Raw genomic sequence first — 54,829 nt, 5'->3', positions numbered from 1 at the left:
GGTCGAGGCCATCAAGGGTCTGACGGTCCTGAAGGACCTGGTCGTCGACATGGACCCGTTCTTCCAGGCGTACCGCGACGTCATGCCGTTCCTGGTCACGACGGGCAACGAGCCGACGCGCGAGCGTCTGCAGTCGCCGGAGGACCGCGAGCGCTTCGACGACACGACGAAGTGCATCCTGTGCGCGGCGTGCACGTCGTCGTGCCCGGTCTTCTGGAACGACGGCCAGTACTTCGGCCCGGCGGCGATCGTGAACGCGCACCGCTTCATCTTCGACTCGCGTGACGAGGCGGGCGAGCAGCGCCTGGAGATCCTGAACGACAAGGACGGCGTGTGGCGCTGCCGCACGACGTTCAACTGCACGGACGCGTGCCCGCGTGGCATCGAGGTCACGAAGGCAATCCAGGAAGTGAAGCGGGCGTTGATCACTCGGCGGTTCTGATCACGCCGCCAGCCGCACGCTGACGTGGGCCCCGCTCCCGGTTTCGCACCGGGGACGGGGCCCATGTGCGTTCCCAGGAGCCCCACGGATAGCGTGTGTTCGCTTGTGTTACGCCCTCACCACCCCACGGGAGAGTCCTAAGTGAACCGCCGCCCCATCCGGCTCCTGACGGCCGCACTCACCGCGTCCGCGGCCCTGCTGTTGACCGCGTGTGGATCGGGAGGGGGCGACGACGACTCCTCGCCCGACAAGATCGAGGGGGCCGGGGGCGGGAGTTCGAAGACTTCCGCGAGCCCTTCGGCGAAGCCGGGAGGGGCGGAGCGGCCGGAGGTGGAGCTGCCGGACTCGTTCCAGGCCGACTTCGCCGGGTGGCGGGACAGCGACCCGAAGAAGCAGGCGATCCTGGATGACGGCAAGGAACGCCTCAAGGCTGAGTACTTGGCCATCATCGACGCGGACCCGCAGGCCAAGGCCGTGAGCTTCTACACCTCGCAGCAGGCCCTCACTACGTCCAGGACGTACATCAAGGGGTACGTGGACAACAACCACGACCTGGTCGGCAAGGCCAGGGTCTTCAATCCGCAGGTGAGCATCTCCGACACCGGTGGTGGCGTGCTCTTCTACTGCGTGGACGAGAGCAAGGGCTACACCCTGGACCGCAAGACCAAGGAGAAGACGGGCACACCCGACGATGTGAACCCCGTCCTCCAGTACCGCACGACGCTGAAGAAGACGTCCGAGGGAGTCTGGAGCACCGTCTCGCTCCAGACGGTGCGCGGCGGGTGCGACAAGTGATGAGGCCACTGAAGAGGGCTCTGCCCGTGCTCACCGCGGCGGTGTTCGCCCTGGGTGCCTGGCCGACGACCGCACATGCCTTCGGCGAGGACAATGACCACCAGCCTCCCGGCCCATCCGGTGGCGCCTCCGGCAACTCGCTCACCGCCGGTGCCACCGCCACGAGCGTGACGGTCGAGCAGGTCTCCGGTGGCAAGTCGGGCACGTCCGGCAAGGGCCTCGCCCCGGTGGACCCGAACTGGAAGCCCCCGGCCTGCTGGTACGAGCCCGTGGCGACGTCCGAGCAGGTGAAGGCCGCGACGGACCAGCTCAAGAAGACCCCCAACGAGAACCTCGTCCCCGTCACGCCCTCGCTCAGCTGGGGCGAGCAGTTGATGGTGGACACCTTCGAGAAGGGCAAGTCGCCGAGCGCCGGCATCAAGGCCTACAAGAACTTCAACCTCGGCAAGGACGGCAAGTTCTGGCGCGGTGTCGTCAATCCGGACATGGAGGACGACACGGAGGCGTACAACTGCCAGGAAATCCTCTTCTGGCAGGATGCCGGCGCCCTGCCGAAGATCGCCAACGCTCCCACACCCAAGATCCTCGCCTCGTACGCGTACGACAAGGTCAAGGTCCCGGACACCGAGGTCGAGCTGAAGCCCGAAGGCAGGTCGACGGTGAATCTGCCCACCTGGGTCTGGCTGGACAAGGGCACGTTCGAGGACGTCAGGGTCCGCGCCGAACTGCCCGGCACAGATGTCTGGGCGGAGACCACGGCCAAGCCGGTCAGCCTGCACCTGGAGCCGGGAACCGCGGACGCGCGGACCTTCCCCGCCTCCGGCGAGTGCAAGGTCAACGAAGACGGCAGCATCGGCACCCCGTACACGAAGGGCTCCTCCAAGGAGGACCCGCCGTGCGGCATCGCGTACCAGCGCGCCACCGGCGGCAAACCGTTCCAGCTGAAGGCGTCCGTCACCTGGGAGATCACCTGGCAAGGCAGCGGCGGCGCAGGCGGGGACCTTCCGAACGGCACGTTCGACGGGACCCAGGACGTCGAGGTCCAGGAGATCCAGGCGATCAACCGCTGAGCACCCCGGCCGGGTGACGCATCCGGCCATGTGGCGGTTGAACAGCGACATTACGGCCGATTTCGTGCCGATCGACTTACCCTGACGGAATGTCAGACAACCAGTCGGTCGGCCTGTCAGCTGACCAGCCTTCGGTGGACGAGAACTCGTCCGAACTGCTCGGCTTCGACAACATCGTGTTTCCGGTCGGCCGCCTCGACGAGGCCGTCGACTTCTACGAGCGTGCCGGTTTTCCGGTGACCCACCGGATCGACGAGGTCGGGCTCGCGATCCTGAAGGTGGGCAAGGAGACGCCCGGGATCTTGCTGCGGGTGGAGGAAGGGGTCGAGCACCGGCCCTCCGCCTGGGCCACGCCCCGGGTGTGGCTGGAGGTGCGGGACGCGCGGGCCACCGGGCGGGCGCTGGAGGCCGGCGGGGTCGAGGCGCTCGCGCCGCCCTTCTCCGTGGCCACGGGGTGGACCGTGGAGATCGCCGATCCGTGGGGGAACGTCGTGGGGTTCACCGACTACCGCAAGCGGCCCGAGCTGGCGCGGAGTTAGTCGGCGGGCGGGGGCGCGGGGACGCGGGGACGCGGGCGGGCGGGTCTCAGGCCGGCCCCGGCGCTACCGGCCTCTCGAAGAACGTCTCCAGGGACACCGTCGCCTGCGTCCCGCTCACCCCGTCAATCGCGTACAACCGCCGCAGCACGTCCTGGAGTTGCTCCGTCGTCCCCGTGCGGACCTTCACCAGGACGCTTGCCGCGCCCGCGATGACGTGCGCCTCCTGGATCTCCGGGATCGCCGCGAAGTCCGCGGCGCGGTCCCCCATCCAGGCCGTCGAGTCGACCATGACGAAGGCCAGCACTCCGCGGCCCACGGCCGCCGGGTCCACCTCGACCGTCGTGCGGCGGATCACCCCGCGCTCGCGCAGCTTCCGTACTCGCTCATGCGTCGCGCCCGCCGAGAGTCCCACCGCTTTGCCCAGGGTGGCGTACGGCTGGGCGGCGTCCTCCTGCAGCAGTGCCAGCAGTTCGCGGTCGGTGTCGTCCATCAGCTGTGATCCCGCCGTCCGTTCAGTACCTCTTGAACTCTTGTTGCGCTCTTGACGAGCACCATACCTCGTACTGCAATATCGTCACACTAACGAATGATGTTCAGTTGATGTCTGAGTCAGGGGTCGCCATGTCCTTCCAGAAAGTCCCGACGTCGTACGAGGTTCTGGACGAGCGTTTCCGCACGGGGCGATGCGCCAACGGGGACGCCAAGCTGGAAGTGCTCCACGACGACTGCCGGTGGGCCGAAGGGCCGCTCTACCTGCCCGCCTGGCGGCAGCTCGTGTGGAGCGACATTCCCAACGACCGGCTGCTGCGCTGGGACGAGGCGACGGGCGCCGTCGGGGTCTTCCGGTCGTCCGCCGGGTACGTGAACGGCAACACCCTCGACCGCGAAGGCCGGTTGATCTGCTGCGAACAGGGCAACCGGCGTGTGACCCGCACCGAGCACGACGGCCACGTCACCGTCCTTGCCGACCGCTTCGAAGGCAAGCGGTTCAACAGCCCGAACGACGCCGTGGTCCGTTCGGATGGGTCGGTCTGGTTCTCCGACCCTGACTTCGGGATCACCAGCGACTACGAAGGGTTCCGCGCGGACCCCGAGATCGGTGGGTGCAACGTCTACCGGATCGACCCCGTGACCGGTGACGTGCGGCGCGTCGCCGACGGCTTCGAGGGGCCGAACGGGCTCGTCTTCTCGCCGGACGAGCGGCAGTTGTACGTCTCGGACACCCGTGCCGCCGCGATCCGCGTCTTCGACGTACGCGATGACGGGACCCTCTCGGACGGCGCCGTCTTCGCCGAGGCCAAGGACTCCGGCTTCGACAACATCCGCTTCGACGACGAAGGCCGGCTGTGGGCAGCCGCCTTCCACGACGGGGTGCACTGCTACGACCCCGACGGCACCCTCATCGGGCGGCTCACCGTCCCCGAGGCCGTATCCAACATCGCTTTCGGCGGGCCGAAGAACAACCGTCTCTTCATCACGGCGACGACCTCGCTCTACTCCCTGGTGATGTCGGTGACCGGGCTGCCGAGGGTCCGGGCGGCCTGACCTGGGCAGCTGGACTAGTTGACCGTGTCCAAGTCGCCCTGCGCCAGCTCCACGTCGTACACGAGCGGTTCGTCCGTGACCACGACGTGCCGCGCGCGGGCCGCGTGGCCGGGAGCCGTGACGGCCAGCAGGTACGCGCCGGACGACGGGGCCGCGACGATGTAGGAACCGTCGGCCAAGGACGCGACCCGGTCCAGCTGGCGGCCGCCCTTGGAGAGGAGGGTCAGGACCGCGCCCTCCACCGGGTCGCCCTCCACGGTGCGGATGAAACCGTGCACCACGGAGGCGCCGCCGCGCGAGGCGTTCCGCTCCCCCACGCGCGCGTGGGGCACGGGTGCCGCCCTCACCGGCCCTTCGGGCGGCGACTCGGGCTCCTCCCGCGGCTCCACCGCCAAGTGCGGCAGGCGCTTCTCCAGGCCCGCGGGAAGCCACCAGTTGGAGCGGCCGAGCAGATGCATGGCGGCCGGGACCAGGGCCGTGCGCAGGATGAACGCGTCCAGGGCCACCGCCGCGGCCAGACCGATGCCCGCCATCGCGCCCTCCATGTCGCCGCTCAGGACGAACGCGGAGAAGACGCAGATCATGATCAGGGCCGCGCAGTTGATGACCCTGCTCGTCTCCGCCAGGCCGACGCGAACCGCTCGTGCGTTGTCCTTCGTGTGCACCCATTCCTCGTGCATGCGGCTCACCAGGAACACCTGGTAGTCCATCGAGAGCCCGAAGAGCAGCGACAGCATGATGACCGGCAGGAAGGCGGTGATGGGGCCCTCCTTGCCGATGCCGAGGACCTCCGTGCCCCAGCCCCACTGGAAGACCGCCACCAGTACGCCGAAGGAGGCCGCCGCCGCGATGAGGTTCATCAGGGCCGCGGTCAGCGGCACCACGAGGGAGCGGAACGCGACCAGCAGCAAGAGGAAGCCGAGCGCGATGATCGCTCCTACGAAGTAGGGCAGTCGGTCACCGGTCACCGCGGCGAAGTCCTTGAAGATGGCGGTGACGCCGCCTACGTGGGCCTCGACTCCCGCTTCCGGAATCACGTCTCCCCGTAGACGGTCGATGAGTTGGTCCGTCTCCTCGGACTGGGGAGATGTGGTCGGGACGACGGTGATGACCGAGATGCCGTCCGACGGCGGGGCGGCCGCCACCCTCGCGACGCCCTCCGTAGCGCGGATGGTCGCCACCAGGTTCCCCGTGTCGGTCTCCTCGGCCACTACTTGCAGTGGACCGTTGAATCCCGGACCGAAGCCCTCGGCCAGCATGTCGTACGCCTGCCGGGTCGTCGTCGACTCCTGGTGGTTGCCCTGATCGGTCGCGCCGAGCCGCAAGGAGAGCAGCGGCAGGGCGAGGAAGGCCATCACCACGAGGGCGAGCGCCGCGATCGAACGCGGCCGCTTCTGGACGTACGAGGACCAGCGCGCCGCGAGTCCGCTCGCCTCGGCGGGCTCCGGTCCCGTGGTGGCGAGGCGGCGTCGCTGCCTGCGGCTGAGCACCCGGGGGCCGAGCAGCCCGAGGAGCGAGGGCAGCAGCGTGATGGCCGCGAGGACGCTCAGGACCACCGTGAGGGAGGCGGCGATCACCACGCCGTCCAGGAAGCGCATGTTCATCACCAGCATCCCGGCGAGCGCGATGCACACCGTGCCGCCCGCGAAGAGCACCGCGCGGCCCGAGGTGTTCAGGGCCTGCACCGCGGACTCCTCGGGCTCCATGCCGCGCAGGATGCCGCGCCGGTGCCGGGTGACGATGAAGAGCGCGTAGTCGATGCCGACGCCCAGGCCGATCAACGAGCCGAGCAGCGGCGCCACTTCGGGGATGTCCGTGACGTGGCTGAGCAGCATCGTCGAGAGCATGCCGAGGCCCACTCCGAAGACGGCGATCACGATCGGCAGGACCATCGCGAAGAGCGATCCGAAAGCCAGGAAGAGGACGACGGCGGCGGCCCCGATGCCGACCATTTCGGCGATGCCCGTGGGCGGCTCCTGGGTGCGAGTGATCGCCTGGCCGCCCAGCTCGACCTGGAGGCCGGGCCGTTCGGCGTTCTGGGCCGTGTCCACGACGTCCTGGACGAGTTCCTTGGGGACCGAGTTCGCCTCCTCGGCGAAGGTCACCTGGGCGTAGGCGATGCGCCCATCCTCGCTGACCTGCGCCGCCCCTGCCCCCTTGGAGGCGTAGGGGCCCGCGACCTCGCCGACGCCCTGCATGCCGGCGATCTCCTTGAGCGCGGGCTCGATACGGGAACGTACGTCCTCGTCACGCGCCGAAGCGCCCTCGTCGACGCGCCAGACGACCGTGTCGGTGTCTCCGGAGCTCTCCGGGAAGGCCTGCGTCATGAGCTCGTACGCGCGCTTGGAGTCCGTGTCCGGCAGGGAGAACACATTCGAATAGTCGGTACCCGCGGAGGTCCCCGCTGCCCCCAGGCCGAACAGGGCTCCCACCCACAGCACAAGGACCACCAGACGGTGCCGATAGCACCACCGCGCCAATGCCGCCACGATCCATTCCTCCTCCGCGTCGTCAGGTCCCCCGGGTCCGTGCTTTCAGGTGCCTCAGCATCGGCGGCACCGCGCGCCGGCGGCGCGAAGCGGCCATGATTCTCAAGTAACTCCAAGGCACGGACCGGGTCTTCGTACAACGCCCGCGCCGATACTGAGGTCATGAGCCACGCCGAAGGCCAGCAGGGAACAGATGTCGGAGTGGGGACCGGACCGCGCGGTACGGGCGGTATGGGCGGTACAGGCGGTACAGGCGGTCCGGGCGGTACGGGCGCCGGTGCCACCGTGCTCGTCGTCGAGGACGAGCCGAGCATCGCCGACGTGCTCGCCATCGCCCTGCGCTACCACCGCTTCGACGTGATGGTGGCGGGCACCGTGCGCGAGGCGCTCGCCCTCGCCGGGCGCACCCGGCCCGACGTGGCGCTCCTCGACGTGATGCTGCCGGACGGCGACGGCCGCGCCCTGGCCGGTGAACTCCGCGCCCGGTGGCCCGATTCGGCGCTGCTCTTCGTGACCGCGCGGGACGCGCCCGCGGAAGTCGTGGGTGCGCTCGGCCTCGGCGACGACTACATCACCAAGCCGTTCAACATCGACGAGGTGATCGCCCGCATCGGGGCGGTCCTGCGCCGCACCAGGGCGGGCGACGTCCTCCCCCAGCGCCCGCCGCTGCGCTACGGCGACCTGGAGCTGGACGAGACGACGTACGTGGTGCGCCGCGCGGGCCGCACGGCGCAACTCCGCCGGTCACGCTGGGCGTGGAGCGGCAGGACGGGGTGGTGCGGCTGCGCGTGGCCGACCGGGGGCCGGGCCTCGCCAAGGAGGACGCGGCGCGCGTGTTCGACCGGTTCTTCCGCGCGGGCGGGGGCGCGGGCAGCGGGCTGGGGATGGCGATCGTGCAGGGGGTCGTCGCGGCGCACGGCGGTGAGGTGGGGGTGGAGACGGAGCCGGGGGCGGGACTCACGGTGACGGTCACCTTGCCTGCGCGAGCGGCTGGTTGACGGGGGTGAGGCCCTCCCGGGTGGTACGGAGGCGAGGGGCGAGCGGAGGCGAGGGGCGTGAGGGGGCTCAGGGGGCGTCTCAGGCCCGTACCAGCGCCCACACCGTCTTCCCGTGCCGCCCGCGCTGCCAGACGCCCCACGCCTCCGCCAGCGCGTCGAGCAGCCGCAGACCGCGGCCGCTCTCCTCCAAAGGCCCCGCTTCCCGCAACTCCGGGCTCGCAGGGCTCTCGTCGGAGACCTCTATGAAGCAGTCGCCGTCCGCCAGAACCGTGATGGCCACCTCGAACTCCCGGTCGAAGGCGGGACCGTGGCACACCGCGTTCGTCACCAGCTCCGACACGAGCAGCACGGCGTCGTGCAGCGCCGCACTCTCCTCCTTGTGCCCCCACGCGGCGAGATGATCATGGACGCGGAGCCGCGCGAGCGAGACGGAAGCCGGATGCGGTGGCAGCCGGAAAGCCTGACGTCGCAACAACGTTCCCCCCTATGCCACACCACAGTGGCACACCAAAGCGCCAGCAAGCGCACACACTTCCGACACTTAATGCTGCGCAGTGGTCATGGTCGGTGTCACACCGTCACCTTAAGGCCCGGCTGTATCCGGCCAGGGCCCAGCACATCGAACCAACGCACGATCACGCCTGGCGGGAAGCCAGTTCGACGACCGTGACGTCGGACGGCGCCCCTACCCGCACCGGCGGTCCCCACGCACCCGCGCCACGCGTCACGTACAGCTGCGTGTCGCCGTACCGCTCAAGTCCGGCGAGCGTCGGGTTCGCCAGGTCGGCGATGAAATTGCCTGGCCACAGCTGTCCGCCGTGCGTGTGCCCGGAGAGCTGGAGGTCGACGCCGTGCTTGACGGCGTCATGGATGACGACCGGCTGGTGGGCCAGGAGCACGGACGCCCGCGAGCGGTCCCGGTCGCCGAGCGCCTTGGCGAAGTCGGGCCCGTGCCCCTCACTCTCGCCCGCCACGTCGTCCACGCCCGCGAGGTCGAAGGCCGGCAGCTCGGTGCGGGCGTTCTCCAGGGGGCGCATGCCGAGTTCGCGTACGTGATCGACCCACTGCTCGGCTCCGGAGAAGTACTCGTGGTTGCCGGTCACGAAGTACGTCCCGTGCCGTGCCCGGAGCTGCGCGAGCGGCGCGGCTGCCGGGCCGAGGTCCTCGACGCTGCCGTCGACCAGGTCGCCGACGACCGCGATGAGGTCGGGCTGGGTGCCGTTGATCGTGTCGACCACGCGCTGGGTGAAGCCGCGGCCGAGAATCGGCCCCAGGTGCACGTCGCTGACCACCGCGATCCGGAACCCGTGCGCCCCGCGCGGCAGCTTGGCGAGCGGCACGGTGACGCGCTTCACGCGAGGGCCGCGCAGGACGCCGTACGTTCCGTGGCCGACCGTCCCGACGGCGACGGCCGCGGCAGTCCCGCCGACGATGCGGGAGACGAAGAGACGGCGGGAGGGGGCGGTCGGCCCTGTCGCCACCGGAGCGGAGGCGGTGGTTTCCGCCGGCCGGGCAGGGGCCTCCTCCTCCGGCTGGACGGCGTCCTCCGTAGAGCCGGCTTTCGCACCACGCCGCAAGAAGAAGGGCCGTACGAGCTCACCGGCAAGAAGCGCGAGCACGAGATAGATCGACAGCGCCATCCACATGAAGCCCGGCCAGGCCAGCATCTGCTGCAGCCAGAACGGCGCCCCCGCCCGCTCACTGGCGACCGCGGCGAACATCAGCAGCGGCCCCGCCACGAAGACCACGGCGCCCGCGCGCCGGGCGATCCCGGGCCGGGACGTGGTGTCCCGCACCAGGCGCCGCCACGCGTACCACTGCATGGCGACCAGGGCCGCGAGCGCGGCGATACCGGCCAGCACGAACAGGATGACCACGGTTGCGCGCCCCTCAGCAGTGCTCGAAGTGACCGATCAGCTACGACGTATCAGCTATGACGTACGGCGCAGAGCACGCACTCCGCGCAACCCGATGGCCCCTACCACCGTCCCCAAGACAAAGGAGGCGACGGCGAGCGTCAGGTGCACCCAGAAGTACGCGGTGGGGTCGCCTGCGTCATCGAAGGCGAGCCCGCTGCCGTCCTTCCACAGGTTCTTGACGAAAGTGATCCAGATGAACCAGCTCCACACGCCGAAGGCGAGCAGGAACCAGGAGACCGGGCGGCTGAGCTTCATACGTTCAGTATCGCGAGCCTCCCTTCCGTATCGCCGCCGGGGTGGGGAGTCCGGGCCGCCCGGGACACAGCCGACCTCGGCGGCGACTTCCACAGCGGCGCCCTGTACGTTCTCGTCCGTGCCTGCCGTAAAAAAGACCGCCTTGTTGGTCACTTCCGCCGCATTGCTGACCATGTCGACCACGGCTCCCGCGTGGGCGGACGACAAACCGGGGGGCGACAAGAAGCCCAAGCCCCCGGCTTCGATGTCGACGGTGGGCGGCGCCAAGCTCGGCAAGCCGGGCACCCAGGTGAGCCTCAAGGACGGCGCTCCCGTCCTCCCCAAGGACCTGTCGGCGCGCTCCTGGATGGTGTCGGACGCCGAGACGGGCGAGGTGCTCGCCTCGCACAACTCGCACTGGCGGCTCGCCCCCGCGAGCACACTGAAGATGCTCTTCGCGGACACGGTCCTGCCGAAGTTCCCCAAGACCCAGAAGCACAAGGTCGAGCTCTCCGACATGGCGGGCATCGGCGCGGGCAGCAGCATGGTCGGCATCAAGGAGAACGAGACCTACACGGTCCACGACCTGTGGCTCGGCGTCTTCCTGAAGTCGGGCAACGACGCGGTGCACGTCCTGTCGGCGATGAACGGCGGTGTCCCGCAGACCGTCAAGGACATGCAGTCGCACGCCGACGAGCTGCAGGCCCTGGACACGCACGTGGTCAGTCCGGACGGCTATGACGAGAAGGGTCAGGTCTCCTCGGCGTACGACCTGACGCTGTTCGCCCGCTCGGGGCTGCAGAAGAAGGACTTCCGCGAGTACTGCTCGACGGCCACCGCCAAGTTCCCCGGCGAGACCAAGAAGGTCACGAAGGGCAAGGACAAGGGCAAGAAGAAGCGCGAGTCCTTCGAGATCCAGAACACCAACCGACTCCTTACGGGGGACGTCGGTATCGCCCCCTACAAAGGCATCGCGGGCGTCAAGAACGGCAGCACCACGAACGCGGGCAACACCTTCACCGGTGTCGCCGAGCGCAACGGCAAGGTGCTGCTCGTGACGGTGATGAACCCCGACTCGGGAGAGCAGTTCGCCGTCTACAAGGAAACCGAGCGTCTCCTGGACTGGGGCTTCAAGGCATCCGGCAAGGTCGAGCCCGTGGGTGAACTGGTCGCTCCGAAGAGTGCCGGTACGGGCAGCGGCAAGGGCGCTCCCGGTGCGGCGGGCAAGGGCGGGTCGGACGCGTCCAAGAACGTGGCGCACGCCTCCGACAAGGGGTCGGGCAGCGGCGTCGGCATCGCACTCGGGGTCGCGGGCGGCGTTCTCGCGCTCATCGCCGCCGGGTGGTTCGTGCTCAACCGCCGGCTGCCGCTTGACCTGTCGCGCCGGAAGAACCGCCCCTGACGTCGGCTTCTTCTTCTGTACGTGCCTCTGTACGTGCCTGCTTCCGCGTCGCCGTCCAGGCGGCGCAGAACAGCAGGAGCTTCGCGGTGAAGTTGATCCACAGGAGCAGTGCGACGGGCACTCCGAAGGCGCCGTACATGCTCTTCGCGGCGACGCCCTTCATGTAGCCGCCGAGCAGCAGCTTGAGCAGCTCGAACCCGGCGGCGCCGATCAGGCCGGCGGTGATCAGGTGGCGGCGCGGCGGCTGCACGCCGGGCAGCAGGGTCAGGACGTAGAGCAGGAGCAGGAAGTCCGCGAGGACGGCGATGGCGAACGCGATCGCCTGGAGCAGCACACCGCCCCAGCCGTCCTCGGAGATCCCGAAGAGATCGGCGCTCCAGCCGACGGCGATCGAGGCGAGGGTCGAGGCGGCCACGGACGCGAGCCCGGCGCCGCCGAGACCGATGAGCACCCCGGCGTCCTTGACCTTGCGCATGACGGGGTTCTCGTCGGTGTCCTCCAGCTCCCAGACGACCCGCAGGCACTCCCTTATCGAGCCGACCCACCCGATGCCGGTGAAGAGCAGCAGGGCGCCCGCGATGAGCCCTACGGTGCCGGCGTTGGCGACCAGGGCGTCCAGGTTCAGCTGGTCGGAGATGCCGGGGACCTGCTTCGAGATGGTGTCCTCGAGCTTGTTCTGCCGGCTCTTGGAGAGGGTCGCGGCGGCGACCGCTGCGGCTACGGTGATCAGCGGGAAGAGCGCCAGGAAGCTGATGAACGTCATCGCGGCCGCGAGACGGGTCCAGTGCACGCTGTCGAGCCGCTCGTACGCGCTCCACGCGTGCGTGCGCATCAGGCGCTCCACCAGGGGCCCGATGCCGGGGAGTTTCTTCAGCCAGTCCATGATGCCTCCCTGCCCGTTGTGCGGAAGACCAAGGTCCGGGTACCCCAGAAACGCAGGACGGTGGCGAGTGCCATGCCGACGCCCGCTCCGGAGACGGTGTCCGCGCGCTGTGAGGTGAGGCCGAGGCCGTAGTGGGACACCGCGATACAGAGCAACTGCACGAGGGCGCCCGCGATGTTGACGGCGAAGAAGATGCCGTACTGGCGAAGACGCGAGGCTCGCGCCACTGCGGCCCCCTCGCGCCGCCGGTAGGTGCCGAGCGCGTTGCCCGCGTACGCGACCGTGCAACCGGCCACGAACGAGAGCGCCTTGGCGGTCAGTGGGTCGAGACCGACGGGCCCGCGCAGCCAGACGAAGAGGCCGAGGTCGACGGCGTACGCGCAGATCCCGACGGTGGCGAAGCCGAGCAGTTCGGGGCCCATGGCCCGTAGCCGCTGCCTGAGGGCGCTCACCAGTCGGCGACCGCTAGGCCGTACATGGCGATCCACACCAGACCGATGACGGCAAGGGCACGGTCGCGCAGGACGACGTCCTCGGGTTCGCCGGCCGTGCCCCGGTCGGCGAAGACGGCGTACCGCAGGACGGCGAGGACGAAGGCGGCCATCGACAGCTGCCGCCAGGGCAGCAGGCTGCCGTTGGCGGTGCCGCCGCTCTCCATGGCCCACAGGCAGTACGCGAGGACGGCGACACCGGCGGCCAGCTGCCACACGAAACGGAGGTAGCCGGTGGTGTATTCGGTGAGCAACGCGCGCGTGGCGCCCGCTTTTCCGGACATCTGCACGGCTTCGGAGTAGCGCTTGGCGGAGACCATGAAGAGCGCGCCGAAGCCCGTGGTGATCAGGAACCAGCGTGAGAGCGGGATGTCGAGGGCCAGTCCCCCGATCATCGCCCGCATCAGGAATCCCGTGGTGACGACGGCGAGATCGACGACGAGGATGTGCTTGAGGCTGACGCAGTAGGCCAGTTGCATCACTACGTAGGCGGCGAGCAGGCCCGCGGTCAGGGGCGTGCAGAACGCGGCGGCGGCGACCGGCGCGAGCACGGCGAGCAGCCCGCCGACCGCGTACGCGAGCGTCACCGGCACCTGACCGGCGGCGACCGGCCTGCGGCACTTGGTGGGGTGGGCGCGGTCGGCCTCGGCGTCGCGTGCGTCGTTGATGAGGTAGACGGCGGACGCGGCGGCCGTGAACAGGGCGAACACCACGACGAGTTGGATCAGCGAGTGGCGCGAGAAGAGCTCGCCCGCGGCGGCGGGGGCCGCGACGACCAGGACGTTCTTCACCCACTGGCGGGGGCGCGCGGTCTTCAGGAGGCCGAGCGGCAGGGCCGTGACGGAGCCCGTGCCGGGCGGCCGGGGCGGCTGGGGGCGTTCGAGCAGGGCGGCGGTGCGGTCAGCCATGCGCGCGGCCCCCGTTCATCCAGGCGGAGCCCATGCGCGCGGTGAGGGCCCCGAGGGCGGCTCCGGCGACCACGTCGCTCGGGTAGTGGACGCCGACGATCATCCGCGAGACGCACATCGCGGCGGCGAGCGGCGGCACGACGCGCGCTCCGACGGGACTCAGCGCGCCGTACGCGACGGTGGCCGCGGCGGCCGAAGTGGCGTGCGAGCTGGGGAAGGAGTGCCGTCCCGCGGTCCTGACGAGGGGCTGCGTGCCCGGGTCACCGCCGGGGCGCGGACGCCGTACGACGCGCTTGAGGCCCATGCTCGCCAGGTGCGCCCCGGCGGTCAGCGCCGTGGCGCGCAGCCACGCGCCGCGCCGCTCACGGTCGACCGCGGCGCCCGCGAGCCCCGCGGCGATCCACAGGGCGCCGTGCTCGCCGGTCCAGGACAGGGCCCGTGCGGCGGCGGCCACGCGCGCGTCGGAGCCGCAGTCGCGCAGGGCCGACAGCAGCCGGTGGTCCATGTCGTGCATGGGGCCTCCCTCTCCGGGGACTTCAAGGACCTGAGCTCCGACTCTTCTAGGCGACCTCTCAATATTTACGCCAATATAGGACGACACTCCATCAATCACCCATTTCGGTGAGAGCTCGGACGAATATGGGCAAACTGCCCTTGCTCGGACGATACGGTCACGCCTATGCCTGCCGACTCCGCTCCGCCGCCCGCCGACTCCGCGATCGCGCCGACCGTGTCCGTGTCGGGCTGGGGGCGCACCGCACCCTCCACGGCCCGCCTGATCCGCCCCCGTTCGCCCGAGGAGGCCGTAGCCGCCCTCGATGCGTGCGGGGAGCGTGGCGGCATCGCCAGGGGCCTCGGGCGGGCCTACGGGGACGCCGCGCAGAACGCGGGCGGCGCCGTCATCGACATGACCGGCATGGACCGCGTGCACGCCATCGACGCCGACGCGGGCACCGTCCTGTGCGACGCCGGGGTCTCCCTGCACCGCCTGATGGAAGTCCTGCTGCCGCTCGGCTGGTTCGTACCGGTCACCCCGGGGACCCGCTATGTGACCGTCGGCGGCGCGATCGGCGCGGACATCCACGGCAAGAACCACCACGGGTCCGGATCGTTCTCGCGCCATGTGATGGCCGTGGAACTGCTCACCGCCGACGGCTCGGTGCAGGCGGTCGAGCGCGGCAGCGCCCTCTTCGACGCGACGGCGGGCGGCATGGGCCTGACCGGCCTGATCCTCGCCGCGACGCTGCAACTGCAGCCGGTCGAGACGTCGTTGATGACGGTGGACACGGAGCGCGCCACCGACCTGGACGACCTGATGGCCCGCCTCACCGCCACCGACCACCGCTATCGCTACTCCGTGGCCTGGATCGACCTCCTCGCGCGCGGGGCGTCGATGGGCCGCTCGGTGCTCACACGCGGCGACCACGCTCCCCTGGACGCCCTCCCGGCACGCGCGCGTAGAGCCCCGTTGGCGTTCCGCCCCGGCCAACTGCCGCCCGCCCCGCGCTTCCTGCCCGAAGGGCTGCTCGGCCGCAAGTCAGTGGGCCTCTTCAATGAGCTCTGGTACCGCAAGGCGCCCCGCAGCCGGGTGGGCGAACTGCAGAAGATGTCGACGTTCTTCCACCCCCTGGACGGCGTCCCGCACTGGAACCGCGTGTACGGCCGCGGCGGCTTCGTGCAGTACCAATTCGTCGTCGGGTACGGCAAGGAGGAGTCCCTGCGGCGCATCGTGCGGCGCATCTCCGAGCGCGGCTGCCCCTCCTTCCTCGCCGTACTGAAGCGCTTCGGAGAGGGCGATCCGGGCTGGCTCTCCTTCCCGATGCCCGGCTGGACCCTCGCCCTGGACATCCCGGCGAACCTGCCGGGCCTCGGCGCCTTCCTCGACGAACTCGACGAGGAGGTCGCCGCCGCCGACGGCCGCGTCTACCTGGCCAAGGACTCCCGCCTGCGGCCGGAGATGCTCGCCGCGATGTATCCGCGGCTCGACGACTTCCGCGCCCTGCGGGCCGACCTCGACCCACGCGGCCTGTTCCGCTCGGACCTCTCGCGACGCCTCGCCCTCTAGCCCCTCCAGGAGTTGGCCCCATGAAGGACGCCTTCGGCACCCCCCAGTCCCTGCTCGTACTCGGCGGCACCTCCGAGATCGGCCTCGCCACGGCCCGCCGTCTGGTCGCGCGGCGCACCCGCACCGTATGGCTGGCCGGGCGGCCGTCCCCGGGCCTGGAGAAGGCCGCCGCGGGCCTGCGCGACATGGGTGCGGACGTCCGCACCGTCGCCTTCGACGCGCTCGACTCGGAGTCCCACGAGGCGACGCTCGGCAAGATCTTCACCGAGGGCGACATCGACATGGTGCTTCTCGCCTTCGGCATCCTCGGCGACCAGGCACGCGACGAGGACGAGCCGCTGTCCGCGGTGCGTGTCGCGCAGACGAACTACACCGGCGCCGTATCGGCCGGCCTGGTGTGCGCGCGGTCGCTGCAGGCCCAGGGCCACGGCTCCCTGGTGGTGCTCTCGTCGGTCGCGGGCGAGCGCGCACGCCGGTCGAACTTCATCTACGGGTCCAGCAAGGCGGGCCTCGACGCCTTCGCCCAGGGCCTGGGTGACGCACTGCACGGCACGGGGGTGCACGTGATGGTCGTGCGCCCCGGCTTCGTACGCTCCAAGATGACGGCCGGCCTGGAGGAGGCCCCCATGGCGACCACTCCGGACGCGGTCGCGGCGGCCATCGAGACGGGCCTGCGGCGGCGCTCGGAGACGGTGTGGGTGCCCGGGGCGCTGCGGGTGGTCATGTCCGCGCTGCGGCACGCCCCCAGGGCGGTGTTCCGCCGGCTTCCGGTGTGAGGCCTGCGGTGTGAGCTCTCCGGGGCGGCGGTCAGCGGGCGGGCAGCGTCCCGTGCGCGGCCGGGGCCGAGGCCTGCGGAGGCACGAGCGGGCCGCCGCCACCGAAGGCGAACTCCCGCAGCTTGCGCCACACTCCGTCGGCGCCCTGCTCATAGAGCGCGAAGCCGGTGCAGGGCCACTCGGCCTGGTACTCCGAGAGCTCCGCGTACGCCCGGTCCATGGCCTCTTCGGAGATGCCGTGCGCCACGGTGACGTGCGGGTGGTACGGGAACTGCAGCTCGCGCGCCATGGGCCCGGACGCGTCCCGCACCCGCTCCTGCAGCCAGCCGCAGGCCGCGCCGCCCGACACCACCTGGACGAAGACCACGGGTGACAGCGGGCGGAACGTGCCCGTACCGGAGAGCCGCATCGGGAAGGGGCGCCCGGCGGCCGCGACGGCCCCCAGGTGCGCCTCGACCGCGGGCAGCGCCGAGGCGTCCACCTCGGTCGGCGGCAGCAGCGTGACGTGGGTGGGGATGCCGTGTGCCGCGGGGTCCCCGAAGCCCGCGCGCCGCTCCTGGAGCAGGCTGCCGTGAGGCTCCGGGACCGCGATCGACACACCGATCGTTACGGTCCCCACGTCGTACTCCTGTCGGTCGGGTGGCGGGCAGAGGGCGCTGCTGTACCTGGCGTGGTGCAGGGGGCTGTGTGGCTCAGTGCTTGGCGGGCAGCAGGCCCACCTTGTCGTACGCCTGGGCGAGGGTCTCCGCGGCGACGGCGCGTGCCTTCTCCGCGCCCTTGGCCAGGATCGAGTCGAGCGTCTCCGGGTCGTCCAGATAGGCCTGGGTGCGGTCCCGGAAGGGGGTCACGAAGTCGACCATGACCTCGGCGAGGTCGGTCTTCAGCGCACCGTAGCCCTTGCCGGCGTACTTCTGCTCCAGTTCCGGGATACCGGCGCCGGTGAGCGTCGAGTAGATGCTGAGGAGGTTGCTGACGCCCGGCTTCTCCGCGGTGTCGTAGCGCACGACCGTGTCGGTGTCGGTGACCGCGCTCTTGACCTTCTTGGCGGTGGCCTTGGGCTCGTCGAGGAGGTTGATCAGGCCCTTGGGGGTGGACGCCGACTTGCTCATCTTGATCGACGGGTCCTGAAGGTCGAAGATCTTCGCCGTCTCCTTGAGGATGTACGCCGCCGGGACGGTGAACGTCTCGCCGAACCGGCCGTTGAAACGCTCAGCGAGGTCGCGGGTCAGCTCGATGTGCTGGCGCTGGTCCTCGCCGACCGGGACCTGGTTGGCCTGGTAGAGCAGGATGTCCGCGACCTGGAGCACGGGGTACGTGAAGAGGCCCACGGAGGCGCGGTCCGCACCCTGCTTGGCCGCCTTGTCCTTGAACTGCGTCATGCGCGACGCCTCGCCGAACCCCGTGAGGCAGTTCATGACCCAGCCGAGCTGGGCGTGCTCGGGGACGTGGCTCTGGACGAAGAGCGTGCAGCGCTCCGGGTCGAGCCCGGCGGCGAGGAGCTGGGCGGCGGCGAGCCGGGTGTTGGCACGCAGTTCGGCCGGGTCCTGCGGCACCGTGATCGCGTGCAGGTCCACCACCATGTAGAAAGCGTCGTGGGACTCCTGCAGCGCCACCCACTGGCGGACCGCGCCAAGGTAGTTGCCGAGGTGGAACGAGCCTGCGGTGGGCTGGATTCCGGAGAGCACGCGAGGACGATCAAGGGCCATGGGGCCATTCTCTCAGGTGTCTCTCATTGCTCGGAAACAGATGTGTGACGGGTGTGCCGCGATCTTGTCCTGTCGCCCCGGGTTCTCCCCCCGCTTCTCCCCCGGTTCTCCCTCGCTCCGATCCGGTCGTCTCCGGTCGTCGCGAATACGGAACCGATCCCGGTCGGCCGGTGTATCAAGAGTGTGAGGGCACAGGGGGAGGTCCTGGAGGGGGGCCGCGTCGTCGACGAGGGTGCGGTGATCGCGCGTGTGCGCGCCGGGGAGGCGGAGGCGTACGCGGAGTTGGTGCGCGCCTTCACCGGGCTCGCGCTCAGGGCGGCCGTGGCACTCGGGGCGGGAGCGGACGCGGAAGACGTGGTGCAGCAGGCCTTCTTCAAGGCGTACTGCTCCTTGGGGCGGTTCAGGGACGGCTCGGCGTTCAAGCCGTGGCTGCTGTCGATCGTCGCCAATGAGACGAGGAACACAGTGCGTTCGGCGGTCCGGCAGCGGTCACTCGTCGGACGCGAGGCGGCGCTCGCGGAGGCGGAGCCGCTGATACCGGAATCGGCGGACCCGGCGGTGGCGGCGCTGCGTGACGAGCGCCGGACGGCTCTGCTCGCCGCGCTCGACCGGCTGAGCGAGGAGCACCGCCTGGTCGTCACGTACCGCTACCTCCTGGAGATGGACGAGACGGAGACGGCCGAGGCGCTCGGCTGGCCGCGGGGCACGGTCAAGTCCCGGCTGAACCGCGCGCTGCGGAAGCTGGAGCGAATCCTGCCGCAGGGAGCGGAAGGAGGTGACGGGTGACGGGCATGGGTGAGCGGGGCGACGGCCGGGAGCGGGGAGCCGCCGATGAGGCCGGGCGGGGCGCCCGTCGGCTTCCCGAGGAGCTGCGGGCTCTGGGCCGGTCCTTCGACTCCGCCGCTGGCATCGATGCCACCGGGGAATCGATGGCCGAGCGGGTCCTGGCGCAGATCATCGCGGAGTCGGTGCCGGTCCCGGTGGCCGAGCCGCCGGGCCGTGTCTCCCGGCTGCGGTCATGGCTGCGGGCGCGGTGGCGGCTCCTTACGGCCGCGTTGTGCGGGCTCCTGACAGCGGCGGTGCTGACGCCGCCGGTGCGGGCGGCGGTCTTCGAATGGTTCGACTTCGGCGGTGTCGAGGTGCGGTACGACCCGTCGGCGCCCCCGCCGACCAAGGCCGGCATGCCGGGGTGCGGTGACGGGGTGAGCCTGTCGGAGGCCGAGCGGCGGGCCGGGTTCGCGCCCGTGGTCCCGGGCGTACTCGGCGCTCCGGACGCCGTGGCGGTGACGCGCGAGCCGGGCGCGCGCGTCCTGATCACGCTCTGCTGGCGCGACGACGGGCGGACGATACGGCTCGACGAGTTCGCGGCCCGGCTCGACCAGAGCTTCAGCAAGACGGTGACGGAGCGTCCCGACTGGGTGGCGGTCGGCCGGGAGACGGGGCTGTGGTTCCCGCGCCCGCATCGGCTCACGTTCTGGATGGTGGAGGGCGACGGCGACCGGTGGACGCGCTCCGAACGGACGGCGGGGCCGACGCTCCTGTGGACGCACGGGCCGAAGCTCACGCTGCGGCTCGAAGGCGTGGCGTCGAAGGAGCGGGCGCTGGAGATCGGGAAGTCGGTTCCGATCGGCCGGGGCGGATCGGGAACCTGAACGGCTCGGGCGGTGTACCAAAAGTGACGCGGTGCGGACGGTCGTGCCGGAGAGCGGCTGGGGGTCGGATATGCGGATGCGGACGACACGGGCGATGTGGGGATCGGCGGCGGGGGCCGTGGCCGCCCTCGCACTGGTGGTCATGGGGGCGCCGCAGGCAGCGGCGGGCGGATCGACGAGCGTCCTCGTGGTCTCGCCCGAGAGCGGCCAGAGCACGGCGCTCTACATGAGCGACGAGGAGTACGGCGATCTTGAGCGCGGCCTCGGCGTCATAGGCGACATGGGTAAGGGCCGGAGCGAAGAACCGCCGGGGCTTTCCATGGACGACCCGACCCGTCAGATCAATGTGACGTGGATGCTCCACGACGTGCAGCCGTGGCGGGTCGACCGGGCGTATCCGGTGGCACCCGGCAAGGACGGTGAGGAGGGCAAGGAGGGCAAGGAGGATAGGGGCGCCGCGGTCGTGTGGATCCACACGACGACGGACGTCGAGTCCATGACGGGCACCTGGCACAAGGCGAAGGACCCGACGCGTCTGACGGCACTGTTCAAGAAACTCGGCGTCCTGGGGGCGACTGCGGACAGGGGACGGCACGCGATACCGCCGAGGCCGGAATCGACCCCGCCGCAGGAGTCCACCGCCGCATCGGGGCCCCGGGCCGGCTCCGGTCAGGCTGCGGGTGACCGGAGCCACGCCGCGCCGGGCGACGACAGCACGGACTGGTGGTGGGCAATACCGGGCGGCGCGGCGGGGGCCGCGGGAGTGCTGTTGCTGCGGGGGCCGCTCGCCGAGCGGCGGTCGCTCCTTGCCTCGCCTCGCGGACGGCGGGCTCATGAGAACGGCCCGCGACAGGAGTTGAGGGACGTGTGACGGCTGCGGCCGTCTCCCGCCGCTGAGAGCTTGGGGAAGGTCGGCACCTCGAAGGTTCTGGCTCGCAGGGCTTCCTGGGGGATTTTGCGGTGCGCCAGTCGCCGTGCTGCAGAAACCAGCCTGTCGGGCACGCCGGGACGGCAGGTTTCTTCGCCCACGATCCGAGCGACGATAGAACTTGGGCGCCACACCCGCCCCACGCCGCAGGACGAACGGAGACCCCGTGTCGACTACCGAAGAGTTCATCACCTCGGCCGAAGCGCACAGCGCGCACAACTACCACCCGCTGCCCATCGTGGTCGCGTCCGCCGAGGGTGCCTGGATGACCGACGTCGAGGGGCGCCGCTACCTCGACATGCTGGCCGGGTACTCGGCGCTGAATTTCGGGCATGGCAACCGCCGCCTGATCGACGCGGCCAAGGCGCAGCTGGAGCGTGTGACGCTCACCTCGCGGGCCTTCCACCACGACCGGTTCGCCGAGTTCTGTACGCGGCTCGCGGAGCTGTGCGGCAAGGAGATGGTGCTGCCGATGAACACCGGGGCGGAGGCGGTGGAGACGGCCGTGAAGACCGCAAGGAAGTGGGGGTATCAGGTCAAGGGCGTGCCCGACGGGCGGGCGAAGATCGTCGTGGCACGGGACAACTTCCACGGGCGGACCACGACCATCGTCAGCTTCTCGACGGACCACGAGGCGCGGGCGGACTTCGGTCCGTACACACCGGGCTTCGAGATCGTGCAGTACGGCGATCTGACGGCGCTGCGGGCGGCGGTCACGGAGAACACCGTGGCCGTACTCCTCGAGCCGATCCAGGGAGAGGCCGGTGTTCTCGTGCCGCCGGCCGGATATCTGGCGGGCGTGCGGGAGTTGACGCGGGAGCGGAACGTCCTCCTCATGGCGGACGAGATCCAGTCGGGGCTCGGCAGGACGGGCAGGACGTTCGCGTGCGAGCACGAGGGTGTCGTCCCGGACGTGTACATCCTGGGCAAGGCGCTCGGCGGGGGCGTCGTGCCGGTGTCCGCTGTGGTGGCGGACGCGGATGTGCTGGGGGTGTTCAAGCCGGGCGAGCACGGGTCGACGTTCGGCGGCAATCCGCTGGCGTGTGCGGTGGCGTTGGAGGTGATGGCGATGCTGAGCTCGGGCGAGTTCCAGCAGCGGGCCACCGAGCTGGGCGAGCATCTGCACGCCGAGCTGGGGCTCCTCACCGGTACGGGCGCGGTGACGCAGGTGCGGGGGCGCGGGCTCTGGGCGGGCGTCGACATCGAGCCCACGCACGGCACGGGCCGCGAGATCTCCGAGAAGCTGATGCAGCGGGGTGTGCTGGTCAAGGACACCCACGGGTCGACGATCCGGCTCGCTCCGCCTCTGGTGATCAGCAAGGAGGACCTGGACTGGGGGCTTGATCAAATTCGGGCTGTGCTGGCTTAGATCGCTGGGGGGGGCGGAATCCCCGGCTCAGTGTTTGGCGCCGACTCCGCCGAACATGGCCACGTCCTCGGCTTCGGCTGCCGACCCCTCCGCTCGCCAGCGGTTGCAGGACACCACCCCGGGAGCGAGCAGCTCCAGTCCCTCGAAGAAACCGGCGACCTGCTCGGGGGTGCGCTGTGTCAGCTTGGGCGTGCCGTTCTCGTTCCAGAACGCGACCGCCTCGTCCACGTCGGGCATCTCCGGGCTGGTGATCGTGTGCGAGAGGACCAGATGGCTGCCGGCCGGCAGCGCGTCGAGCAGGCGGCGCACGATGCCGTACGCCTCGGAGTCGTCGTCGATGAAGATGACGACACCGAGCAGGATGAGGCCGACCGGCTGGTCGAAGTCCAGGGTCTTGGCCGCGTGTTCGAGGATCTTCTCGACGTTGCGCAGGTCCTCGTCGAGGTAGTCGGTCCTGCCTTCGGGGGCGCTGGTGAGCAGGGCGCGCGCGTGGGTGAGGACCAGCGGGTCGTTGTCCACGTAGACGACACGCGACTCGGGGGCGAGCCGCTGGGCGACCTCGTGGGTGTTGTCGGCGGTCGGCAGGCCGGTGCCGATGTCGAGGAACTGCCGGATGCCGCACTCGGTCACGAGGTGGCTCACGGCGCGCCCGAGGAACTGCCGGTCGGCCAGCGCGTACGCGCCGATGCCGGGGTGCAGCGCGCGGATCTGGTCCCCGGCGGCCTGGTCGACGGGGTAGTTGTCCTTGCCGCCGAGCCAGTAGTTCCAGATCCGGGCCGTGTGAGGCTGCGTGGTGTTGATCCTGCTGTCGGTCATGTGCGCGGTCGCCTCCGAGTCCGTGGTCGAACAACCGGCAGCGTACTCGGGCGACTTGAGGGACGGCCGCACAGCCCCGACCGGCCTCAGAGGATCACGTGCGGCAGGAATCTCGCGTACTCGTCCGTGATCAGGCCCGCCGACTCCCGGATGCCGAGCCCCGCCGCCTCGTCCTCGACGACCCACGCGCCGAGCACCACACGGTTGCCGTCGAAGTCGGGCAGGGGCGCCAACTCCTGGTAGCAGCAGGCGTCCTCGCGTACGACGGGTGCGGCGCCCGGTGGGTGGACCGTGACGCCGGCGCCTTCGCGGCCGAGGAGGGGCTTGGCGACGTAACCCCGCTCGGAGGCGAGCTCGCGGGGGCCGTCCAGGTAGGCGGGGAGGAGGTTGGGGTGGCCGGGGTACAGCTCCCAAAGGATGGCCAGCAGCGCCTTGTTGGAGAGGAGCATCTTCCAGGCGGGTTCGATCCAGAGGGTGGAGCCGGTGCCGCCGCCGTTGTCGAGGGTCTCCAGGACGTGCGGGGCGAAGCGGTCGGTGGTCAGCCACTCCCACGGGTAGAGCTTGAAGCAGCTGCGGATGAAGCCGAGCTTCTTGTCGACGAAGCGCCGCGAGAGCCGGTCCCAGCCGATGTCCTCCATGGAGATCGCCTCGGTGGCGAGCCCGGCCTGCTGCGCGGTCTCGCGCAGATACGCGACCGTCATCAGGTCCTCGCCCAGCTCGTCACCCGCCGAGTGCGCGAAGTACAGGGGGCCGCCGGGCGGGAGCAGCGACGCCTGCTTCTTCCAGGCGTCGACGAGGCGTTCGTGGAGAGAGTTCCACTGGTCGGCGCCCGGGAAGCGCTCCTCCATCCAGAACCACTGCGGGCTCGCGGCCTCGACCAGGGAGGTCGGGGTGTCGGCGTTGTACTCCAGCATCTTGGCCGGGCCGCTCGTGCCGTCGTAGTGGAGGTCGAACCGGCCGTACAGGGAGGGAAGTTCTGCCCGGCGGTGCCAGGCCTCGGTGACCGCGTCGGCCACTCGGGGGTCCGTGATGCCGAGGTCGGCGAGGCGGCCGTGCGTGACGATGTGCTCGGCCGCGGCGAGGCACATCGTGTGCAGCTCCTCGACGACCTCTTCGAGGGCCTCCACCTCGGGGAGCGTGAAGACGTAGTAGGCGGACTCGTCCCAGTACGGGCGCAGTGAGTCGTCGGGGTAGCGGGTGAGGGGGTAGATGAGCCCCTGGTCCTCGACCGTCTGCTGCCAGCCGGGGCGGGGGGTGGTGGCGCGGCGCTCCATGGTCCGGCTCAGCCGCCGCCGCTGCCGTTGCCCGAGCAGCCGAAGCCGTCGCGGTCGACTGCCTCGCTGCGGCTGAAGGTGCCGTCGTCGGCGTAGCGCCCGTCGATGTCGGCGTCGTAGTACCAGTCGGCGTCCATACGGCCGGTCCTGCCGGTACCGGTGCCCGTACCCGTGCTCGTCCCGTACGAACTGCCGCCGCTCTGACGCCCCTTGCCGTACGAGGACGACGAGCCGGAGGACGAGCCGGAGGATGAACCGCTCTTGCAGTTCTTGTCGGCGACGATTTTGTAGCCGGTGAGGTAGTCGTAACTGTCGCGGTCCACGCACCGCTTGTCCGGTTCCGAACCGCACGAGGTCAGGGCCGCCGCGAGGACGCCCATTCCGCCGAGTATCACCGTGCTGGACCGCAGCCTGCGCCGCGGGTCCTTCTGCTCTGCCATCTGCTTTCCGTTCCCCCGTTGTCGTACGTGCGTTGTCGTACGTGATCACTTGATCGGCGATCAGCGTAGGTAAGGGGCCCCGCGCCACGCCAACCGGCTCAGCCGAATCCCCTTCCTCTACAGTCACTTCGTGTCTCTTGGGATGATTTGCGCACTCGGTTCAGCGGTCTGCTTCGGCACGGCCTCCGTCTTCCAGGCCATCGCGGCCCGCGCCACCGCGCCGGGGACGGGGTCCGGGGTCGACCCCGCGCTGCTGCTGCGCGCGGTGAAGCAGTGGCGGTACATCGTGGGGCTCGGGCTCGACGGGCTCGGGTTCCTGCTCCAGATCGTGGCCCTGCGTTCCATCCCGATCTACGCCGTCGGCGCGGCCCTCGCCGCGAGCCTGGCCGTCACCGCGGTGGTGGCATCGCGGTTGCTGCGGGTGCGGCTCAGCGGGGTGGAATGGTCGGCCGTGGGGGTGGTGTGCGCGGGGCTCGCGATGCTGGGGCTCGCTTCCGGGGACGAGGGGGATGACGCCGGTTCGAGGACGCTGCGGTACGTGATGCTGGGCGTGGCGGTGGGGGTGTTGGTGCTGGGGGCGGCCGCCGGGCGGCTGCCAGGGCGGGGGCGGGCGTTGGCGCTGGGGCTCGGGGCGGGGTTCGGTTTCGGGGTGGTGGAGGTGTCGGTCCGGCTGATCGACGACGCGTCGCCGGGTGCGCTGGTGGCCAACCCCGCTGCTTACGCCCTGCTGGTGGGTGGAGGGGCGGCGTTCCTGCTCCTTACGTCGGCGTTGCAGCGGGGCTCGGTGACGACCGCTACCGCGGGGATGGTGATCGGGGAGACGATCGGGCCCGCGGTGGTGGGGGTGGTGTGGCTCGGGGACCGGACGCGGGACGGGATGGAGTGGCTGGCGGTGCTGGGGTTCGCGGTAGCCGTGGCGGGCGCACTGACCCTGGCCCGCTTCGGCGAGGCGCCGACTCCTGCGGAGGGCTCGGAGCCGATCGGTTCGCCCGGCCCGTCGGGCCCCTCCGGCGCGTCCGGCCCGCCCGGCCCGTCGGGTCCGTCCGGCCCGCCCGGCCCGTCGGGTCCGTCCGGCCCGTCGGGTCCGTCCGGCGGCTGAGGACACTTGGTGGCGGGGCTGTGGGGTTGCCCTGGCGTGATTCGTGAGGCGGTGGGGTCAGGTCAATCAGCCCGTCCGGCGACTGAGAACACTCGGACTCGGCGACAGGGCTCTGGGGTTGCCCCTAGCGCGCTTCGCGATGCCGTGGGGTCAGGTCAACCAGCCCGTCCATTCGCGAGGCCGTGGGGCACGGTCAATCAGCCCGTCCGGCGTTTGAGGACGAACTCGGCGGAGCCGGTGATTGCGGTGCGCACAGCTGCGGGGCGGTGATTGCGGTGCGCACAGCTGCGGGGGCGGCGTCTCGGTGCGTACGGCTGCCGGAGCGGTGGCCTCGAAGCACACGGCTGCCGGAGCGGTGGCCTCGGAGCGCACGGCTGCGGGGGGCGATATATACCCCCGAGGGAAACAGCCGCGGAGGGGGACGGTTCAGCCCTACGGCAGTGCCCTGCACAGGGCATCCAGCGCTGCCGCCCAGCCGTGGTCCGCCGGCGTGCCGTATCCCACCACCAGCGCGTCCCGCTCAGGGAGGCTCGCGGCGGGGTGGCGGAAGCTTGCCAGGCCCTGCACCGCGAGCCGTTGCCAGCTCGCCGCCTGTACCACCGCGCGCTCCGTGCCCGGCGGGAGTTCGAGCACCGCGTGCAGCCCCGCGGCGATCCCCGTGGCCCGCACCTCCGGCGCCCGTGCGGCGAGGGCGGCGACCAGTTGGTCCCGTCGGCGCCGGTAGCGCAGGCGCGCGCCCCGCACATGGCGGTCGTACGCGCCCGACGTGATGAACTCCGCCAGCGTCAGCTGGTCCAGCGCCCCGCACGCCCATTCCGCGCCCCCCTTCGCCTCGACGACCTCGGCGGCGATGGGCGCCGGAAGGACCATCCAGCCGAGCCGGAGGCCGGGGGCCAGGGACTTGCTGGCCGTGCCGAGATAGACCACGCGGTCGGGGTCCAGGCCCTGGAGCGCGCCCACCGGCTGCCGGTCGTAGCGGAACTCACCGTCGTAGTCGTCCTCCAGGATCAGGCCGCCCGCGCGCCGGGCCCAGTCGACGGCCGCCGCGCGGCGGTCGGGATGCAGTGGGTCCCCGGTGGGGAACTGGTGGGCGGGCGTCAGGAGGGCGACCTTGGCCGATCCGGCCCCCAACTCCGCGGTGGATGTGCCCAGTTCGTCGTAGGGCAGCGGCCTTGTCCGCAGCCCCGCCCGGTGCAGAAGATTCCAGTGCACGTCGAGGCCGTACGACTCGACCGTCACCTCCCGCAGACCGCGCGCCCGCAGCACACCGCCCAGCACGCGCAGCCCCTGTGCGAACCCGGCGCAGATGACGATGCGGTCCGGATCCGTGTGCACGCCACGCGCCCGGGAGAGATACCCGGCGAGTGCCGTGCGCAGCTCGATGCGGCCGCGCGGATCGCCGTACCCGAGGGCGTCGTTCGGGGCGGTGGCCATGGCCCGGCGCGCGGCCTTGAGCCAGGCGGCGCGCGGGAACGAGGAGAGGTCGGGGGTGCCCGGCATCAGGTCGTACGTCGGGCTGCCCGCGGCCCTGCGGTGGGGGGCGGGTTCGGCGGGGCGCGGCACGGCGCGTTCGGCGACGCGGGTGCCCGAACCCTGGCGCGCGGTGAGCCAGCCCTCGGCGACGAGGTCGGCGTACGCGTCGGCGACGGTGTTGCGGGCGATGCCCAGGTCCACGGCGAGGGAGCGGGACGAGGGGAGGCGGGTGCCGGGGGCGAGTCTGCCGCCGCGCACCGCTTCGCGCAGGGCGTCCGTGAGGCCCTTGCGCACGCCGGAGCGCGTCGCGTCTCCCCCGGTCTCCAGGTGGAGGTCGACACCCAAAGTGGCCCAGGAATCTTCCATGGGAATGGACCATACCCGTGGGCTACTGTGCCCGTACGTTCGATGTCATGACGACGATCGACAACACCCACGGACAGCCGCAGCAGACCAAGGAATACGTCCACGAGCACACGCCCCGCCTCGACTGGCACACCCAGGCCCCCGAGGTGTTCAAGGCGATGATCCGGCTCGACGCGGCGGCCCGTAAGGGCGTCGACCCGGTGATCCTGGAGCTCGTGAAGATCCGCGCCTCGCAGCTCAACCACTGCGCGCTCTGCGTCGACATGCACAGCAAGGACGCGCTCGCCGCGGGCGAGAGCGTGGAGCGGATCATCCAGCTCAGCGCGTGGGAGGAGTCGCAGCACTTCTACACGGCGAAGGAGGTCGCCGCGATCGAACTGGCCGAGGCGATCACCGTCCTGACGGACGGCTTCGTGCCGGACGAGGTGTACGACAGGGCGGCTGCCCTCTTCGACGAGCAGGAACTGACGCAGCTGATCGCCGCGATCACGGTGATCAACGCGTGGAACCGCTTCGGCGTCTCGACGCGTCAGGTGCCGGGCCACTACAAGGCCGAAGCCAAGGCCGGAGGCCACAAGTGAGCCCTCGGACCACCCACCTCGACAAGGGCGTCACCAGCGCGCTTGCCGCGCTGAGCGCCGCCGCGAAGAAGGGGCTCGGCGACCCTGTGCTCGCCGAGCTCGTGATGATCCGGGCCTCGCAGATCAACGCGTGCGCGTTCTGTCTGGACATGCATGTGGACATCGCCGTGAAGAACGGCGAGACGGCGAAGCGGATCGCTCTCCTCAACGCCTGGGCGGAGGCGGGTGAGCTCTACAGCGAGCGGGAGCGGGCCGCGCTCGCGCTGACCGACGCGGTCACGGTCCTCACGGACGGGTTCGTCCCCGACGCGGCGTACGAGGCGGCGGCGAAACACTTCGACGAGGCCGAACTCGCCCATCTCATCGGGGTGATCACCGTCATCAACAGCTGGAACCGGGTGATGGTCAGCCGCCGGATCGAGCCGGGAGGGTACGCGCCGTGACGGTACGAGCAGTGACGGTACGGGCCGTGGGCCTCGCGGACGATTTCCGCGCGCTGCATCGTGGGCGCGCGCCCGGTGACCCGCTGGTCCTGCCCGGACCGTGGGACGCGGCCAGCGCGGGGGTCTTCGTGGACGCCGGATTCCCGGCGCTCGCGACGCCGAGTGCGGGGATCGCGGCGTCGCTCGGTTACGCGGACGGGGAGGTGCCGCCGGACGAAATGTTCGCGGCGGTGGCCCGGATCGTGCGGTCGGTCGGCGAGGCCGTGCCGGTGTCCGCGGACATCGAGGACGGCTACGGGCTGCCGCCGAAGGAGCTGGTGGAGCGGCTTCTGGAGACAGGCGCGGTCGGCTGCAACCTGGAGGACTCGGGCTCGTCGGGCGGCGCTCTGAAGGACCCGCGCGAGCAGGCGGACTTCCTGGCGGAAGTACGTTCTGTCGCGGGCCCGGGGCTGTTTCTCAACGCGCGCGTGGACACGTTCATCCGGGGCGTCGCTGATCCCGGGCTGGCGGTGGAGCGGGCTCGGCTGTACGTCGAGGCGGGCGCGGACTGCGTCTACCCGATCATGGCGCCTCCGGAGGCGCTGCCGGTGCTGCGGGCGGGCGTCGAGGGCCCGATCAACGCGGTGGCCAAGCCCGGCGGCCCTTCCCTCCGGGAACTGGGCGAGTTCGGCGCCACGCGGATCACGTTCGGCCTCGGGCTGCAGATCCGGGCGACGGAGGCGTTGCGGACCATCGCCGCAGAGTTGGGGTAGCCGTGGAGGCGCCGTTGAATGCCCGGCCGAGAGGCCGGGCGACCGCACGACCACGCGTTGAACAAACGTTGCACAGATGCTCGACACGGGACTACGCTGGCCTACATGGCGAGCACCATAGGGTTCAGGCCCACAGAGGCGGACGAACGCATCATCAAGGCCGCCATGCGAGGCGGCGACAGCACGAGTGACGTCATCCGCCGCGCCCTGCGTCTCCTCGAGCGCGAGGAGTGGATGACTGAGGCGCGAGCGGCGGCGGAACGTCTGGCGGACGAGGACCTCTCCACGGAACCGGACGCCTGGTGATCCGGGGGGCCGTCTACCGGGTCGACCTCGGCGATGCCAAGCGGGGGCACGAGCAGCGTGGGCGTCGGTACGGGCTCGTGCTCAGCCCCACCTCCATGCCCTGGAACGTCGCGACGATCATCCCGACGTCCACCAGCGCACAAGCGGCGGTATTCCGTCCGGAACTGGAGATCGCCGGCACCCTGACGCGACTGCTTGTCGACCAGATCCGCTCCGTCGACGTCACGTACATCCACGGCGACCCCGTGCACTACCTCGACCGGCATGAGATGGCTGAGGTCGAGCACGCCCTCAGCCACTACCTCGGCATGTGACGCACCGTGCCGGGCCCTCGTTGACGGGGCCCGGCACGGTGCGTCGTGGTTACTCAGGCAGCCAGCCCCGCCACTTCGACTCATGGTCGGCGACCCACGCCTTCGCCGCGTCCTCCGGCGCCATCTTCTTGTCCGCGATCATCAGCGAGACCTCGTTCTGGTCCTCCTCCGACCACTTGAAGTTCTTCAGGAACTCCGCCGCGTCGCCGCCCTTCTTGGCGAAGTCGGCGTTGAAGTACTTCTGCAGGGGCGTGTGCGGGTAGGCGCACTTGATCTTGGCGGGGTCGGCGTCGCAGCCCTCCTTGTACTCGGGCAGCTTCACCTCCGTCATCGGCACCTTCTCGAACAGCCACTGCGGCTTGTACCAGTACGACAGGAACGGCTTCTTCTGCTTGGCGAACTGCTCGATCTGCGTGATCTGCGCCGCCTCGGAACCCGCGAAGACGACCTCGTAGTCCAGACCGAGGTTCTTCACCAGGGCCTTGTCGTTCGTGACGTACGACGGGGAGCCGTCCATGAGCTGGCCCTTGCTGCCGCTCTCGGAGGTGCGGAAGTCCTTCGCGTACTTGTTGAGGTTCTTCCAGTCGGTGACGTCCGGGTGCTTCTTCGCGAAGTACGTCGGGACGTACCACCCGATGTGCCCGGTGACCCCCACATCACCGCCGGGGACGATGGTCTTCTTGTCCTTGATGTAGCGCTGCTCCTGGTCCGGGTGTCCCCAGTCCTCCATGATCGCGTCGACGCGGCCCTGGCTGAGCGCGTCCCAGGCGGGGACCTCGTCGATCTGGACCTTGTCGACCCGGTAGCCGAGCTCGTGCTTGAGCAGATACTCGGCGACGGCCACGTCCGCCTGCGCGCCGACCCAGGACTGGACGGACAGCGTCACGGTCTTGGCGCCCTCGGCGTTGGCGTACGGGGACGCCTGCTTGGTCATGTCGGAGGCGCAGCCCGAGAGGGCGAGGAGGGCACAGCCCGCCGTCGCCGCACTCGTCACGCGCATCACACGCGTACGTACTCGCATGTCACGCACCCTTCTTCGTGCTGTGTCCCCGGCGTACCGTCGGCTGCGTGACCCGGTCGAGCATGAGCCCGAGGCACACGATCGCCGCACCGGCCACGAGGCCCGTGGCCAGGTCACCCTGAGCGAGGCCGAACACCGCTTCGTAACCGAGTGCGCCACCGCCCACCAGACCGCCGATGACGACGACGGCGAGGATCAGGACGACCGCCTGGTTGACGGCGAGCAGGAGCGCCGGGCGGGCCAGCGGGAGCTGGACCTGGCGCAGTTGCTGCCAGCTGGTGGCGCCGAGGGAGTGGGACGACTCCATGGCGGCGGCGTCGACCTGGCGCAGCCCCTGCGTGGTGATGCGGATGACGGCGGGCAGCGCGTACACGATGGCCGCCGCGACCGCGGGGGCGCGGCCGATGCCGAAGAGGGCCACGACCGGGATCAGGTACACGAACTGCGGCATCGTCTGGAAGACGTCGAGCACGGGCCTCAGGATCTTCTCCAGGCGTGGACTGCGCGCCGCGGCGACGCCGATCGCGAAGCCCAGGACCACGGTGACGGCGACGGCCGCAAGGACCTGCGCGAGCGTGTCGAGGGACGGCTTCCACACGCCGAGTACGCCGGTCGCCGCCATGGCGAGGACGGCGGTGAGCGCGGTCTGCCAGGTGCCGATCAGCCAGGCGAGGGCCGCGATGACGAGGAGCACCGACCACCAGGGCAGGCCCTGGAGGCCGTCACGGATCGGGTCGAGGACCCAGGTGGTGAAGCGCGCGGCCCAGTCGGCGGTGCCGCCGACGACGGGCACGCCGGTGTAGATGTGGTCGACCATCCACTCCTTGGCCGTGTTCACCGGCTCGGCGATGTTCACGATCCAGCTCTCGGGCCACTCCAGGCGGTCCGCGAAGCGCGCGGCGAGCGCGGCCACGACGGTGGCCGCCGCTGCCACGGACCAGCCGCGCCCGCCCCGCAGCGGCGAGTCGTCCTGGGTGTTGGCGCCCAGCCGCTCCCCCGCGGCGCCCGTCACGCGGTCCAGGACCACGGCGAGCAGCACGATCGGGATGCCGGCCGCGAGCGCGGCTCCGACGTCCACCGAGCCGAGGGCCTGGTAGACGCGGTCACCGAGACCGGCGCCGCCGATCATCGACGCGATGACGGCCATGCCGAGCGCCATCATGATCGTCTGGTTGAGGCCGAGAAGGAGTTCCTTGCGGGCCAGCGGGAGGCGCGCGGAGAGCAGGCGCTGGCGTGCGGTGGTGCCGAGCGATGTCACCGCCTCCATCACGCCGCCGTCGGCGCCGCGCAGGCCGAGCGCGGTGAGCCGGGCCATCGGCGGAGCCGCGTACACGACGGTCGCGATGACCGCGGCGGGCACGCCGATGCCGAAGACCAGGGCGACGGGCAGCAGATACGAGAAGGCCGGGAGCACCTGCATGGTGTCGAGGACCGGCCGCAGGATGCGGAAGACCCGGTCGTTGAGACCGCCCGCGAGGCCGAGCAGCATGCCGAGGACGACGGAGACGAACACGGCCACGATCATCAGGGACAGCGTCTGCATCGTCGGCACCCACATGCCGAGCAGCCCGCACAGGCCGAACGAGGCGGCGGCAAGGACCGCGAGCCGCACGCCCGCCACCCGCCAGGCGACGAGCGCGGCGCCGACGGTCACTCCGGCCCAGCCGGCCGCGAGCAGCACCAGGTAGACGCCGCGGATGGAGAGCACGATGCCGTTGGAGATGTTGCCGAGGACGTAGACGAACAGCGGGTGGCTGTCGCGGTTGTCGATGATCCAGTCGGTGGTCCTGCCGAGCGGCTCCGTCAGGTCGACGGTGAGCGCACCGGGCCAGGCGCCGGACGCCCACTTGGCGTTGACGATGGGGATGAGGATCGCGGCGGCGACGGCGAGCAGCACCAGCTTGCCGACGGCACGGTGGCGCAGGAGCGCGCCGATTCCCGAGTCGCGTACGGGAGTCGAAGCGGTGGCGGTGGCCATCAGGCGACCACCTCGCCGGTATCGGAGCGACCCTTGTCGGGCTTCGTCACACGCCCGTCCGCCGGGGCCACGCCCGCGACGACGCCGAGCAGCGCCTCGTGGTCGACGACGCCGAGGCAGCGGGGGCCGTCCATCACACGCACCGGGAAGCCGGACTTGGCGACGGCCTCGATGGCGTCGGCGACCTTGGCGTCCGGCGCGAGCGCCGGGCCGCGGTCCTGCTCGTCGGTGTCCGCGGGGCGCATGGCGGTGCGCACGCTCATCACGTCGGCGCGCGCCACGTCCCGTACGAAGTCGCGTACGTAGTCGTCGGCCGGGGAGCCGACGATCTCCTCGGGCGTGCCGAGCTGCACGATGCGGCCGTCGCGCATCAGCGCGATGCGGTCGCCCAGGCGCAGGGCCTCGCTGAGGTCGTGGGTGATGAAGACCATCGTGCGGCCCTCCTCGCGGTGCAGGCGGATGACTTCTTCCTGCATGTCGCGACGGATGAGCGGGTCGAGGGCGCTGAACGGCTCGTCGAAGAGCAGGACCTCGGGGTCGACGGCGAGGGCGCGGGCGAGGCCGACGCGCTGCTGCTGGCCGCCGGAGAGCTGTCCGGGCTTGCGCTGTTCGAGGCCTTCGAGGCCGACCTTGGCGACGACTTCGAGCGCCTTGGCGCGGCGCTCGGCCTTGCCGACGCCCTGGATCTCCAGGCCGTACGCGACGTTGTCGAGGACGGTGCGGTGCGGGAGGAGGCCGAAGTGCTGGAAGACCATGGCGGCGCGGTGCCTGCGCAGTTCGCGAAGGCGCGCCTTGTCCATGCCCAGGACGTCCTCGCCGTCGATCGCGATGGACCCCGATGTCGGCTCGATGAGCCGGGTGAGGCAGCGTACGAGCGTCGACTTGCCGGAGCCCGAGAGGCCCATGACGACGAAGACCTCGCCCTTCTTGACCTCGAAGGACACATCGCGCACGGCGGCGGTGCAGCCGGTCTGCTCGCGCAGTTCGGCGGGGGTGAGGTCATGGAGGGACGTGTCGCCCGGTATTCGGTCCGCCTTCGGGCCGAACACCTTCCAGAGGTTCTCGACGGCGAAGACGGGTCCGTCCGCGGACTCCGGTGCCGTGTCTTGCGTTGTTTTCACCAAGGCCTCGCTCATCGGCCGTCACCACCCAGCATCTCGGCACACTTCTCCCCGACCATGAGCACTCCGATCATCGGGTTCACGGCGGGCATCGTCGGGAAGACGGATGCGTCCGCGATACGGATTCCTTGAAGTCCCCGGATCTTCAACTCCGGGTCCACCACGGCGAGTTCGTCGGTGGTGGCACCCATGCGGCAGGTTCCCGCCGGGTGGTAGACGGTGTGCGCGGCCTTGCGCACGAGTTCGCTGATCTCGGCGTCGTCGGTGACATCGGGGCCGGGGAAGACCTCGCGCTTGAGCCACTTGGCGAAGGGCTCGGCCTGCGCGACCTTGCGGGCCAGCTTGATGCCGTCGACGAGGGTCTGACCGTCGTAGTCGACGCCGTTCTCGTCGTACTCGAAGTACTTGAAGTCGAGGGCGGGCTTCACCTCGGGGTCGGCCGACGTCAGGTAGACACGGCCGCGCGCACGGGACTTGGGGATGTTCGGCGTCATCGATACGCCGTGCTCCGGGCGTTCGTAGCCCAGGCGCTCCGGGTTGTCCGTGAACGGAATTTGGTAGAAGTGGAACATCAGGTCGGGGCCCTTGTGCTCCGGGTCCCGCTTGACGAAGAGGCCCGCGTCGGAGTCCATCGCGGAGTTGCCGGGGATCGGCCCGTTCGTCTCCCAGACGATGACCGACTCGGGGTGGTCCAGGAGGTTCTCGCCGACGCCCGGCAGGTCGTGCACGACCGGGATGCCGAGGGCTTCGAGGTCCTTCGCCGGGCCGATGCCGGAGTGCATGAGCAGGCGCGGGGTGTCGACGGCGCCCGCGCAGACCAGGACCTCGCGGCGGGCGGTGAGCAGCTGCTCGGCGCCGTCCTTCGTACGGATGTGCACGCCGCGCGCGGTCTTGCCTTCGAGCTCCAACTTGGTGGCCCACGTCTCCAGGAAGAGGCGGAGGTTCGGGCGGTCGCCGGCCTCCATGTGGGGGTGGAGGTAGGCGACGGACGCGGAGGAACGCTTGTTGTTCTCCGGGTGGTACGACAGGTCGAAGAAGCCGACGCCCTCGTCGAAGGGCTTGTCGTTGAAGCCGACGACCTCGGGGACGCCGAGCGCGCTCTTCGTCGCCTCGACCCAGTCGGTGGCGATCTGGTTCTGGTCCTTCTTGGCGACGCGCACGATGTTGTTGCGCAGCTTGCCGAAGAAGGGGTCCATCGCCTTGGCGCCCCAGCCGGTGGCACCGGCCTCTTCCCACTCGTCCCAGTCGGAGGGCAGCGGCTTGAAGGAGATCAGGGTGTTGTGCGACGAGCAGCCGCCGAGGACCTTGGCGCGGCTGTGCAGGATGTGCGAGTTGCCGCGCGGCTGCTCGGTGGTGGTGTAGCCGTAGTCGAGGTCGCCGCCGAGCAGGCCGAGCCAGCGGCGCAGCGTGAGGACGTCCTCGCGGTCGATGTCGCTGGGGCCGCCCTCGATGACGGCGACGGTGACGCCCGGGTCCTCGGTGAGCCGGGACGCGATCACCGACCCTGCGGTTCCGCCACCGACGATGACGTAGTCGTACTCAGTGGTCTCAGCCATGCGTGCTGCTCCTCTTCCTGCGAGGTGTGGTGCCAAGGTGCTTGCGCGTATAGAGCGGGGGGTGCTCGGATGTACGGATACAGATACGTGCGCGGGGGCGGGACTGCCGCCCCCGCGCACGCCTGAGTGCTTCGGGCCTCAGCCCGTGAACCAGCGGACCGGCTGCGGAGCGAGGTTCTGGTAGATGTGCTTGGACTCGCGGTACTCGGCGAGCCCGGCGGGTCCGAGCTCGCGCCCGACGCCGCTCTTGCCGAAGCCGCCCCACTCCGCCTGCGGAAGGTAGGGGTGGAAGTCGTTGATCCAGACCGTGCCGTGGCGCAGCCGCCGGGCCATGCGGCGGCCGAGGCCGGCGTCGTTGGTCCAGACGGCGCCCGCGAGGCCGTACTCGGTGTCGTTGGCGAGCGCGACGGCCTCGTCCTCGGTGCGGAAGGTCTCGACGGTCAGGACCGGGCCGAAGACCTCCTCGCGCACGACCTTCATCTCGCGGTGGCACTGGTCGAGCACGGTCGGCTCGTAGAAGTAGCCGGTCGCGGGGCGCGTTTCGCTGGGCTCGGGGCGCTTGCCGCCGGTGCGCAGGACGGCGCCTTCCTCCAGGGCGGAGGCGACGTACATCTCCGTCTTCTCGCGCTGCTGCTGCGAGACGAGCGGGCCGCACTCCACGCCGTCCTCGGTGCCGCGGCCGAGCTTGATCCTGCTCGCACGGCGGGCGAGTTCGGCGACGAAGCGCTCGCGCACCGACTCCTCGATGATGAGGCGGCCACCGGCGGAGCAGACCTGCCCGCTGTGGATGAAGGCGGCGTTCAGCGCCTGGTCGACGGCGGTGTCGAAGCCTTCTTCGGTGGCGCAGGCGTCGGCGAAGACGACGTTCGGGTTCTTGCCGCCGAGTTCGAGGGCGACCTTCTTGACGCCGAGGGCGGCGGCCTGGGCGACCTTGGTGCCGGAGACGAGGCCGCCGGTGAAGGAGACCAGGTCGACGTCGGGGTGGTCGGACAGGCGTGCGCCGACGGTGTGGCCGGGGCCGGTCACGATGTTGGCGACGCCGGACGGCAGACCCGCCTCGACGAGCAGCTCGATCAGCGCGACCGTCGTCAGCGGAGTGACCTCACTCGGCTTGATGACGAAGGTGTTGCCCGCGGCGAGCGCGGGGGCGATCTTCCAGCTGGCCTGGAGGAGCGGGTAGTTCCACGGGGTGATCATCGTGCAGACGCCGACGGGCTCGTGCACGACGACGCTGTGGATGTCGTCGGAGCCGGCGTCGACCACGCGGCCCGCGCCCTCGCCGATCACCAGGTCGGCGAAGTAACGGAAGGCGTCGGCGACGCAGTCGACGTCGACGCGGCCCTCCTCGACGGTCTTGCCGGCGTCGCGGCTCTCCAGGAGCCCGATCTTCTCCCGGTCGCGTACGAGGAGGTCGGCCACGCGGCGCAGCAGTGCGGCCCGCTCGGCGACGGGCGTGGCCGGCCACGGTCCGTGGTCGAACGCCTCGCGTGCGGCGGCGATGGCCGCGTCGGTGTCCTCGGTGCCGCCCTCGGCGATCAGTGCGAACGGCTTGGCGTCAGCCGGGTCGAGGATCTCGCGTGTGGCGCCGGAGAGGGCGTCGCGCCACTCTCCGCCCACGTGGATGGTCTGTTGTGCGGACACGTCCCGTTTGCCTTCCATTCCTGTCATACGCCCCGCCGGTCACGCGCGGTAGCCGGGTGCACATGCCCCAGGGCGGAGAAACCATGCGCATTACATAACTGAAAGTGCGCTGTGTCACTGCGCGTGCAGGCACCTGGGGTGAAACGTACGCTCGAAGGATGGTTTGTGGGTTTCACCCATGGAGGTGGCGCTATGCGTGGAACATCCAAGCGGCGGACCTGGGCCACCGCGGCCTGCACGGCCACCTGCACGGCTGCCGCGTTGCTGGTCGCACCGGCTGCCGCCCTCGCCGACACGGAGGATCTGAGCGCCCAGGAGATCTCCGACAAGGCGCAGCGGGAGCTGCTCGACGCGAAGTCCGTCCATCTGAAGCTGGAGCAGCGGGGCGCGAACACGGACGGCGACGAACCGGTCTCCATGGACCTCACCCTGGACCAGGACGACAACTGCGTCGGCTCGCTGCGCATGGCCGACGACGGCGGCGGCCTCGAACTGATCAAACAAGGCAAGAAGGTCTGGATGAAGCCCGACCTCGCCTTCTGGAAGGCCCAGCTCCCCGGCGGCCGGGGCGAGGCGGCGGCCGAGGTGATCGGGGACCGCTATCTCTACGGCACGACCGACGACGCCCTGCTCAGGGACATGGCCGGGGTCTGCGACCTGAACGCGATCCAGGACGAGGTGAAGAACAAGTCCGACGACAACACGGCCCTGAGGAAGGGCGAGACGACGAAGGTCGACGGCACGTCCGTCATTCCCGTCACCGGCAGGGAGGACGGCAGGACGACCACGTTGTACGTCGCGACGGAAGGCACTCCGTACCTGGTCAGGGCCACGGAGAAAGGCGGAGGGACCGACTCGACGCTGAAGCTCAGCGACTACGACAAGCCGGTCCCGACGAAGACTCCGTCCGACGAGGACTCCGTGGACGTTTCTCAGCTGCGGGGCCAGGTGACGGCCAAGCCGGCCACGTACTGAGCGCTACACGTACTACGGACTACCCGTACAGCGCGCTACTCGCCGGCCTCGTCGAAGTCCGCGGGCTCATCCTGAACCGCGAGGCCCGCGACCCACAGCGGCATCAGCCAGTGCACGACGAACACGGTGAAGAGGGCGGGGAAGAGCAGGTCCTCGGTGTCCCAGCCCTTGTGCGCCGCGAATCCCGCGGCGACGGCGGCCGCGAGGAGCAGCCACAGCATCAGCTGACGGGCACGGGCCGCCACCCGGACCCGCTCCGCGCGCTGCCGCTCATCCAGGGCGCGTTCGCGCAGTTCGAGGAGGCCGCGCGTGGACGCGTTGATGGCGCCGGTGGCGACACACCAGGGCAGAGCGAGACCGAGCATCGTCCACGTCGCCCAGCGCTGGTCGCCGACGGCCGAGAGCAGCCAGGTCGCGATGCTCGCCACGGTCAGCGCGATGTGGGCGCAAACCACCAGTCGCCTGCGCGCGGCGGTCGCGTACATCGGCGCTCCCTCGCGCCGGTTCATGAGAGCGAGCATCCGCCGGTCGTACCCGGTCATCGGTCGCGCCTCCGTCTGCGTCATCTGCTGGTCCGTCATGCCTGACTCCTCCCGTAGACCTCGTCCGTGAGCGGGCGGAACGGCTCGAGGGAGAACAGCGCCTCCACCGGCAGCCCGAAGAACACCGCGATCTTCAGCGCCAGGTCGAGGCTCGGGTTGTACTGCCCGCGCTCGATGTAGCCGATGGTCTGGTAGTGGACCCCCACCGCCTCGGCCAGGCTCTGACGCGACACTTTCCGCTCCGCGCGCACCATCGCCAACCTGTTGTGCACTTGCTCGCTCATGTATAAGAAGTACTACATCGGCGAGCAGGTGCGCAACAGAGGTCATCCGGAGACGTTCATCTGGCGGCGTGGCCGGACGCACGTCACCCCCGACTGCCGGTCGGGCGGCTGCCGGGGGTGACGTGGGGTGGCGTACGTGTCGTACTAGATGAGGCCGAGGCCGCGGACCGCCTCGCGCTCCTCGGTGAGCTCCTGCACGGACGCGTCGATGCGCGTGCGGGAGAACTCGTTGATCTCCAGGCCCTGGACGATCTCGTACTTGCCGTCCTTGGTGGTGACGGGGAAGGAGGAGATGAGGCCCTCCGGAACGCCGTACGAACCGTCCGACGGGATACCCATCGAGGTCCAGTCACCGGCGCCCGTGCCGTTCACCCACGTGTGGACGTGGTCGATGGCGGCGTTGGCGGCGGAGGCGGCCGAGGACGCGCCACGGGCCTCGATGATCGCGGCGCCGCGCTTGGCGACGGTCGGGATGAACTCGTCGGCGAGCCAGGCCTGGTCGCTCACGACGTCCGCGGCGTTCTTGCCGGCGATCTCCGCGTGGAAGATGTCGGGGTACTGGGTGGCCGAGTGGTTGCCCCAGATGGTCAGGCGCTTGATGTCGGAGACCGACGAGCCGGTCTTCTTCGCCAGCTGCGACAGCGCGCGGTTGTGGTCGAGGCGGGTCATCGCGGTGAAGCGCTCGGCCGGTACGTCCGGGGCCGCGGCCTGCGCGATGAGCGCGTTGGTGTTGGCCGGGTTGCCCACGACGAGGACCTTGATGTCGTCCGCGGCGTTGTCGTTGATCGCCTTGCCCTGCGGCTTGAAGATGCCGCCGTTGGCCTCCAGGAGGTCACCGCGCTCCATGCCCTTGGTGCGCGGGCGGGCGCCGACGAGGAGGGCGACGTTGGTGCCGTCGAAGGCGACGTTCGGGTCGTCGCTGATCTCGATCGAGTTCAGCAGCGGGAAGGCGCAGTCGTCGAGCTCCATGGCGGTGCCCTCGGCGGCCTTCAGGGCCGGCGTGATCTCGAGCAGTCGCAGATTGACCGGCACGTCCGCGCCGAGCAGGTGGCCGGACGCGATGCGGAAGAGCAGCGCGTAGCCGATCTGGCCGGCCGCGCCGGTGACGGTGACATTCACGGGAGTGCGGGTCATGGCGATCTCCGTAAGACAGCTGGCGGTGAGGGTCCCAGCCCCTTGTGCGGGGTCCCCTTGTGCTGGATCCCCACCGACGCCCTCGATGATCGATCTCTTGGCATCAAGAGAGATCCGCCGCTCAGGCTATCGCGCCCCGCCGACCCCCGAACCCCGGGAGGGTGTGGCCCACCCCACAGAGATCCACGCGGGCCGCCCGGCCGCGATTCTCGGGCCCCGTTCGGCGTCCACGAAATTTCCGCGAAATCGACAGGCATGTCTTGGGCGAGTGAGGGCACACGCACCTGTACCCCCACGGGAGTGGTCACACCCCCAGGCGGCCGCCACGCTCCCCCCCCCCCCCCTGAGGTGGTGGCCGCCCACTCCCGTCGGTTCCCCCCTTGCACCCGGCCACCCCCCGGCCGGGTGCTCTCCTTTGTTCTTGCTTCGTGCAGCCGTCCGGTTCCTACTTCGTGCAGCCGGTCTGGCCCGCCTTGAGGGTCGCGCAGGCCTCCGCCGACGCACCGTCCTTGACGGCCACCATCGGCGTGTAGGCGTCGAAGTCCGCGTTGACGGTGCCGTTCTGCTTGGCGCCGTCCCCCGAGATCGTGACCTTGTCGCCCGGCGCCGCCTGGGTGATACGCGCCCATGCCGCCCCGCACGTCTTGCTGTAGCGGACCTCGATCAGGGCCTCGCCCACCGTCGCGCGCGTCGTCGTGGCGGCCAACTCGCCGCCGCAGCCCATGGTCTCCGGGTCCTTGCCGGTGCAGCTCTTGCCACTGCACTCGACGCCGGCGGGCAGGTCCTTGTCGCTCGTGCTGGGCGATGCCGGAGGCTTGGCGCCTTCGTTGCTCTTGTCGTCCTTGCCGAAGTCGGTCAGGAAGACGGCCGCGGCTATGACGACCAGCGCGCCGACGACGCCCGCCAGGAACATCGTCAGCTTCCTGCGCCGCCGCTGCCGGTCGGGCGAGTCACCGCCGGGGCCGCCGGGGCTGCCAGGGCCACCGGAGCCACCGGAGCCACTGGGGCCGTACGACGGTGCCGGTGGCGGCATCGTGGGCGAGACACCCGCGGGGCCCGCGACTCCGGTGACGCTCCCGCCGGGGCTGCTGGAACGGTCGCCTCGGTCGGGGCGGTCCGGATGGTCCTGGCGGTCCGGGCGGTCCGGGCGGTCCGCGGAATCGACCCCCGCACCGGCACCTCCACCGACACCAGGACCGGCCAGGGGGCCCGCGGCGCCGTTGTGCGCCGTGCCGCCGCTCCCGGGGCCCTTGGCCTTGCCCTTGGGCGGAGTCGTCCCCAGTTCGCCGAGCGCGGCCCGCGCCTGGGAGATCCGGATCGCCTGCATGGTCATGTCGTGCCGCATCTCGGAGCGGCTCCACGCGCGCTCGGCGAGTTCCCACATGGTGATGAGGTGAACCGGGTTGGTGCCCGTCACCTCGGCAAGCGCGACGATCGCACCCTTCGGAGCGAGCAGGCGCCCGTTCAGATAGCGCTCCCACGACGTCTTGCTGTACCCGGTGCGGTCCGACACCGCGGCGATGCTCAGACCACTGCGGTCGACGAGCCTGCGCAGCTGACTGGCGAACTCCCTGACCTGCGGATCCAGCTCATCCGGTAGTGCCTTCCAACGAGGCATTACTCCCCCTCATTCCCCCCGTACGTGCCAACGTGCCCCCCGCGCGTGGTTCCCCCCGCTCTGCCCATGAGGCAGCCCCCCGCTGCTCCTGTCATGGGCTACCCAGAGGGATGCCAAAAGTCAGGATGTCAGTTCCCGGTCCGGGGGCGCACGGGAGCATTCGGGCCCACGGCGTGCACCGTCGCACTCCGTGCGGTCCGGCGTCCAGTGTCCCATCGCTGTCCCCCTCCACGATGCGGAACCCCGGGTTGCGGTTCGCGGCGTCCTGTTGCGGGCTGGAAACACCGTTGCGGAATGGTCACCTCCGTGCCACAGGGGCAAGGCATCCCTTGTACGGAATTGGCGGGGGCATGACGCTAGTTCCCGTTGGAACGGCCCCCACAGACCGGCGGCGCTCGTCCTCCCACGGGGGAGAGGACGGGCGCCGTCTTCGTTTTCGGCGCTAACCTCCGCCGTCAGCGCCCGCCGCTTCCCGGCGTGACGAGACCCGTCTCGTACGCCACCACCACCGCCTGCGCCCTGCTGTCCAGGTCGAGTTTGGACATGGTCCGGTTGAGGTGGGTCTTGACGGTGGCCTCGCTGATGTAGAGGCGGTCGGCGATGTCCGCGTTGGAAAGACCCGTAGCGATCAGCTTCAGGACCTCGACCTCGCGCAGGGTCAGCGCCCGCAGATCGGGCGGCTGCTCCGCGCAGTCACCGGCTCCGGCTCCCGCCCCGGCGGCCCCGGCCCCGGCTCCGGCTCCGGCCTGCCGGGCGAAGGCCTCGACCAGGCGGCAGGTGACGCTGGGCGCGAAGAGCGCGTCGCCGCCACCGACGGCGGCCACCGCAGCGAGCAGGCGCTCGGGCCCGGAGTCCTTGAGCAGGAAGCCCGAAGCTCCGGCCCGCAGCGCCCCGTACACGTACTCGTCGAGGTCGAACGTGGTCAACACCAGGACGCGCGGCGGCGGTTCGGGTGCCTCGGCGAGGATCTTCTCGGTGGCCACGATGCCGCTCATGCCGGGCATGCGGATGTCCATCAGGACCACGTCGGGCCGGGTCGTCGCGGCGAGCTCGACGGCCTCCGCCCCGTCACTCGCCTCACCGACGACCTCGATACCGGGCGCGGCGCGCAGCAGCCCCGCCAGACCGGCCCGGATGAGGAACTGGTCGTCGACCACGAGCACCCTGGTCATTTAAGTCGCGTCGTCCCCCTGCGATGCGGCCCGCGCGGAGGTCGGCAGGGTCAGCCGCACGGCGAACCCTCCATCGCTCAGCGGGCCGATGCCGATCGTCCCGCCGTAGAGCTTGGCCCGCTCCCGCATCCCAATCAACCCATGGCCGCTCCCCGTGCCCACTCTGTCCGGAATCACCCCCGCCCCGTCATTGGTGACCGAAACCGTCACGTGGTGCGGCTGGTACCGCAGTTCGACCGTCGCGCCGGCTCCCGGCGCGTGCTTCAGCACGTTGGTCAGGGCCTCCTGGACCACGCGGTACGCACAGAGTTCGATCCCGGGGGCGAGCTGGCGCGGTGCCCCCTCGACGCGCAGTTCCACGTCGACTCCCCCGGCCCGCACCCGCTCGACCATCTCACCGAGCCGCGCGAGCCCCGGCATCGGCGCGTCGGGCGCCCCGTCGCCGTCCTCGCGCGCCCGGAGCACCCGCAGCATGCGGCGCAGCTCCTCCAGCGCCTCGCCGCTGGTGCCGGAGATGGTGGAGAGCGCGGCGTGGGCGGTGGCCGGATCCGAGGTGAAGACGAACTTCGCGAGGCCCGCCTGCACGGATATCACCGACATGTGGTGGGCGACGACATCGTGCAACTCCCGTGCTATGCGCCCACGTTCCTCGGCGACCTCGCGCCGCGCCCGTTCGTCCTGCTCACGCTTGAGCTGCCGGGCCAGCTCCGCCGAGCGGCGCGCGACGTGTCCGAACCGCCAGATCACCAGGGGGAAGCCGATGGCCTGACCGATCACGGACGCCATGGCCGACCCCTCGCTCACCAGGCCCGCGTAGATCCACACGGCGCTCATCAGGGCCGCGCAGAACAGGGAGGTGCGCGCAGGCCTCAGGGCGGCGACGGTGTAGACGGCGAGCATGGGGCCGAAGGTGTTCACCACGGGCCAGTAGCCGGCGGTGACGTACGCGATCCATGCCAGGTGCACGGTGAGGAGGACGGTGAGCGGCGCTCTGCTCCTGGCGGCGATCGGCACGTTGACCAAGGCCACCAACAGGTAGCCCCACGCGTCGAGTTCGGGCCACCCCTGCCGCGCCGACTCCTGCCCGAGGAGCACGGCGACCGTGGTCAGGGCGACCGCGACCGACGTGTCGGCGACGAGGGGGCGGATCCGCATCGCCGCAGCGTAGCCCCGGTGCGCGCACCGGAACGTCAAACCACTGCGGTACAGCGGAAGTTGCAGGAACCGAGCGGCTACCGCGCACGGTGCACCGGCGAATCAACCGAGTGCGGGACGACGCCCGGCCGGGCCGCCCGTAGCTTCTGGACCAGCACCACGGACGCCGACCGACCATCGGCGCCCGGCAGTTCGGTGGGCGGCTCGACGGGGGACCCAACGGGGGGACCCGGGCCGCGCCCCGGGAAGGGAATGAACCCATGTCACTGCGTAAGCCCATGTCACTGCGTAAGCCCATGTCACTGCGTAAGCCCATGTCACTGCGTAAGCCCATGTCACTGCGTAAGCCCATGTCACTGCGTAAGAAGGCCGCCACGGCGGCCGTCATCGCCGCCCTCGGCGGAGGCATCGCCCTCGGCACGACTCCGGCGTCGGCCGACGCCGGCTCCGGCTACGTCTCGGGCCAGGGGTCCATCAACGACGACTGGGGCGACGAGGGCCTGCTGAGCACCGCGTCGCACGCGCACAGCAACGCCACCGCCCTGTGGCAGGCGGTCCTGTGGGCGGACGGCAACCTCGCGTACTCCGACGTGGACTGCTGGTTCGGCGCCGGCACGAAGACGGCGACCCAGAACTGGCAGCGCGCCCGCAGCCTTCCCGCCGACGGCATCGTCGGGAAGAACACGTTCGGCAAGAACGACAGCAAGCTCAGCTTCAGCCACTACGAGGGCAACTTCGAGATCCACAAGTACGACGGCACCAAGCACGACTTCTGGATCAAGCGCACCAAGGGCGGCGGCGCCCACTACATCCAGGTGAGCACCCGCGTCGGGTTCAAGGCGGCGTCCTACACGTCCGCATCGGCCTGCGGCTGATCCTCGCCCCGACGCGGCGGTGGCCCGTCCCCCGGGGGGAGGACGGGCCACCGTCACGGCCGTGTGCTACCCACCGCTAGGTGGTGATCGTCCGGTGCAGCGTGTCGCCCAGGAACGGGATCTGCAGCCATGGCTCGGGCTGCGCCATCATCGCGAGCAGCACGATGACGACGCCGAGCACCCCGTACGTGACCATGTCCGTGAAGCGCGAGCGGACGGCCAGCATGCCGACGCCGGGCAGCGCCCACCGCATGACGGCGCCCGCGATCAGCGCGAGGCCGATCAGTATCGTGCCGACGCGGAACACGTCGAAGGCCGTCAGGAGCAGCCCGAGGCCCACCGTGGAGAGCACGGTGAGCAGCGGCCACTGCCGGGCGGGCGCGGGGGCGTCGCCCGCCGCCGCCCGGCCGCCGCCCTCGGGGCGCGCGGTGTCCCGGGTCAGCAGCGGAAAGCGCCGCGTGGTCTTCCTCGGCCCGTCGGGGCCGGGGGCGCTGACGGCACCCTTGGCCTCGGTGTCCTCGACGGCCTCGGACTCCGTGACGTCCGCCACGTCCGTTCCCTGCGCCACGTCCGCATCCGTGACGTCCGCCGGCGATGCCCCTCGATCAGGTTCGGCGCTCATGGGCTCACCCTTTCCCGGTTCAGCTCGCGGCGGCGGACGCGGCGCGCTCGGCCGCCTCGACCACGTTGACGAGCAGCTGGGCGCGCGTCATCGGGCCGACACCACCGGGGTTCGGCGAGATCCACCCGGCGACCTCGCGGACGCCCGGGTGCACGTCCCCGACGATCTTGCCGGTCTCGTCGCGCGAGACGCCGACGTCCAGGACCGCGGCGCCCTGCTGCACGTCCTCGGGCTTGATCAGGTGCGGCACGCCCGCCGCGGCCACGATGATGTCGGCCTTCTTCAGGTGGAAGGACAGGTCGCGCGTGCCGGTGTGGCACTGCGTCACCGTCGCGTTCTCCGAGCGGCGGGTGAGCAGCAGCGGCATGGAGCGGCCGATGGTGACGCCGCGGCCGACGACCACGACCTCGGCGCCGTTGATCTCCACGCCGTACTGACGGAGCAGCTGGATGATGCCGTAGGGCGTACAGGGCAGCGGCGCGGGCTCGTTCAGGACGAGGCGGCCGAGGTTCATCGGGTGCAGGCCGTCGGCGTCCTTGTCCGGGTCCATCAGTTCGAGGACGCGGTTCTCGTCGATGCCCTTGGGCAGCGGGAGCTGCACGATGTAACCGGTGCAGGCCGGGTCGTCGTTGAGCTCGCGGACGACGGCCTCGATCTCCTCCTGTGTCGCGGTGGCGGGCAGCTCGCGCTGGATGGAGGCGATACCGACCTGCGCGCAGTCGCGGTGCTTCCCGGCGACGTACTTCTGGCTGCCCGGGTCGTCACCGACCAGGACAGTCCCGAGACCGGGCGTGTAGCCCCTCTCCTTCAGGGCCGCCACGCGGGCGGTCAGTTCGGACTTGATCGCGGCTGCGGTGGCCTTGCCATCGAGAATCTGGGCGGTCATGACTCCATCTTCCCGGATGGGACCCGCCCGGTACCAATCAGGTCGGCCCTGCGGGCCGGCTGTGTCCCAGCTGTGTGCCGAGACCTGACCAGCTCTGTTGCACTTGCACAACACATACCGAATGCGGCTGGACAAATAAGCCTGGCCTAAAGAACGATATGCGACACAGTGCCGCGGGCAGTGTCGGGGGGACGGACCGCATCTGTAGAACTTTCCTCCGTGATGTGCCGCGTCGTCCCCGCATTACCCGACGGAGGAAGACCGCCATGAGTTACGGCGACCCGAACAACCCCTACGGGCAGCCGCCCCAGCAGCCCTCGGCCGCTCCCGGATACGGCTACCCCCAGGCCCCTCCCGGCGTCCCGCCGCAGCAGGGCTACGGCTACCCGCAGCAGCCGGCGTACCCCGGCTACCCGGGCGGCAACAACATGCTGCCGCAGTCGATGCCGGGGCTCCTGGTCACCGCCCGGGTCTTCCTGTTCTTGATCTCGGCTACGCAGATTCTCGGCGCGATCGGCTTCCTCTACTTCGCCGCCATCGCCAGCGACGTGTCGAACAGCGCCGACGACATCGGCCTCAATGACACCAGTGACTTCGGTGACATGGCCACCGGCGTGCTCGTAATCCTCGCGCTCGTTTTCGCGGCACTGGCTGCCCTGTCGATCACGCTCGGGGTGAAGTTCAGCCGCGGTGCCCAAGGCGTCCGCATCACCACGGTGGTCTATGGGGCGCTCGGCGGCGTCGTCGGTCTCATCTACCTCTTCGTCGGTATGGACACGGGCCTCGCAAGCGCCATCATCTTCCCGCTGATCTGGGTCGCTTTCGCAGTCATCATCACGGTCGCCCCGGTCGTGCCCAGCGGCACCGCCTGGTTCAACCGCCCCCGCTACTGAGGCGGGCAGTCAACCAACGGGCCGTGCCCCCCTCTTGAGGGGGGCACGGCCCGTTGTGGTGAGCGGTGAGCGGTGAGCCGTGCGTGGCGAGGTCAGTGGAAGAAGTGCCGCGTGCCGGTGAAGTACATCGTCACGCCCGCCTTCTTCGCGGCCTCGACGACCAGCTCGTCACGGACCGAACCGCCCGGCTGCACCACGGCCTTGACGCCCGCGGCGGTCAGGATCTCCAGGCCGTCGGGGAACGGGAAGAACGCGTCCGAAGCGGCGTACGCGCCGTGTGCGCGCTCCTCGCCCGCCCGCTCGACGGCGAGCTTCGCGGAGTCGACGCGGTTGACCTGGCCCATGCCGACGCCGACCGAGGCACCGTCCTTGGCGAGCAGGATCGCATTGGACTTCACCGCGCGCGACGCCTTCCAGGCGAAGGCCAGTTCGGCGAGCTCGCCCGCGTTCAGGGCGTCGCCCGTGGCGAGCGTCCAGTTGGCGGGGTTGTCGCCGTCGGCCTGGAGGCGGTCGGTGATCTGGAGGAGCGCGCCGCCGTCGATCTGCTTGACCTCCACCGTGTTGGCCGGGGCCTGGTGGGCGCGCAGGACGCGGATGTTCTTCTTCTTGGTGAGGACTTCGAGGGCGCCGTCCTCGTACTCCGGCGCGACGATGACCTCGGTGAAGATGTCGGCGACCTGCTCCGCCATCTCCTTGGAGACCGGGCGGTTGACGGCGATCACGCCGCCGAACGCGGAGAGCGGGTCACAGGCGTGCGCCTTGCGGTGCGCCTCGGCGACGTTCGAACCGATCGCGATGCCACAGGGGTTGGCGTGCTTGATGATCGCGACGCAGGGGTCGTCGTGGTCGTACGCGGCACGGCGCGCGGCGTCCGTGTCCGTGTAGTTGTTGTACGACATCTCCTTGCCGTGCAGCTGCTCGGCCTCGGCGAGGCCGCCGTTGCCGTCGACATAGAGGGCGGCGCCCTGGTGCGGGTTCTCGCCGTAACGCAGGACGTTCTTGCGGGCGTACGCGCTGCCGAGGAACTCGGGGAAGTCCGTGCCGTCCGAGGCGTAGTCGTCCGCGAACCAGGAGGCGACCGCGAGGTCGTACTCGGCGGTGTGGCGGAACGCTTCAGCAGCGAGGCGCTTGCGCGCGGTCAGGTCGAAACCGCCGTCACGGACGGCCGCGAGCACGTCGGCGTACCGGCCGGGGCTCGTGATGACCGACACCGAGGGGTGGTTCTTGGCGGCGGCGCGGACCATCGAGGGGCCGCCGATGTCGATCTGCTCGACGCACTCGTCGGGCGTCGCGCCGGAGGCGACGGTCGCCTTGAAGGGGTAGAGGTTCACGACGACCAACTGGAAGGGCTCGATGCCGAGGTCGGCGAGCTGCCGCTGGTGGTCCTCCAGGCGCAGGTCGGCGAGAATCCCGGCGTGCACGCGCGGGTGCAGCGTCTTGACCCGGCCGTCCAGGCACTCGGGGAAGCCGGTGAGCTCCTCGACCTTGGTGACGGGCACCCCGGTGGCGGCGATCTTCGCGGCGGTCGAACCGGTCGAGACGAGCTCGACGCCGGCCTCGTGCAGCCCGCGCGCGAGCTCCTCGAGCCCGGTCTTGTCATAGACGCTGATGAGCGCGCGCTTGATGGGGCGCTGCGAACCGTGCGTACCTTCGGCGGTCACGGGATAAGTACCTTTCGTCCCTCAATGCGGTAGCCGTTACGGGCCAGACGCCCCACGACATCGACGAGCAGCCTTCGCTCGACTTCCTTGATGCGCTCGTGCAGAGCGCTCTCGTCGTCCTCATCCCCGACCGGGACCACGCCCTGGGCGATGATCGGGCCGGTGTCGACGCCGTCGTCGACGAAGTGGACGGTGCATCCCGTGACCTTCGCGCCGTACGCGAGCGCGTCGCGCACACCGTGGGCCCCCGGGAAACTGGGCAGCAGGGCGGGGTGCGTATTGACGAACCGCCCGCCGAACCGTGCGAGGAATCGCTTCCCCACGATCTTCATGAACCCGGCCGAGACGACCAGATCGGGGCTGTACGAGGCGGTCGCGTCGGCGAGGGCCGCGTCCCACTCGTCGCGGGTCGCGTGGTCCTTCACCCGGCAGACGAAGGTGGGAATCCCGGCCTGCTCGGCGCGTTCGAGCCCCGCGATGCCGTCGCGGTCGGCGCCGACGGCGACGATCTCGGCGCCGTAGCCCGCCGTCCCGTCCGTCGCGATCTTGTCGAGCAGAGCCTGCAGATTCGTGCCTGATCCGGAGACCAGCACGACCAGGCGCTTGGCCACAGGGCTCTTGGCCACAGCGGGGCCCTTTCTCGGGAGGTGCGTCTTTGTAGGGTCGTACAAAAGCTTCACGCCCCGCGATACGGGGAACTCTACGAAGCGGCCGACCGTCAGCAACGATACCGGCACACGGTGCGGCCCCTCACGGGACGGGGGCGCGGCCGGAAGGTAGCGTCTGCACCAAGACGTCACATGACGTCACACCGTCCAGAAGCGGCTCCATCTCGCTTGCAGTAGCTCGCTCCACCTCGTTCCATCTCGTTCCATCTCGTTCCATCTCGTTCCATCTCGTTGCAGTAGCTCGCTCCATCTCGTTCCATCTCGTGCCAGTAGCTCGCTCGACCAAGGGGAAGACGCACACCTGATGCCGGACCGTAGCCTCCGCCTCCCGCTGTCCTCGGCGTTCGCATCGACGCACGCAGGGGAGCGCGGCTCGACGCTGCTGCGCGACGGCCGCCCGTCGTCCCCGCCGCAGGACTCCCAGGGCTCCGGGGGCTCCGGGGGCTCTGATTCCTCGGGCAGCTCCGGGTCCTCGAAGGACGACAATCCCTTCGCGCCGCCGCCGGAGGGGACGCCGGACCAGCCGTGGCGGCCCCGCCCCGGGAACGGCGGCGAAAGCCCTGACTCCGACGGCCAGGGGCATTCCCCCTGGGGCAGCCAGTGGAGCGACCGGCAGCCCGGCCGCTCCCAGGGCGGCGGCTTCGGCGAGCGCCCCGGCAAGGAGGGCGGGGGCCAGGGGCCCGACGGCTCCTCCGGCCCCGGCTCCGGCATGCGCTGGGACCCCACCGACCCGGCCCAGCGCCGCGCTCGGTACGCCCTGCTGTCCGGCATGTGGGCCTTCTTCTTCGCACTCTTCGGCTGGCGGTACGTGGCTCTGCTCCTGGGCGCGCTCGCGCTGAACTGGGGCATCAGCGCGCTGCGGTCGAAGCCGAAGGCGCCGGACCCGACGGCTCCGCCGGCTCCGTCGGCTCTGACCGCCAAGCAGCCGGCGGCCGACTCCGCCGTCATGAAGCCGCAGCGGACGGCGGCGATCAGCGGTCTGGTGACGGCGTCGCTGGCGCTGGCGATGGTGGCGGCGACGTTTGCGGCGCAGCTGGTGTACCGCGACTACTACACGTGCGTGAGCGATGCGCTCACGAGCCAGTCGAAGCAGGAGTGCAACGACCTCCTGCCCAAGCAGTTGCGCCCTCTGCTGGGGGAGCGCGACTGATTCTGGCCGGGGGCCTTGGGGTGGGCGAGGACCCTGCCCCACGGGGGGCGCCTGGCGGGGTGGGCTGGGCTGAGGGCCTGATGTGACCTTGGCTGGGCCTTCATGGGCTCACCTGGCCGCGGGTGGACTGGGGGATCACGCGGCCGGGGCTGGCACGACTGCTCTCCCCTCGGCCGAGGGGGCCGGGGGCCGGGGCCGTAGGCCGCCGCTTCGCGGCGGATACTCCCCGCTCACCCACCCGAATGCCCCGCGGTGTCGACTCCCCCGCCCCTCAAGACCGCCGCGGGGGGCTACGGCGGCGCAGCCACCCCGTCGCCCCGGTCGACGCCGCGGGGCAATCGGGTGGGTGGGTGGGAGCATTCGCCGCGAAGCGGCGGCTTACCCTCCACCGTTACGCAACGGAGACGGCCAACCACCCCGATTCCGCTGCGGGGTAACGGGTGGGTGGGTGGGGAAGATCCGTCGCGGAGCGACGGGCTTTGGCGGGGCCCGGAGCTGCTGGGCGCCCCTGTGGCCCGGGATTGCCCACCCCGCAGGGGTTCCGCTGGACCGCGGGTAGCGCGCAGCACCCCGCCCCCTACGCCCCCGGCGGCCTTTCCTCCGTGGTTGCCTTTCGGAGGGCCGCCCAGCGAGCCTCGCGGGACGCGTCGCTGTGCCAGTCCGTCACGTCGGCCGCAGGCCCCTGCGGCAGGAAGTCGTACGGCTCGAAAGGCTCCGGCACCGGCCCCGCAGCCGCCGGCTCCGGCTTCTGGCGGCGGCGCGGAATCCGAGGGAGCCGCAGACGAGGCGCCCGCAGCTGCAGCTGAGGGAGGCGAGGCTTCGGCAACCGCGGCCACGTCCAGCGCGGCACCGCCCACCGCGGCACGGCCCACCGCGGCACGGCCCACCGCGGCACCGCCCAGCGCGGCACCGCCCAGCGCGATGCGGCCCCGCGCGGCGCGGCCCCCTGCGGCGCAGCCCCCGGCGGCACGGCCCCCTGCGACGCCGCCCCCTTAGGCGAAGCCTCCCGCGGCGGAGCCTTCCGTGCCCGCAAGCGCCAGACCCGCGCCGTCACAGCGACCGGCACCCCCACCACCGCCGTCCACCCCAGCGCCGCCGCCCCCGCCTGCCACCACACCGGCCCGAAGTCGGCCAGGGCGGCCACCCCCATCGGGCCTCCCGCCAGCTCCGCGAGCGCCCCCAGCGCCACCCCGCACAGCGCCGCCGCCGCCACGGCGACCAGTGCCGTCCGTCCCGCCGACCACGCCCCGTCCCGCTCCCCGCGTACCGGCACAGCCACCCCCGCCGTGAACCACCCGACCGCGACCCCCGCCGCCAACGGCACCGCACCCACCGCCCACGTCAACGGCGTTCCTGCACCCTGTGCCGGCACCGCCGCGAGCAACGGGAACGCCGGCAGCATCGGCCCCGCGCTCACCCCCAGCGGCCCCGCCACACCCCCCGTGCCGAGCGCGAAGCCGGGGCCGAGGCCGTACGCCGCGCCCCACACCGCCGCGTTCGGCACCAGCGCCATGGCGAGCAACAGCACCGCGATGCGCCCCGACCACACGTCCGTGACCTGCGCGAACGACGCCCTCGCCAGGCCACCGTGCAGCGCGAGGGACGCCGCGACCAGAAGCGCTCCCCCGCCGACGAGCACCACCGCCCCGGCCGCTCCCGCCCGCGTGACGGCGCGGACGTGTCGGCGTACGAGGAAACGACGTACCCCCGTGGGCAGCGCGTGCAGACCGCCCCGCACCACGCCGGGCAGCGGCTTCCGGGGCCGCCCCAGCGCCGTCCACACCCCCACCGCCGCGGCGCCCGCCACGAGCACCGGAAGGTGCAGGACCGCGCTCGGCCACGACGGCCGCAGGGCGCCCCCGGCCGCGTAGAGCGTCGCGGCGGCGCCGACCAGCAGATAGCCGCCGACCACCCCGCACCACGCGGTCCGCGGGGCCATCCCGTGCCCCTCCGGATCCGCCGCGTCCCGCGCCGCCCGGTGCGCGAGCCAGCCCGGCAGCGCCATGAGGAGCAGCGGCGTGAGACCGACCGGCGCCGGGGCGCCGGAGAGCGTGTCCGTCCTGATGAGCTCCGTGCCGTGGGCGAGCAGCCAGACCGCGGCGGCGACATGCAGCGCCCCGTCGGGACCGCTGTCCGGGTAGGGGGAACTGATCCAGAGGACCATCACCAGGACGGCACACGCGCCCAGGCCGAGCCCGGCCGCGACGGCCCCTCCGAACAGGCATGTCCCCAGTCCGGGTGAGCGATCGCGGACCCTTTCGATCAGCTGCTTGAGGGGCGGCAACGGTGAGCTGCGGTCGGTGATTTGAGTCACACCGGTCATGCTGCCAACGACACGCGCTTTCTCCCCGTAACAGGCGAATATCGGATGTGTCGCTCAATATACGTTTATGTACTTTTTCGTACGGCGGACCGGCCGCGCCCTGCTGCCCGCCGCACGGAGGCCCACGGCCCACGGCGCGGAGAGTCCGACATGACCCAGAGCCCTGCCACACCGTTGCCGTCCCCGAAGGAACGCCGGCGTCTGCGCGAGGCGAAGCGCCTGAGCCAGGCCGAGATCGCCGCGAAGGTCGGCGTCACCCGCGAAACGGTCCGCTCCTGGGAAGCGGGCCGATCGACGCCACGCGGCCGTAAGCGAGACGTCTATACGAAGCTGCTCGCCGAGATCGCCGACGAGCAGGCCGTCACGGGCAAGCCCAGCCCGGCGGGCTCCGCACGGCCCTCCGCGCAGAGCTCCCGGCAGCGTCCCAGCTGGGCCAAGGACCCGGATTCGGCCGTCGACACGAAGGGCGGCAAGGCCCCAGAGCGCATCCCTGTCGGCGCGGCGATGAACGGCCACACCCTGCCGGAGCCGGTCGCGCGGCCCAAGCCGGAGCGGGGGTCCGCTCCAGTGCCCACGGCGAAGTCCGATCCGCGGCCCCAGCCCTCAAGACCCGCCGCCGTGGCGACCCCCGCCGAAGCGTTCGACACGCTCTGCGCGACCTGCGCCCCCGGCCTCGTACGCCAGACCTACCTCCTCACCGGCCGCCGCACCCTCGCCCAGGAATCCGTGGAGCGCGCCTTCCAGCTGGCCTGGCAGCGCTGGCCCGAGGTCGCCGTCGACCGCGACCCGGCGGGCTGGGTCCGCGCGGCGGCGTACGAGTACGCGATGTCCCCCTGGCACCGCCTGCGCCCCACCCACCGGCAACCGGACGCCCCGCCCGCCGAGGCGGCCGATCGCGCCTTTCTCAAGGTGCTGATGAGCCTGCCGCCCGCGCAGCGCCGCACCCTCCTGCTCTACGACGGCGTCGGGCTCGACCTGCCCGAGACCGCGGCCGAGACGGAGGCGAGCACGCCCGCGGCGGCCAACCGCCTCCTGAACGCGCGCGAGACGATCACCGAGAAGCTCCCCGAACTCGCCGCGACGCCCGACGCCCTGCACCAGCGCCTCGGCAAACTGTGCAACGCGGAGAAGCTTGCGCCCCCGAACGCGGGCCGGGTCCGCACCGGGAGCGAGCACCGCGCCCGGTTCTGGACCCGCGCGGCGATCGCCTTCACCGCTCTGATCGTCGGCGCGACGGCCCTCACCCTGAGGTCGGCGCCTTCGCACTACGAGCCGCCCCAGACTCCGGGCAAGGACATCAGCGGAGTACCGCCCCGGATGGGCCCCGGCCCTCTGACGTACGCGGACCAGATCCTCCACAAGAAGCTGCGCGAGGACTTGTCGAGCGGCCCGGAGAGACTGACGCCGCAGGCGAGGTAGGGCTTTTGAGGGGCGCGGGGAACTGCGCGGTCTTTAGGGGCGCGGGGAACTGCGCAGTCC

At 70.8% G+C, this 54,829-nt stretch carries 55 protein-coding genes and 1 pseudogene (1 of these 56 only partly in view); 25 read left to right on the top strand and 31 right to left on the bottom strand.

What is annotated here, in order from left to right:
- The 4 genes from ACIBCK_RS27295 to ACIBCK_RS27280 form a co-directional block, all read left to right on the top strand.
- Positions 1-442, top strand: the 3' portion of a protein-coding gene (locus ACIBCK_RS27295; RefSeq protein WP_399394379.1) for a succinate dehydrogenase iron-sulfur subunit. 329 nt of this gene lie to the left of the window's left edge; the window shows 442 of its 771 coding nt (coding positions 330-771); its start codon lies off the left edge, out of view; it ends in the stop codon at positions 440-442.
- Between the two features lie 141 nt (positions 443-583).
- Positions 584-1,237, top strand: coding sequence for a hypothetical protein (locus ACIBCK_RS27290; protein WP_399394377.1), 654 nt, complete (start codon positions 584-586; stop codon positions 1,235-1,237).
- Complete coding sequence (locus tag ACIBCK_RS27285; RefSeq protein WP_399394375.1) at positions 1,237-2,307, top strand: hypothetical protein; 1,071 nt, start codon at positions 1,237-1,239, stop codon at positions 2,305-2,307. Before ACIBCK_RS27290 ends, ACIBCK_RS27285 begins: the two co-directional genes overlap by 1 nt.
- A gap of 89 nt (positions 2,308-2,396) precedes the next feature.
- Complete coding sequence (locus ACIBCK_RS27280) at positions 2,397-2,846, top strand: VOC family protein (protein ID WP_399394373.1); 450 nt, start codon at positions 2,397-2,399, stop codon at positions 2,844-2,846.
- Between the two features lie 46 nt (positions 2,847-2,892).
- Here the strand turns inward: ACIBCK_RS27280 and ACIBCK_RS27275 are convergent, their stop codons facing one another.
- A complete protein-coding gene (locus ACIBCK_RS27275; protein ID WP_399394371.1) occupies positions 2,893-3,336 on the bottom strand; it encodes an Lrp/AsnC family transcriptional regulator in 444 nt (147 codons plus the stop codon).
- Between the two features lie 131 nt (positions 3,337-3,467).
- Here ACIBCK_RS27275 and ACIBCK_RS27270 point away from each other — a divergent pair, with 131 nt between their 5' ends.
- Complete coding sequence (locus ACIBCK_RS27270) at positions 3,468-4,391, top strand: SMP-30/gluconolactonase/LRE family protein (protein ID WP_399394370.1); 924 nt, start codon at positions 3,468-3,470, stop codon at positions 4,389-4,391.
- Between the two features lie 14 nt (positions 4,392-4,405).
- Here ACIBCK_RS27270 and ACIBCK_RS27265 read toward each other — a convergent pair whose 3' ends face one another.
- Positions 4,406-6,871 carry an MMPL family transporter gene (locus ACIBCK_RS27265; protein WP_399394627.1) on the bottom strand — a complete coding sequence of 822 codons (2,466 nt, stop codon included), beginning with the start codon at positions 6,869-6,871 and terminating at the stop codon, positions 4,406-4,408.
- Between the two features lie 240 nt (positions 6,872-7,111).
- Here ACIBCK_RS27265 and ACIBCK_RS27260 point away from each other — a divergent pair.
- A pseudogene (locus ACIBCK_RS27260) lies at positions 7,112-7,636 on the top strand (response regulator transcription factor); the annotation flags it as partial.
- Positions 7,636-7,878, top strand: a complete 243-nt coding sequence (locus tag ACIBCK_RS27255; RefSeq protein WP_399394368.1) for a sensor histidine kinase — start codon at positions 7,636-7,638, stop codon at positions 7,876-7,878. The pseudogene ACIBCK_RS27260 and the gene ACIBCK_RS27255, both read left to right, overlap by 1 nt.
- 79 nt (positions 7,879-7,957) lie before the next feature.
- On the opposite strand, the gene ACIBCK_RS27250 is transcribed toward ACIBCK_RS27255, so the two are convergent.
- The 3 genes from ACIBCK_RS27250 to ACIBCK_RS27240 form a co-directional block, all read right to left on the bottom strand.
- Positions 7,958-8,353, bottom strand: a complete 396-nt coding sequence (locus ACIBCK_RS27250) for an ATP-binding protein (protein WP_399394367.1) — start codon at positions 8,351-8,353, stop codon at positions 7,958-7,960.
- Between the two features lie 160 nt (positions 8,354-8,513).
- Complete coding sequence (locus ACIBCK_RS27245) at positions 8,514-9,755, bottom strand: metallophosphoesterase (RefSeq protein WP_399394365.1); 1,242 nt, start codon at positions 9,753-9,755, stop codon at positions 8,514-8,516.
- A 54-nt stretch (positions 9,756-9,809) separates the two neighbouring features.
- Positions 9,810-10,052, bottom strand: a complete 243-nt coding sequence (locus ACIBCK_RS27240) for an SCO4848 family membrane protein (protein WP_160506782.1) — start codon at positions 10,050-10,052, stop codon at positions 9,810-9,812.
- A gap of 118 nt (positions 10,053-10,170) precedes the next feature.
- Between ACIBCK_RS27240 and ACIBCK_RS27235 the strand changes: the two genes are divergently transcribed.
- Positions 10,171-11,433: a D-alanyl-D-alanine carboxypeptidase family protein gene (locus tag ACIBCK_RS27235; protein ID WP_399394363.1), complete on the top strand. Its 1,263-nt coding sequence runs from the start codon at positions 10,171-10,173 to the stop codon at positions 11,431-11,433.
- On the opposite strand, the gene ACIBCK_RS27230 is transcribed toward ACIBCK_RS27235, so the two are convergent.
- Genes ACIBCK_RS27230 through ACIBCK_RS27215 form a run of 4 tightly spaced genes read right to left on the bottom strand, consistent with a single transcriptional unit; the run spans position 11,384 to position 14,229 of the window.
- On the bottom strand, positions 11,384-12,316 hold the full coding sequence (locus ACIBCK_RS27230; protein ID WP_399394361.1) for a YihY/virulence factor BrkB family protein: 933 nt from the start codon (positions 12,314-12,316) through the stop codon (positions 11,384-11,386). The genes ACIBCK_RS27235 and ACIBCK_RS27230 overlap by 50 nt on opposite strands.
- A complete protein-coding gene (locus tag ACIBCK_RS27225; RefSeq protein ID WP_399394626.1) occupies positions 12,304-12,738 on the bottom strand; it encodes a GtrA family protein in 435 nt (144 codons plus the stop codon). The genes ACIBCK_RS27230 and ACIBCK_RS27225 overlap by 13 nt, the downstream gene beginning before the upstream one ends.
- Before the next feature lie 26 nt (positions 12,739-12,764).
- Complete coding sequence (locus ACIBCK_RS27220) at positions 12,765-13,715, bottom strand: decaprenyl-phosphate phosphoribosyltransferase (RefSeq protein WP_399394359.1); 951 nt, start codon at positions 13,713-13,715, stop codon at positions 12,765-12,767.
- The gene (locus ACIBCK_RS27215; RefSeq protein ID WP_399394357.1) at positions 13,708-14,229 is read right to left on the bottom strand and encodes a phosphatase PAP2 family protein; all 522 of its coding nucleotides are present in this window, start codon (positions 14,227-14,229) and stop codon (positions 13,708-13,710) included. The genes ACIBCK_RS27220 and ACIBCK_RS27215 overlap by 8 nt, the downstream gene beginning before the upstream one ends.
- 165 nt (positions 14,230-14,394) lie before the next feature.
- Between ACIBCK_RS27215 and ACIBCK_RS27210 the strand changes: the two genes are divergently transcribed.
- Positions 14,395-15,780 (top strand): FAD-binding protein, encoded by a 1,386-nt coding sequence (locus tag ACIBCK_RS27210; protein WP_399394356.1) that lies wholly within the window; start codon positions 14,395-14,397, stop codon positions 15,778-15,780.
- Positions 15,781-15,800: 20 nt separating this feature from the next.
- Entirely contained in the window at positions 15,801-16,556 is a 756-nt protein-coding gene (locus tag ACIBCK_RS27205; protein ID WP_399394354.1) for a decaprenylphospho-beta-D-erythro-pentofuranosid-2-ulose 2-reductase, read from the top strand.
- 31 nt (positions 16,557-16,587) lie between these two features.
- Here the strand turns inward: ACIBCK_RS27205 and ACIBCK_RS27200 are convergent, their stop codons facing one another.
- Entirely contained in the window at positions 16,588-17,175 is a 588-nt protein-coding gene (locus ACIBCK_RS27200) for a 2'-5' RNA ligase family protein (protein ID WP_399394352.1), read from the bottom strand.
- A 73-nt stretch (positions 17,176-17,248) separates the two neighbouring features.
- Positions 17,249-18,262: a tryptophan--tRNA ligase gene (gene trpS / locus ACIBCK_RS27195; protein WP_399394351.1), complete on the bottom strand. Its 1,014-nt coding sequence runs from the start codon at positions 18,260-18,262 to the stop codon at positions 17,249-17,251.
- A 183-nt stretch (positions 18,263-18,445) separates the two neighbouring features.
- Between trpS and ACIBCK_RS27190 the strand changes: the two genes are divergently transcribed.
- The 4 genes from ACIBCK_RS27190 (at position 18,446) to rocD (ending at position 22,211) form a co-directional block, all read left to right on the top strand.
- The gene (locus ACIBCK_RS27190; RefSeq protein WP_399394349.1) at positions 18,446-19,048 is read left to right on the top strand and encodes an RNA polymerase sigma factor; all 603 of its coding nucleotides are present in this window, start codon (positions 18,446-18,448) and stop codon (positions 19,046-19,048) included.
- 5 nt (positions 19,049-19,053) lie between these two features.
- The gene (locus ACIBCK_RS27185; RefSeq protein WP_399394624.1) at positions 19,054-19,914 is read left to right on the top strand and encodes a hypothetical protein; all 861 of its coding nucleotides are present in this window, start codon (positions 19,054-19,056) and stop codon (positions 19,912-19,914) included.
- Between the two features lie 76 nt (positions 19,915-19,990).
- Positions 19,991-20,785 (top strand): hypothetical protein, encoded by a 795-nt coding sequence (locus ACIBCK_RS27180; RefSeq protein ID WP_399394347.1) that lies wholly within the window; start codon positions 19,991-19,993, stop codon positions 20,783-20,785.
- A 223-nt stretch (positions 20,786-21,008) separates the two neighbouring features.
- The gene (rocD, locus tag ACIBCK_RS27175; RefSeq protein ID WP_399394345.1) at positions 21,009-22,211 is read left to right on the top strand and encodes an ornithine--oxo-acid transaminase; all 1,203 of its coding nucleotides are present in this window, start codon (positions 21,009-21,011) and stop codon (positions 22,209-22,211) included.
- Positions 22,212-22,238: 27 nt separating this feature from the next.
- Here rocD and ACIBCK_RS27170 read toward each other — a convergent pair whose 3' ends face one another.
- From ACIBCK_RS27170 to ACIBCK_RS27160, 3 genes are all read right to left on the bottom strand, one after another.
- Positions 22,239-23,027, bottom strand: coding sequence for an SAM-dependent methyltransferase (locus ACIBCK_RS27170; protein ID WP_399394344.1), 789 nt, complete (start codon positions 23,025-23,027; stop codon positions 22,239-22,241).
- Positions 23,028-23,113: 86 nt separating this feature from the next.
- Complete coding sequence (locus ACIBCK_RS27165) at positions 23,114-24,301, bottom strand: glutathionylspermidine synthase family protein (protein WP_399394342.1); 1,188 nt, start codon at positions 24,299-24,301, stop codon at positions 23,114-23,116.
- Between the two features lie 8 nt (positions 24,302-24,309).
- Entirely contained in the window at positions 24,310-24,741 is a 432-nt protein-coding gene (locus tag ACIBCK_RS27160) for a hypothetical protein (protein ID WP_399394341.1), read from the bottom strand.
- A 142-nt stretch (positions 24,742-24,883) separates the two neighbouring features.
- Between ACIBCK_RS27160 and ACIBCK_RS27155 the strand changes: the two genes are divergently transcribed.
- Positions 24,884-25,840 carry a hypothetical protein gene (locus ACIBCK_RS27155; RefSeq protein WP_399394622.1) on the top strand — a complete coding sequence of 319 codons (957 nt, stop codon included), beginning with the start codon at positions 24,884-24,886 and terminating at the stop codon, positions 25,838-25,840.
- 432 nt (positions 25,841-26,272) lie between these two features.
- On the opposite strand, the gene ACIBCK_RS27150 is transcribed toward ACIBCK_RS27155, so the two are convergent.
- A complete protein-coding gene (locus ACIBCK_RS27150; protein WP_399394339.1) occupies positions 26,273-27,679 on the bottom strand; it encodes a PLP-dependent aminotransferase family protein in 1,407 nt (468 codons plus the stop codon).
- A 47-nt stretch (positions 27,680-27,726) separates the two neighbouring features.
- On the opposite strand from ACIBCK_RS27150, the gene ACIBCK_RS27145 reads away from it, so the two are divergent.
- The 5 genes from ACIBCK_RS27145 (at position 27,727) to ACIBCK_RS27125 (ending at position 30,075) form a co-directional block, all read left to right on the top strand.
- Positions 27,727-28,260 carry a carboxymuconolactone decarboxylase family protein gene (locus tag ACIBCK_RS27145; RefSeq protein ID WP_367044423.1) on the top strand — a complete coding sequence of 178 codons (534 nt, stop codon included), beginning with the start codon at positions 27,727-27,729 and terminating at the stop codon, positions 28,258-28,260.
- Complete coding sequence (locus ACIBCK_RS27140; RefSeq protein WP_399394337.1) at positions 28,257-28,703, top strand: carboxymuconolactone decarboxylase family protein; 447 nt, start codon at positions 28,257-28,259, stop codon at positions 28,701-28,703. Before ACIBCK_RS27145 ends, ACIBCK_RS27140 begins: the two co-directional genes overlap by 4 nt.
- Positions 28,704-28,729: 26 nt before the next feature.
- Positions 28,730-29,455 (top strand): isocitrate lyase/phosphoenolpyruvate mutase family protein, encoded by a 726-nt coding sequence (locus ACIBCK_RS27135; protein ID WP_399394621.1) that lies wholly within the window; start codon positions 28,730-28,732, stop codon positions 29,453-29,455.
- Between the two features lie 105 nt (positions 29,456-29,560).
- The gene (locus tag ACIBCK_RS27130) at positions 29,561-29,761 is read left to right on the top strand and encodes a RuvA C-terminal domain-containing protein (protein WP_367044420.1); all 201 of its coding nucleotides are present in this window, start codon (positions 29,561-29,563) and stop codon (positions 29,759-29,761) included.
- Positions 29,758-30,075, top strand: a complete 318-nt coding sequence (locus ACIBCK_RS27125) for a type II toxin-antitoxin system PemK/MazF family toxin (RefSeq protein WP_399394335.1) — start codon at positions 29,758-29,760, stop codon at positions 30,073-30,075. Before ACIBCK_RS27130 ends, ACIBCK_RS27125 begins: the two co-directional genes overlap by 4 nt.
- Before the next feature lie 49 nt (positions 30,076-30,124).
- Here the strand turns inward: ACIBCK_RS27125 and ACIBCK_RS27120 are convergent, their stop codons facing one another.
- The 5 genes from ACIBCK_RS27120 to ACIBCK_RS27100 all read right to left on the bottom strand — a co-directional run bounded on the left by ACIBCK_RS27120 (position 30,125) and on the right by ACIBCK_RS27100 (position 37,410).
- Positions 30,125-31,075, bottom strand: a complete 951-nt coding sequence (locus ACIBCK_RS27120) for an ABC transporter substrate-binding protein (RefSeq protein WP_367044417.1) — start codon at positions 31,073-31,075, stop codon at positions 30,125-30,127.
- A gap of 22 nt (positions 31,076-31,097) precedes the next feature.
- Complete coding sequence (locus ACIBCK_RS27115; protein ID WP_399394334.1) at positions 31,098-33,074, bottom strand: ABC transporter permease; 1,977 nt, start codon at positions 33,072-33,074, stop codon at positions 31,098-31,100.
- Positions 33,074-34,210, bottom strand: coding sequence for a glycine betaine/L-proline ABC transporter ATP-binding protein (locus tag ACIBCK_RS27110; protein ID WP_399394332.1), 1,137 nt, complete (start codon positions 34,208-34,210; stop codon positions 33,074-33,076). Before ACIBCK_RS27110 ends, ACIBCK_RS27115 begins: the two co-directional genes overlap by 1 nt.
- Entirely contained in the window at positions 34,207-35,751 is a 1,545-nt protein-coding gene (locus ACIBCK_RS27105) for a GMC family oxidoreductase (protein ID WP_399394330.1), read from the bottom strand. The genes ACIBCK_RS27110 and ACIBCK_RS27105 overlap by 4 nt, the downstream gene beginning before the upstream one ends.
- Before the next feature lie 138 nt (positions 35,752-35,889).
- Complete coding sequence (locus ACIBCK_RS27100; protein ID WP_399394619.1) at positions 35,890-37,410, bottom strand: aldehyde dehydrogenase family protein; 1,521 nt, start codon at positions 37,408-37,410, stop codon at positions 35,890-35,892.
- A 174-nt stretch (positions 37,411-37,584) separates the two neighbouring features.
- Here ACIBCK_RS27100 and ACIBCK_RS27095 point away from each other — a divergent pair, with 174 nt between their 5' ends.
- The gene (locus tag ACIBCK_RS27095) at positions 37,585-38,367 is read left to right on the top strand and encodes a hypothetical protein (protein ID WP_399394328.1); all 783 of its coding nucleotides are present in this window, start codon (positions 37,585-37,587) and stop codon (positions 38,365-38,367) included.
- A gap of 35 nt (positions 38,368-38,402) precedes the next feature.
- Here ACIBCK_RS27095 and ACIBCK_RS27090 read toward each other — a convergent pair whose 3' ends face one another.
- The 6 genes from ACIBCK_RS27090 to ACIBCK_RS27065 all read right to left on the bottom strand — a co-directional run bounded on the left by ACIBCK_RS27090 (position 38,403) and on the right by ACIBCK_RS27065 (position 44,272).
- Positions 38,403-38,948: a hypothetical protein gene (locus ACIBCK_RS27090; protein ID WP_399394326.1), complete on the bottom strand. Its 546-nt coding sequence runs from the start codon at positions 38,946-38,948 to the stop codon at positions 38,403-38,405.
- Positions 38,945-39,193, bottom strand: coding sequence for a helix-turn-helix transcriptional regulator (locus ACIBCK_RS27085; protein WP_399394325.1), 249 nt, complete (start codon positions 39,191-39,193; stop codon positions 38,945-38,947). The genes ACIBCK_RS27090 and ACIBCK_RS27085 overlap by 4 nt, the downstream gene beginning before the upstream one ends.
- 144 nt (positions 39,194-39,337) lie before the next feature.
- Positions 39,338-40,327, bottom strand: a complete 990-nt coding sequence (locus tag ACIBCK_RS27080) for a malate dehydrogenase (RefSeq protein ID WP_399394323.1) — start codon at positions 40,325-40,327, stop codon at positions 39,338-39,340.
- Between the two features lie 445 nt (positions 40,328-40,772).
- Positions 40,773-41,945 carry an XRE family transcriptional regulator gene (locus tag ACIBCK_RS27075; RefSeq protein ID WP_399394321.1) on the bottom strand — a complete coding sequence of 391 codons (1,173 nt, stop codon included), beginning with the start codon at positions 41,943-41,945 and terminating at the stop codon, positions 40,773-40,775.
- 455 nt (positions 41,946-42,400) lie between these two features.
- The gene (locus ACIBCK_RS27070; protein WP_399394319.1) at positions 42,401-43,117 is read right to left on the bottom strand and encodes a response regulator; all 717 of its coding nucleotides are present in this window, start codon (positions 43,115-43,117) and stop codon (positions 42,401-42,403) included.
- The gene (locus tag ACIBCK_RS27065) at positions 43,118-44,272 is read right to left on the bottom strand and encodes a sensor histidine kinase (RefSeq protein WP_399394317.1); all 1,155 of its coding nucleotides are present in this window, start codon (positions 44,270-44,272) and stop codon (positions 43,118-43,120) included. It lies immediately after the preceding gene.
- Positions 44,273-44,532: 260 nt separating this feature from the next.
- On the opposite strand from ACIBCK_RS27065, the gene ACIBCK_RS27060 reads away from it, so the two are divergent.
- Positions 44,533-45,147, top strand: a complete 615-nt coding sequence (locus tag ACIBCK_RS27060; RefSeq protein ID WP_399394315.1) for a peptidoglycan-binding protein — start codon at positions 44,533-44,535, stop codon at positions 45,145-45,147.
- Between the two features lie 76 nt (positions 45,148-45,223).
- Here the strand turns inward: ACIBCK_RS27060 and ACIBCK_RS27055 are convergent, their stop codons facing one another.
- The gene (locus tag ACIBCK_RS27055; protein WP_399394314.1) at positions 45,224-45,769 is read right to left on the bottom strand and encodes a DUF3017 domain-containing protein; all 546 of its coding nucleotides are present in this window, start codon (positions 45,767-45,769) and stop codon (positions 45,224-45,226) included.
- 19 nt (positions 45,770-45,788) lie between these two features.
- Positions 45,789-46,655 carry a bifunctional methylenetetrahydrofolate dehydrogenase/methenyltetrahydrofolate cyclohydrolase gene (locus ACIBCK_RS27050; protein ID WP_367044407.1) on the bottom strand — a complete coding sequence of 289 codons (867 nt, stop codon included), beginning with the start codon at positions 46,653-46,655 and terminating at the stop codon, positions 45,789-45,791.
- 266 nt (positions 46,656-46,921) lie between these two features.
- Between ACIBCK_RS27050 and ACIBCK_RS27045 the strand changes: the two genes are divergently transcribed.
- Entirely contained in the window at positions 46,922-47,548 is a 627-nt protein-coding gene (locus tag ACIBCK_RS27045; protein ID WP_399394312.1) for a hypothetical protein, read from the top strand.
- A gap of 92 nt (positions 47,549-47,640) precedes the next feature.
- Here the strand turns inward: ACIBCK_RS27045 and purH are convergent, their stop codons facing one another.
- Both purH and purN read right to left on the bottom strand, forming a co-directional pair.
- The gene (gene purH / locus ACIBCK_RS27040) at positions 47,641-49,209 is read right to left on the bottom strand and encodes a bifunctional phosphoribosylaminoimidazolecarboxamide formyltransferase/IMP cyclohydrolase (protein WP_399394311.1); all 1,569 of its coding nucleotides are present in this window, start codon (positions 49,207-49,209) and stop codon (positions 47,641-47,643) included.
- Positions 49,206-49,835, bottom strand: coding sequence for a phosphoribosylglycinamide formyltransferase (gene purN, locus ACIBCK_RS27035; RefSeq protein WP_399394309.1), 630 nt, complete (start codon positions 49,833-49,835; stop codon positions 49,206-49,208). Before purN ends, purH begins: the two co-directional genes overlap by 4 nt.
- Before the next feature lie 346 nt (positions 49,836-50,181).
- On the opposite strand from purN, the gene ACIBCK_RS27030 reads away from it, so the two are divergent.
- A complete protein-coding gene (locus ACIBCK_RS27030) occupies positions 50,182-51,027 on the top strand; it encodes a hypothetical protein (protein WP_399394307.1) in 846 nt (281 codons plus the stop codon).
- Positions 51,028-51,604: 577 nt separating this feature from the next.
- Here the strand turns inward: ACIBCK_RS27030 and ACIBCK_RS27025 are convergent.
- Positions 51,605-53,350, bottom strand: coding sequence for a DUF6350 family protein (locus ACIBCK_RS27025; RefSeq protein WP_399394305.1), 1,746 nt, complete (start codon positions 53,348-53,350; stop codon positions 51,605-51,607).
- A gap of 150 nt (positions 53,351-53,500) precedes the next feature.
- Between ACIBCK_RS27025 and ACIBCK_RS27020 the strand changes: the two genes are divergently transcribed.
- Complete coding sequence (locus ACIBCK_RS27020) at positions 53,501-54,769, top strand: helix-turn-helix domain-containing protein (RefSeq protein WP_399394303.1); 1,269 nt, start codon at positions 53,501-53,503, stop codon at positions 54,767-54,769.
- The last annotated feature ends 60 nt before the right edge of the window (positions 54,770-54,829 follow it).

Source organism: Streptomyces sp. NPDC051218 (genome assembly GCF_044455475.1).
Lineage (GTDB): Bacteria > Actinomycetota > Actinomycetes > Streptomycetales > Streptomycetaceae > Streptomyces.
Note: the sequence above shows the minus strand (reverse complement) of the source record. Positions and strands in the feature narration are given on the sequence as shown.

Excerpts from the sequence above, each read along its gene's own strand:
- ACIBCK_RS27030 (WP_399394307.1), top strand. The coding sequence starts at position 50,182 with ATGCCGGACCGTAGCCTCCGCCTCCCGCTGTCCTCGGCGTTCGCATCG.
- ACIBCK_RS27090 (WP_399394326.1), bottom strand. The coding sequence starts at position 38,948 with ATGACGGACCAGCAGATGACGCAGACGGAGGCGCGACCGATGACCGGG.
- ACIBCK_RS27055 (WP_399394314.1), bottom strand. The coding sequence starts at position 45,769 with ATGAGCGCCGAACCTGATCGAGGGGCATCGCCGGCGGACGTCACGGAT.
- ACIBCK_RS27080 (WP_399394323.1), bottom strand. The coding sequence starts at position 40,327 with ATGACCCGCACTCCCGTGAATGTCACCGTCACCGGCGCGGCCGGCCAG.
- ACIBCK_RS27160 (WP_399394341.1), bottom strand. The coding sequence starts at position 24,741 with ATGGCAGAGCAGAAGGACCCGCGGCGCAGGCTGCGGTCCAGCACGGTG.
- ACIBCK_RS27185 (WP_399394624.1), top strand. The coding sequence starts at position 19,054 with ATGGGTGAGCGGGGCGACGGCCGGGAGCGGGGAGCCGCCGATGAGGCC.
- ACIBCK_RS27180 (WP_399394347.1), top strand. The coding sequence starts at position 19,991 with ATGCGGACGACACGGGCGATGTGGGGATCGGCGGCGGGGGCCGTGGCC.
- ACIBCK_RS27215 (WP_399394357.1), bottom strand. The coding sequence starts at position 14,229 with ATGCACGACATGGACCACCGGCTGCTGTCGGCCCTGCGCGACTGCGGC.
- ACIBCK_RS27095 (WP_399394328.1), top strand. The coding sequence starts at position 37,585 with ATGCGTGGAACATCCAAGCGGCGGACCTGGGCCACCGCGGCCTGCACG.
- ACIBCK_RS27105 (WP_399394330.1), bottom strand. The coding sequence starts at position 35,751 with ATGGCTGAGACCACTGAGTACGACTACGTCATCGTCGGTGGCGGAACC.
- ACIBCK_RS27205 (WP_399394354.1), top strand. The coding sequence starts at position 15,801 with ATGAAGGACGCCTTCGGCACCCCCCAGTCCCTGCTCGTACTCGGCGGC.
- ACIBCK_RS27225 (WP_399394626.1), bottom strand. The coding sequence starts at position 12,738 with ATGGGCCCCGAACTGCTCGGCTTCGCCACCGTCGGGATCTGCGCGTAC.
- ACIBCK_RS27100 (WP_399394619.1), bottom strand. The coding sequence starts at position 37,410 with ATGGAAGGCAAACGGGACGTGTCCGCACAACAGACCATCCACGTGGGC.
- ACIBCK_RS27020 (WP_399394303.1), top strand. The coding sequence starts at position 53,501 with ATGACCCAGAGCCCTGCCACACCGTTGCCGTCCCCGAAGGAACGCCGG.
- ACIBCK_RS27210 (WP_399394356.1), top strand. The coding sequence starts at position 14,395 with ATGCCTGCCGACTCCGCTCCGCCGCCCGCCGACTCCGCGATCGCGCCG.
- ACIBCK_RS27280 (WP_399394373.1), top strand. The coding sequence starts at position 2,397 with ATGTCAGACAACCAGTCGGTCGGCCTGTCAGCTGACCAGCCTTCGGTG.
- ACIBCK_RS27070 (WP_399394319.1), bottom strand. The coding sequence starts at position 43,117 with ATGACCAGGGTGCTCGTGGTCGACGACCAGTTCCTCATCCGGGCCGGT.
- ACIBCK_RS27060 (WP_399394315.1), top strand. The coding sequence starts at position 44,533 with ATGTCACTGCGTAAGCCCATGTCACTGCGTAAGCCCATGTCACTGCGT.
- ACIBCK_RS27075 (WP_399394321.1), bottom strand. The coding sequence starts at position 41,945 with ATGCCTCGTTGGAAGGCACTACCGGATGAGCTGGATCCGCAGGTCAGG.
- ACIBCK_RS27155 (WP_399394622.1), top strand. The coding sequence starts at position 24,884 with ATGATTTGCGCACTCGGTTCAGCGGTCTGCTTCGGCACGGCCTCCGTC.
- ACIBCK_RS27170 (WP_399394344.1), bottom strand. The coding sequence starts at position 23,027 with ATGACCGACAGCAGGATCAACACCACGCAGCCTCACACGGCCCGGATC.
- ACIBCK_RS27130 (WP_367044420.1), top strand. The coding sequence starts at position 29,561 with ATGGCGAGCACCATAGGGTTCAGGCCCACAGAGGCGGACGAACGCATC.
- ACIBCK_RS27045 (WP_399394312.1), top strand. The coding sequence starts at position 46,922 with ATGAGTTACGGCGACCCGAACAACCCCTACGGGCAGCCGCCCCAGCAG.
- ACIBCK_RS27285 (WP_399394375.1), top strand. The coding sequence starts at position 1,237 with ATGAGGCCACTGAAGAGGGCTCTGCCCGTGCTCACCGCGGCGGTGTTC.
- ACIBCK_RS27220 (WP_399394359.1), bottom strand. The coding sequence starts at position 13,715 with ATGGCTGACCGCACCGCCGCCCTGCTCGAACGCCCCCAGCCGCCCCGG.
- ACIBCK_RS27270 (WP_399394370.1), top strand. The coding sequence starts at position 3,468 with ATGTCCTTCCAGAAAGTCCCGACGTCGTACGAGGTTCTGGACGAGCGT.
- trpS (WP_399394351.1), bottom strand. The coding sequence starts at position 18,262 with ATGGCCCTTGATCGTCCTCGCGTGCTCTCCGGAATCCAGCCCACCGCA.
- ACIBCK_RS27050 (WP_367044407.1), bottom strand. The coding sequence starts at position 46,655 with ATGACCGCCCAGATTCTCGATGGCAAGGCCACCGCAGCCGCGATCAAG.
- ACIBCK_RS27145 (WP_367044423.1), top strand. The coding sequence starts at position 27,727 with ATGACGACGATCGACAACACCCACGGACAGCCGCAGCAGACCAAGGAA.
- ACIBCK_RS27150 (WP_399394339.1), bottom strand. The coding sequence starts at position 27,679 with ATGGAAGATTCCTGGGCCACTTTGGGTGTCGACCTCCACCTGGAGACC.
- ACIBCK_RS27165 (WP_399394342.1), bottom strand. The coding sequence starts at position 24,301 with ATGGAGCGCCGCGCCACCACCCCCCGCCCCGGCTGGCAGCAGACGGTC.
- ACIBCK_RS27230 (WP_399394361.1), bottom strand. The coding sequence starts at position 12,316 with ATGGACTGGCTGAAGAAACTCCCCGGCATCGGGCCCCTGGTGGAGCGC.
- ACIBCK_RS27065 (WP_399394317.1), bottom strand. The coding sequence starts at position 44,272 with ATGCGGATCCGCCCCCTCGTCGCCGACACGTCGGTCGCGGTCGCCCTG.
- ACIBCK_RS27085 (WP_399394325.1), bottom strand. The coding sequence starts at position 39,193 with ATGAGCGAGCAAGTGCACAACAGGTTGGCGATGGTGCGCGCGGAGCGG.
- ACIBCK_RS27115 (WP_399394334.1), bottom strand. The coding sequence starts at position 33,074 with ATGGCCACCGCCACCGCTTCGACTCCCGTACGCGACTCGGGAATCGGC.
- ACIBCK_RS27110 (WP_399394332.1), bottom strand. The coding sequence starts at position 34,210 with ATGAGCGAGGCCTTGGTGAAAACAACGCAAGACACGGCACCGGAGTCC.
- ACIBCK_RS27120 (WP_367044417.1), bottom strand. The coding sequence starts at position 31,075 with ATGCGCGTGACGAGTGCGGCGACGGCGGGCTGTGCCCTCCTCGCCCTC.
- ACIBCK_RS27240 (WP_160506782.1), bottom strand. The coding sequence starts at position 10,052 with ATGAAGCTCAGCCGCCCGGTCTCCTGGTTCCTGCTCGCCTTCGGCGTG.
- ACIBCK_RS27275 (WP_399394371.1), bottom strand. The coding sequence starts at position 3,336 with ATGGACGACACCGACCGCGAACTGCTGGCACTGCTGCAGGAGGACGCC.
- ACIBCK_RS27025 (WP_399394305.1), bottom strand. The coding sequence starts at position 53,350 with ATGACCGGTGTGACTCAAATCACCGACCGCAGCTCACCGTTGCCGCCC.